The 55,380-nt window shown below is 55.8% G+C and carries 63 protein-coding genes, 2 tRNA genes and 1 pseudogene (1 of these 66 only partly in view); 21 read left to right on the top strand and 45 right to left on the bottom strand.

The features are described 5' to 3' along the window. Positions 1-217: 217 nt before the first annotated feature. Entirely contained in the window at positions 218-505 is a 288-nt protein-coding gene (locus tag ENN68_07440; protein ID HDS45905.1) for a hypothetical protein, read from the bottom strand. Positions 506-618: 113 nt separating this feature from the next. On the opposite strand from ENN68_07440, the gene ENN68_07445 reads away from it, so the two are divergent. Continuing rightward, positions 619-1,224 (top strand): Kae1-associated kinase Bud32, encoded by a 606-nt coding sequence (locus ENN68_07445; GenBank protein ID HDS45906.1) that lies wholly within the window; start codon positions 619-621, stop codon positions 1,222-1,224. Positions 1,225-1,288: 64 nt separating this feature from the next. Here ENN68_07445 and ENN68_07450 read toward each other — a convergent pair whose 3' ends face one another. Both ENN68_07450 and ENN68_07455 read right to left on the bottom strand, forming a co-directional pair. Further along, entirely contained in the window at positions 1,289-2,263 is a 975-nt protein-coding gene (locus tag ENN68_07450) for a tyrosine--tRNA ligase (protein ID HDS45907.1), read from the bottom strand. A gap of 118 nt (positions 2,264-2,381) precedes the next feature. Then, positions 2,382-3,452, bottom strand: coding sequence for a glycosyltransferase family 1 protein (locus ENN68_07455; GenBank protein HDS45908.1), 1,071 nt, complete (start codon positions 3,450-3,452; stop codon positions 2,382-2,384). A 106-nt stretch (positions 3,453-3,558) separates the two neighbouring features. Between ENN68_07455 and ENN68_07460 the strand changes: the two genes are divergently transcribed. From ENN68_07460 to hdrB, 4 genes are all read left to right on the top strand, one after another. After that, positions 3,559-5,373 carry a phospholipid carrier-dependent glycosyltransferase gene (locus ENN68_07460; protein HDS45909.1) on the top strand — a complete coding sequence of 605 codons (1,815 nt, stop codon included), beginning with the start codon at positions 3,559-3,561 and terminating at the stop codon, positions 5,371-5,373. 195 nt (positions 5,374-5,568) lie between these two features. After that, a complete protein-coding gene (locus tag ENN68_07465) occupies positions 5,569-6,063 on the top strand; it encodes a metallophosphoesterase (protein ID HDS45910.1) in 495 nt (164 codons plus the stop codon). Positions 6,064-6,183: 120 nt separating this feature from the next. Further along, complete coding sequence (hdrC, locus tag ENN68_07470) at positions 6,184-6,732, top strand: CoB--CoM heterodisulfide reductase subunit C (GenBank protein HDS45911.1); 549 nt, start codon at positions 6,184-6,186, stop codon at positions 6,730-6,732. Then, complete coding sequence (hdrB, locus tag ENN68_07475; protein ID HDS45912.1) at positions 6,729-7,622, top strand: CoB--CoM heterodisulfide reductase subunit B; 894 nt, start codon at positions 6,729-6,731, stop codon at positions 7,620-7,622. The genes hdrC and hdrB overlap by 4 nt, the downstream gene beginning before the upstream one ends. Positions 7,623-7,783: 161 nt before the next feature. On the opposite strand, the gene ENN68_07480 is transcribed toward hdrB, so the two are convergent. The 3 genes from ENN68_07480 to tuf form a co-directional block, all read right to left on the bottom strand. Then, positions 7,784-8,008, bottom strand: coding sequence for a hypothetical protein (locus ENN68_07480; GenBank protein HDS45913.1), 225 nt, complete (start codon positions 8,006-8,008; stop codon positions 7,784-7,786). 92 nt (positions 8,009-8,100) lie between these two features. Further along, complete coding sequence (locus ENN68_07485; GenBank protein HDS45914.1) at positions 8,101-8,412, bottom strand: 30S ribosomal protein S10; 312 nt, start codon at positions 8,410-8,412, stop codon at positions 8,101-8,103. Between the two features lie 64 nt (positions 8,413-8,476). Next, positions 8,477-9,742: a translation elongation factor EF-1 subunit alpha gene (gene tuf, locus ENN68_07490; GenBank protein ID HDS45915.1), complete on the bottom strand. Its 1,266-nt coding sequence runs from the start codon at positions 9,740-9,742 to the stop codon at positions 8,477-8,479. 141 nt (positions 9,743-9,883) lie between these two features. Here tuf and ENN68_07495 point away from each other — a divergent pair, with 141 nt between their 5' ends. Next, complete coding sequence (locus ENN68_07495; protein HDS45916.1) at positions 9,884-10,786, top strand: DUF89 family protein; 903 nt, start codon at positions 9,884-9,886, stop codon at positions 10,784-10,786. 76 nt (positions 10,787-10,862) lie between these two features. Further along, positions 10,863-12,179, top strand: a complete 1,317-nt coding sequence (locus tag ENN68_07500; protein HDS45917.1) for a DUF1015 family protein — start codon at positions 10,863-10,865, stop codon at positions 12,177-12,179. Positions 12,180-12,200: 21 nt separating this feature from the next. Here the strand turns inward: ENN68_07500 and yjjX are convergent, their stop codons facing one another. Beyond that, positions 12,201-12,743 (bottom strand): inosine/xanthosine triphosphatase, encoded by a 543-nt coding sequence (yjjX, locus tag ENN68_07505; GenBank protein HDS45918.1) that lies wholly within the window; start codon positions 12,741-12,743, stop codon positions 12,201-12,203. A 15-nt stretch (positions 12,744-12,758) separates the two neighbouring features. Between yjjX and ENN68_07510 the strand changes: the two genes are divergently transcribed. Continuing rightward, positions 12,759-14,051 (top strand): MFS transporter, encoded by a 1,293-nt coding sequence (locus ENN68_07510; protein ID HDS45919.1) that lies wholly within the window; start codon positions 12,759-12,761, stop codon positions 14,049-14,051. A gap of 17 nt (positions 14,052-14,068) precedes the next feature. Here the strand turns inward: ENN68_07510 and ENN68_07515 are convergent, their stop codons facing one another. Then, a complete protein-coding gene (locus tag ENN68_07515; protein HDS45920.1) occupies positions 14,069-14,830 on the bottom strand; it encodes a diphthine synthase in 762 nt (253 codons plus the stop codon). Positions 14,831-14,947: 117 nt separating this feature from the next. Between ENN68_07515 and ENN68_07520 the strand changes: the two genes are divergently transcribed. Further along, positions 14,948-16,636 (top strand): arginine--tRNA ligase, encoded by a 1,689-nt coding sequence (locus tag ENN68_07520; protein ID HDS45921.1) that lies wholly within the window; start codon positions 14,948-14,950, stop codon positions 16,634-16,636. Between the two features lie 29 nt (positions 16,637-16,665). On the opposite strand, the gene ENN68_07525 is transcribed toward ENN68_07520, so the two are convergent. The 6 genes and pseudogenes from ENN68_07525 to ENN68_07550 form a co-directional block, all read right to left on the bottom strand. Further along, positions 16,666-17,493 carry a hypothetical protein gene (locus tag ENN68_07525; GenBank protein HDS45922.1) on the bottom strand — a complete coding sequence of 276 codons (828 nt, stop codon included), beginning with the start codon at positions 17,491-17,493 and terminating at the stop codon, positions 16,666-16,668. Positions 17,494-17,553: 60 nt separating this feature from the next. Continuing rightward, a complete protein-coding gene (locus ENN68_07530) occupies positions 17,554-17,790 on the bottom strand; it encodes a hypothetical protein (GenBank protein HDS45923.1) in 237 nt (78 codons plus the stop codon). A 1-nt stretch (position 17,791) separates the two neighbouring features. Beyond that, positions 17,792-18,120: pseudogene (locus tag ENN68_07535) on the bottom strand (cupin domain-containing protein). 320 nt (positions 18,121-18,440) lie between these two features. Next, the gene (locus ENN68_07540; protein HDS45924.1) at positions 18,441-18,779 is read right to left on the bottom strand and encodes a hypothetical protein; all 339 of its coding nucleotides are present in this window, start codon (positions 18,777-18,779) and stop codon (positions 18,441-18,443) included. 33 nt (positions 18,780-18,812) lie between these two features. Next, positions 18,813-19,145, bottom strand: a complete 333-nt coding sequence (locus ENN68_07545) for a hypothetical protein (protein ID HDS45925.1) — start codon at positions 19,143-19,145, stop codon at positions 18,813-18,815. 368 nt (positions 19,146-19,513) lie between these two features. Next, positions 19,514-19,666 carry a DUF2080 family transposase-associated protein gene (locus tag ENN68_07550; GenBank protein HDS45926.1) on the bottom strand — a complete coding sequence of 51 codons (153 nt, stop codon included), beginning with the start codon at positions 19,664-19,666 and terminating at the stop codon, positions 19,514-19,516. A 200-nt stretch (positions 19,667-19,866) separates the two neighbouring features. Here ENN68_07550 and ENN68_07555 point away from each other — a divergent pair, with 200 nt between their 5' ends. Then, a complete protein-coding gene (locus ENN68_07555) occupies positions 19,867-20,067 on the top strand; it encodes a histone family protein (protein ID HDS45927.1) in 201 nt (66 codons plus the stop codon). A 91-nt stretch (positions 20,068-20,158) separates the two neighbouring features. Here the strand turns inward: ENN68_07555 and larB are convergent, their stop codons facing one another. Beyond that, the gene (larB, locus tag ENN68_07560) at positions 20,159-20,932 is read right to left on the bottom strand and encodes a nickel pincer cofactor biosynthesis protein LarB (GenBank protein HDS45928.1); all 774 of its coding nucleotides are present in this window, start codon (positions 20,930-20,932) and stop codon (positions 20,159-20,161) included. A 90-nt stretch (positions 20,933-21,022) separates the two neighbouring features. Between larB and thiL the strand changes: the two genes are divergently transcribed. Next, on the top strand, positions 21,023-22,036 hold the full coding sequence (gene thiL, locus ENN68_07565) for a thiamine-phosphate kinase (protein HDS45929.1): 1,014 nt from the start codon (positions 21,023-21,025) through the stop codon (positions 22,034-22,036). 67 nt (positions 22,037-22,103) lie between these two features. Here thiL and coaBC read toward each other — a convergent pair whose 3' ends face one another. The 4 genes from coaBC to ENN68_07585 all read right to left on the bottom strand — a co-directional run bounded on the left by coaBC (position 22,104) and on the right by ENN68_07585 (position 24,328). After that, positions 22,104-23,333 (bottom strand): bifunctional phosphopantothenoylcysteine decarboxylase/phosphopantothenate--cysteine ligase CoaBC, encoded by a 1,230-nt coding sequence (coaBC, locus tag ENN68_07570; protein ID HDS45930.1) that lies wholly within the window; start codon positions 23,331-23,333, stop codon positions 22,104-22,106. A 38-nt stretch (positions 23,334-23,371) separates the two neighbouring features. Continuing rightward, positions 23,372-23,444 (bottom strand) — tRNA-Ala (locus tag ENN68_07575). A 90-nt stretch (positions 23,445-23,534) separates the two neighbouring features. Continuing rightward, complete coding sequence (locus ENN68_07580; GenBank protein HDS45931.1) at positions 23,535-23,993, bottom strand: aspartate carbamoyltransferase regulatory subunit; 459 nt, start codon at positions 23,991-23,993, stop codon at positions 23,535-23,537. A gap of 261 nt (positions 23,994-24,254) precedes the next feature. Continuing rightward, positions 24,255-24,328, bottom strand: a tRNA-Phe gene (locus ENN68_07585). A gap of 79 nt (positions 24,329-24,407) precedes the next feature. Here ENN68_07585 and ENN68_07590 point away from each other — a divergent pair. Beyond that, positions 24,408-25,820, top strand: coding sequence for a TldD/PmbA family protein (locus tag ENN68_07590; GenBank protein ID HDS45932.1), 1,413 nt, complete (start codon positions 24,408-24,410; stop codon positions 25,818-25,820). A 52-nt stretch (positions 25,821-25,872) separates the two neighbouring features. Here ENN68_07590 and ENN68_07595 read toward each other — a convergent pair whose 3' ends face one another. After that, complete coding sequence (locus tag ENN68_07595; protein HDS45933.1) at positions 25,873-27,198, bottom strand: DUF1743 domain-containing protein; 1,326 nt, start codon at positions 27,196-27,198, stop codon at positions 25,873-25,875. Positions 27,199-27,351: 153 nt separating this feature from the next. Here ENN68_07595 and ENN68_07600 point away from each other — a divergent pair, with 153 nt between their 5' ends. After that, positions 27,352-29,034 carry a peptidase gene (locus ENN68_07600; GenBank protein ID HDS45934.1) on the top strand — a complete coding sequence of 561 codons (1,683 nt, stop codon included), beginning with the start codon at positions 27,352-27,354 and terminating at the stop codon, positions 29,032-29,034. 66 nt (positions 29,035-29,100) lie between these two features. On the opposite strand, the gene ENN68_07605 is transcribed toward ENN68_07600, so the two are convergent. From ENN68_07605 to ENN68_07625, 5 genes are all read right to left on the bottom strand, one after another. Next, positions 29,101-29,439 carry a hypothetical protein gene (locus ENN68_07605; GenBank protein ID HDS45935.1) on the bottom strand — a complete coding sequence of 113 codons (339 nt, stop codon included), beginning with the start codon at positions 29,437-29,439 and terminating at the stop codon, positions 29,101-29,103. Between the two features lie 32 nt (positions 29,440-29,471). Beyond that, positions 29,472-30,911 carry a 2Fe-2S iron-sulfur cluster binding domain-containing protein gene (locus tag ENN68_07610; GenBank protein HDS45936.1) on the bottom strand — a complete coding sequence of 480 codons (1,440 nt, stop codon included), beginning with the start codon at positions 30,909-30,911 and terminating at the stop codon, positions 29,472-29,474. Next, complete coding sequence (locus ENN68_07615) at positions 30,908-32,854, bottom strand: 4Fe-4S dicluster domain-containing protein (protein HDS45937.1); 1,947 nt, start codon at positions 32,852-32,854, stop codon at positions 30,908-30,910. Before ENN68_07615 ends, ENN68_07610 begins: the two co-directional genes overlap by 4 nt. Positions 32,855-32,869: 15 nt before the next feature. Next, positions 32,870-33,325, bottom strand: coding sequence for an NAD(P)H-dependent oxidoreductase subunit E (locus ENN68_07620; protein ID HDS45938.1), 456 nt, complete (start codon positions 33,323-33,325; stop codon positions 32,870-32,872). A 320-nt stretch (positions 33,326-33,645) separates the two neighbouring features. Beyond that, positions 33,646-34,035 carry a hypothetical protein gene (locus ENN68_07625; GenBank protein ID HDS45939.1) on the bottom strand — a complete coding sequence of 130 codons (390 nt, stop codon included), beginning with the start codon at positions 34,033-34,035 and terminating at the stop codon, positions 33,646-33,648. A 158-nt stretch (positions 34,036-34,193) separates the two neighbouring features. On the opposite strand from ENN68_07625, the gene ENN68_07630 reads away from it, so the two are divergent. Next, positions 34,194-34,469 carry a hypothetical protein gene (locus tag ENN68_07630; protein HDS45940.1) on the top strand — a complete coding sequence of 92 codons (276 nt, stop codon included), beginning with the start codon at positions 34,194-34,196 and terminating at the stop codon, positions 34,467-34,469. Continuing rightward, positions 34,466-34,663: a hypothetical protein gene (locus ENN68_07635; protein ID HDS45941.1), complete on the top strand. Its 198-nt coding sequence runs from the start codon at positions 34,466-34,468 to the stop codon at positions 34,661-34,663. The genes ENN68_07630 and ENN68_07635 overlap by 4 nt, the downstream gene beginning before the upstream one ends. 234 nt (positions 34,664-34,897) lie before the next feature. Here ENN68_07635 and ENN68_07640 read toward each other — a convergent pair whose 3' ends face one another. Genes ENN68_07640 through ENN68_07650 form a run of 3 tightly spaced genes read right to left on the bottom strand, consistent with a single transcriptional unit; the run spans position 34,898 to position 35,795 of the window. Next, positions 34,898-35,068, bottom strand: a complete 171-nt coding sequence (locus ENN68_07640) for a hypothetical protein (GenBank protein ID HDS45942.1) — start codon at positions 35,066-35,068, stop codon at positions 34,898-34,900. A 40-nt stretch (positions 35,069-35,108) separates the two neighbouring features. Beyond that, a complete protein-coding gene (locus ENN68_07645) occupies positions 35,109-35,462 on the bottom strand; it encodes a Rieske (2Fe-2S) protein (protein ID HDS45943.1) in 354 nt (117 codons plus the stop codon). A 33-nt stretch (positions 35,463-35,495) separates the two neighbouring features. Continuing rightward, positions 35,496-35,795: a carboxymuconolactone decarboxylase family protein gene (locus ENN68_07650; GenBank protein ID HDS45944.1), complete on the bottom strand. Its 300-nt coding sequence runs from the start codon at positions 35,793-35,795 to the stop codon at positions 35,496-35,498. A 425-nt stretch (positions 35,796-36,220) separates the two neighbouring features. On the opposite strand from ENN68_07650, the gene ENN68_07655 reads away from it, so the two are divergent. From ENN68_07655 to ENN68_07665, 3 genes are all read left to right on the top strand, one after another. Continuing rightward, complete coding sequence (locus tag ENN68_07655) at positions 36,221-36,790, top strand: 4Fe-4S binding protein (protein HDS45945.1); 570 nt, start codon at positions 36,221-36,223, stop codon at positions 36,788-36,790. 120 nt (positions 36,791-36,910) lie between these two features. Then, positions 36,911-37,237, top strand: coding sequence for a cupin domain-containing protein (locus tag ENN68_07660; protein HDS45946.1), 327 nt, complete (start codon positions 36,911-36,913; stop codon positions 37,235-37,237). Between the two features lie 134 nt (positions 37,238-37,371). Continuing rightward, positions 37,372-38,166, top strand: coding sequence for a 4Fe-4S dicluster domain-containing protein (locus tag ENN68_07665; GenBank protein HDS45947.1), 795 nt, complete (start codon positions 37,372-37,374; stop codon positions 38,164-38,166). Between the two features lie 227 nt (positions 38,167-38,393). On the opposite strand, the gene ENN68_07670 is transcribed toward ENN68_07665, so the two are convergent. From ENN68_07670 to ENN68_07745, 16 genes are all read right to left on the bottom strand, one after another. Beyond that, complete coding sequence (locus ENN68_07670) at positions 38,394-38,669, bottom strand: hypothetical protein (GenBank protein HDS45948.1); 276 nt, start codon at positions 38,667-38,669, stop codon at positions 38,394-38,396. 5 nt (positions 38,670-38,674) lie between these two features. After that, entirely contained in the window at positions 38,675-39,007 is a 333-nt protein-coding gene (locus ENN68_07675; protein ID HDS45949.1) for a H+transporting two-sector ATPase C subunit, read from the bottom strand. A 194-nt stretch (positions 39,008-39,201) separates the two neighbouring features. After that, positions 39,202-39,855 carry a hypothetical protein gene (locus tag ENN68_07680; protein ID HDS45950.1) on the bottom strand — a complete coding sequence of 218 codons (654 nt, stop codon included), beginning with the start codon at positions 39,853-39,855 and terminating at the stop codon, positions 39,202-39,204. 81 nt (positions 39,856-39,936) lie between these two features. Beyond that, a complete protein-coding gene (locus ENN68_07685; protein HDS45951.1) occupies positions 39,937-40,860 on the bottom strand; it encodes a winged helix-turn-helix transcriptional regulator in 924 nt (307 codons plus the stop codon). Between the two features lie 104 nt (positions 40,861-40,964). Next, on the bottom strand, positions 40,965-42,227 hold the full coding sequence (locus ENN68_07690; GenBank protein HDS45952.1) for an ABC transporter permease: 1,263 nt from the start codon (positions 42,225-42,227) through the stop codon (positions 40,965-40,967). Then, positions 42,224-43,630 (bottom strand): hypothetical protein, encoded by a 1,407-nt coding sequence (locus tag ENN68_07695; protein ID HDS45953.1) that lies wholly within the window; start codon positions 43,628-43,630, stop codon positions 42,224-42,226. Before ENN68_07695 ends, ENN68_07690 begins: the two co-directional genes overlap by 4 nt. A 357-nt stretch (positions 43,631-43,987) precedes the next feature. Further along, complete coding sequence (locus ENN68_07700) at positions 43,988-44,701, bottom strand: ABC transporter ATP-binding protein (GenBank protein HDS45954.1); 714 nt, start codon at positions 44,699-44,701, stop codon at positions 43,988-43,990. Next, entirely contained in the window at positions 44,698-44,952 is a 255-nt protein-coding gene (locus tag ENN68_07705; protein ID HDS45955.1) for a hypothetical protein, read from the bottom strand. Before ENN68_07705 ends, ENN68_07700 begins: the two co-directional genes overlap by 4 nt. A 362-nt stretch (positions 44,953-45,314) precedes the next feature. Then, positions 45,315-45,695 (bottom strand): hypothetical protein, encoded by a 381-nt coding sequence (locus ENN68_07710; protein ID HDS45956.1) that lies wholly within the window; start codon positions 45,693-45,695, stop codon positions 45,315-45,317. Between the two features lie 144 nt (positions 45,696-45,839). Further along, positions 45,840-46,550 carry a hypothetical protein gene (locus ENN68_07715; GenBank protein ID HDS45957.1) on the bottom strand — a complete coding sequence of 237 codons (711 nt, stop codon included), beginning with the start codon at positions 46,548-46,550 and terminating at the stop codon, positions 45,840-45,842. A gap of 160 nt (positions 46,551-46,710) precedes the next feature. After that, positions 46,711-47,025 carry a hypothetical protein gene (locus ENN68_07720; protein HDS45958.1) on the bottom strand — a complete coding sequence of 105 codons (315 nt, stop codon included), beginning with the start codon at positions 47,023-47,025 and terminating at the stop codon, positions 46,711-46,713. A gap of 17 nt (positions 47,026-47,042) precedes the next feature. After that, entirely contained in the window at positions 47,043-47,348 is a 306-nt protein-coding gene (locus tag ENN68_07725; protein ID HDS45959.1) for an ArsR family transcriptional regulator, read from the bottom strand. A gap of 107 nt (positions 47,349-47,455) precedes the next feature. Further along, positions 47,456-50,212: an HAD family hydrolase gene (locus ENN68_07730; GenBank protein ID HDS45960.1), complete on the bottom strand. Its 2,757-nt coding sequence runs from the start codon at positions 50,210-50,212 to the stop codon at positions 47,456-47,458. Positions 50,213-50,300: 88 nt separating this feature from the next. Continuing rightward, complete coding sequence (locus ENN68_07735) at positions 50,301-51,104, bottom strand: alpha/beta hydrolase (GenBank protein ID HDS45961.1); 804 nt, start codon at positions 51,102-51,104, stop codon at positions 50,301-50,303. Between the two features lie 25 nt (positions 51,105-51,129). Continuing rightward, the gene (locus tag ENN68_07740) at positions 51,130-51,837 is read right to left on the bottom strand and encodes an isoprenylcysteine carboxylmethyltransferase family protein (GenBank protein HDS45962.1); all 708 of its coding nucleotides are present in this window, start codon (positions 51,835-51,837) and stop codon (positions 51,130-51,132) included. 77 nt (positions 51,838-51,914) lie between these two features. After that, positions 51,915-52,922, bottom strand: a complete 1,008-nt coding sequence (locus ENN68_07745; GenBank protein ID HDS45963.1) for a hypothetical protein — start codon at positions 52,920-52,922, stop codon at positions 51,915-51,917. Positions 52,923-53,169: 247 nt separating this feature from the next. Here ENN68_07745 and ENN68_07750 point away from each other — a divergent pair, with 247 nt between their 5' ends. Beyond that, a complete protein-coding gene (locus ENN68_07750; protein HDS45964.1) occupies positions 53,170-53,406 on the top strand; it encodes a hypothetical protein in 237 nt (78 codons plus the stop codon). Positions 53,407-53,467: 61 nt separating this feature from the next. Here ENN68_07750 and ENN68_07755 read toward each other — a convergent pair whose 3' ends face one another. Beyond that, positions 53,468-54,094 carry a flavin reductase family protein gene (locus ENN68_07755; protein HDS45965.1) on the bottom strand — a complete coding sequence of 209 codons (627 nt, stop codon included), beginning with the start codon at positions 54,092-54,094 and terminating at the stop codon, positions 53,468-53,470. A gap of 171 nt (positions 54,095-54,265) precedes the next feature. Between ENN68_07755 and ENN68_07760 the strand changes: the two genes are divergently transcribed. Both ENN68_07760 and ENN68_07765 read left to right on the top strand, forming a co-directional pair. Next, a complete protein-coding gene (locus tag ENN68_07760) occupies positions 54,266-54,889 on the top strand; it encodes a PH domain-containing protein (protein HDS45966.1) in 624 nt (207 codons plus the stop codon). A 359-nt stretch (positions 54,890-55,248) separates the two neighbouring features. After that, on the top strand, positions 55,249-55,380 hold the 5' portion of the coding sequence (locus tag ENN68_07765) for a hypothetical protein (protein ID HDS45967.1). 303 nt of this gene lie beyond the right edge of the window; only the first 132 of its 435 coding nucleotides appear in the window; the start codon lies at positions 55,249-55,251; the stop codon falls past the right edge of the window.

Raw genomic sequence — 55,380 nt, forward strand, 5'->3', positions numbered from 1 at the left:
GAGGATGTGCTCCTGAAGAGCCGGATGAGGGAAAACTTCACGTCCGGTTCTGTGAGGGGGCTCATAGTCACCTCGGAGCCAGTACTCCAACAAGAGGTAGGCTATGAGCTCTACTCGACAGAAAAAAAAAAAGAGATGGGTGAATGGGCGTTCAATCGAGTTCTTTCTGCGTTCCACCAACCAGCCAGCCAGCCAGCCACCAGAGCAGCTGGCTACGCTACATCTCGGGCGTTATCAGCTCGGTCTTCACGAAACCCTCGTACGCCTCAGGACTCATGCCCTCGCCGCATTTCGGGCACCAGTAGGCTCCCGATTTACCTATATAATCACCCCGGCTGTCCTTCGTTTGGAACGAGAATCCTAAACCCTTCTTGCCACACTTCTCACAAAAACCCATCTTCTCCGTCGCGATCATCTCAAATTGGCCGAGTTTCTTCCGGTACTCTAGCGTCTCACCAGGTGTCTGCTTCCAATCAGGCGGAAATTTACCCTGTTCTGTTGCCATTTTACCTGCACCTCACCTCCTAGGTTGGCTCACGGAGCATATAAAAGGATCGCATTAGTTTAGTGCCTAACCTTTTTCTGCACGCAAGAGCTCACTCAAGCATGGTCTCCCTGATGCACGCAGACGAGCCTGAAGAGCGGTATCAGTGCGCAGAAGCGATCGTTGAGATCGCGGGCGATCTCGTGTATAAACGCCGCATTGAGAAACGGTACCGGGTGCCGAACCTGGATGAACGGCTGCGGCGGGAGCGGACGAAGAGCGAAGCAAAGCTCATCTCAGAGGCGCGACGGAACGGTGTGCCCACACCCATTGTCTTTGACGTCAACGACTATACCCTGGTCATGGAGCGCATACCCGGTACGCTGGCCAGGGACCTGATCACGGAGCAGATCAGTGAGCGCATCGGCGAGCACGTCGGAACACTGCACAGAAGCAGCATCATTCACGGCGATCTCACCACATCCAATATCATTGTGGAGCAGTCCTCCGGCCGCATTTACCTCATCGATTTCGGTCTGGCCTTCTTCGATGCGAGCACCGAAGCACGCGGTGTTGACGTTCACGTCTTCTTCCAGAGTCTTAAAGGCACGCACGAAGCCTACGAGCGTTTGCGAGCGGCGTTCATTAACGGCTACACACGCACCGCGCCACAAGCTGCGCAGGTGCTCAACCGCGTAGCGGAGATCGAGCGTCGAGGTCGCTACGTGGAGCGATCATGAGGCTCATACACCGTCGTTAACAAGCGCCATGGGCCGTGAGTGAGCACGGTAAGAGTTCCGACTCCTACTGCATTCGCTGCCTGATCGGTTCCAGCACCTCGTTGAGCGATCGCACCGCATTTAGCTTCAAATCAGACGGATGGAGCATTCCAGCGACATAATCGCGTTCCAGCGCCTCGTAACGCTCGTAGCCGACGTTGCCACCGTATTTCTCCGGTCGCTGGATCGTCACCTCGTCTTTCCGGTCCGGATTCGGGAAGATCGTATGCTTATATATCTGCAGCACCGGATTGCCATCCGCAACATTCGGCGGGCAGAACGCGCTCTTCAGCTTCTGCGCCACGCTCTCATCCGGCTCGTCGATCGCGATGAAATTCTGCTTGGATGAGGACATCTTCTCGCCGTCGAGCCCGATCAAGAGGGGCGTATGGATACAGACCGGTGCTTTGAAGCCCAGTTTCGGGAGATTGTCTCGCGCGAGCATGTGGATCTTCCGCTGGTCGATCCCGCCGATCGCAATGTCAATATTGAGATAGGAGATATCCATCGCTTGCATCAGCGGGTAGATCGTTTGCGAGACCTTACGGTCCTCCTTGCTCCGCGAGACCTCGTCCATGCTCCGTCGCGCGCGCTTCTCCGTCGTGATCGTGGCCAGCCGCAAGACATTGAGCATGTACTCCTCTTCCAGCTGATAATCGCGGCCATACACGAATTCCGTCTCCGCAGTCAAGCCCGAGGCGGCGAAACAGCGTCTATTGTACTCCGCCGTCGCGCGGATCTGCTCGAATTCGCCCTTCTCGTTCAGATACGCGTGGAGATCGGCGAGCAGAACGACGATGTGAACCCCGTTCCGCTGCAGTATGCGCAGGGTGTTCAAGAACGGCAGATGCCCGAGGTGCACGTTGCCACTCGGCTCAATACCTACGTATGCACGCGGCTGCCGCTCTGATTTACCCGCCAGAAGCGCTTCAAACTCCTCGCGAGTGATGATCTCCTCCACGTTCAGCTCCAGGCTCCGCAGGGTGTCGCGCTCTTCCATGCTGCTGCTTTCCTACCCGTCTTCCCTCTTACGCTTATAATCCGCGAGATAAAAAATGCACCCGTATTCTCTTACCCTTTGGACCGGGCTTGACAGCCGCAGCGTACGTAGTGCAAAACTAATGCGAGTGCTGTGCGGCCCTATAGACCGCAAGCGTTTGCGTGGCTATCTGGTCCCAGGTGTAATCACGTTCCACCAGGTGCCGCGATTCCTCGCCCATACGCTCCCTATCGGCACTTAATATCTCGCCGATCGCCGCTCGTATCTCCGGCACCGAGGTACCGCAGAGGAGCCCGTTCTTCCTCACAAAATACTTGTTATCGCCTACGTCGCTTGCGATCACCGGGAGACCGGAAGCCATGGCTTCGAGGAGCGCGATTGGCTGCGCTTCCAGCTTCGAGGGCAATAAGAACACATCTATCCCGCGATAGAAGGCGGGCGCATCCTCAACATAGCCCAGAACCTCGATGCGGTCGTCTTCCAGCCGTTTCACTTTGCTGTACAGCGGGCCACTGCCGGCGATTTTAAGCCGGACATGCTCGTGCTCCAGCGTCTTCACCGCCTTTATCAGATTGATCACGTTCTTCTCAGGCGAGAGACGGCCGAGATAACCTAAACAGAGCCCCCGACCACCGCGAGCAGCGGCTCGGTCATCCGGGTCTGCGGGATAAAAGCGATGGATATCTACGCCGTTGGGGATGACTACCAGTTCGGTACCGGTGCCCGTGCCGCTGAAGTTGTAGACGAAGCAGTTCTGGCGGATGTAGTCCGCGATCTCAGCACTCACCGAGATGAATTTCTTTGAGTGCCCGAAATAGAGCGTGACGAGCATCGAGATGATCGCCCGGGCTACCTCACCACTGAGGCTGTTGCCGGCCTGAATATGAAAGGTATTCACCACGTTGACGTCAGAACAGATGGTGGAGAAGGGCAGGAAATATTCCGAGAAGGTCGCGGCATGATGAATATGCAGAATATCGCAGTCCGCAACCTCGCGCTTGATCTTCCGGAGCGCGAAGTCGAACCCATAGGAAATCCCGCCGGTCGAATTGCCCAGCATCCGGGAGCCGAGTGAGAACTGGTCGATTCGCTTCACTTCGTGCCCTTGCTTCTCGAATTCGCGCGTGAGCGCTTCCACGTGCGTCTTGATGCCCCCACTGACCGTGCGATGATAGAATGCTATTCTCATGCTCGAACGTGTGCGGATAGAGCTTATTTATACGCTGTAAGGCTATAGTTCTTTCCGTCTATAAATAAGCCTATAAAGGAAGGCCACCACTAATGTTCTTTGTGATATGCCCCTGCAGAAGCTAGCGGGATTCGAGCCGCGGGAAGGTGCAGTTATCCTCGCACTCATGATCATCTTCCTCAGCGGCGCGCTCGTCAACATGGGCGCGCTGGCGATTCCCGCCGCATCTGTATGGCCGGCAAATGCCGAGGCGGTCTTTGATCTGGGCGAAGTCCAGGAGGTCAAAGAGCTCTATGTCTTTCTGAACGATGCACAGCGGACACAGTTTACGGTGTATCACGGCGCACCGCCCGATGAGTGGCGAACGCTCGCCGTCTTCGACCGGGATCCTGCGAACCACGTCCATTTCAGCTCCTGGGAGCGGCTGTCACTGCCCGCTACGAGCACCCGGTACCTGAAAATCGTCTTCACGGCGGCCTCGACTGGTGAGGTCGGCGAGATTCTGGTGATTTCAGCGGCGAATGAGATCGTGCCGGTCGCGGTTACCGGAGACAGCGGCACAGAACGATTGGCCGACGAGCACGAGCTCATTACGCTTCCGATCACGCAGAAATACGGGGCGTACTTCGACGAGATGTACTTCGTCCGTACCGCGGAAGAGCACCTCAACCTTGAGGAGCCCTATGAATGGACGCACCCGCCACTGGGGAAGCTCATCATCGCCGCAGGTATAGCGAGCTTCGGCATGAGCCCTTTCGGCTGGCGGATCCTGGGCGTCATTGCTGCCACAGCGATGATCCCGCTCATCTTCGTCTTCGGTAAACGGCTCTTCAAAAGCGCTCTAGCCGGCTTCTTCGCCGCCTTCCTCCTCACCTTCGATTTCCTCCACTTCACACTGGCGCGCCTGGCCATTGGAGAGATTTACCTCCTGCTCTTCTCCATCTTGATGTTCTATTTCGCCTTCGATTATTTCGAGAAGCGTGCGAATGCGCTCGTGACGACCGCGGAAGCGCAAAACAGCCGCGCAGCGCACTCACTCTTCCTAGCCTTACTCTGCTTCGGGCTCTGCTTCGCTGTGAAGTGGATCGCGATCTTCGGTTTGGTGGCCGTGCTCATCCTGCTGCTCATCAACAATCGGAGATTGAACCAGCCGCTACTGCGTGACGCGCGGGTCGTTCTGGCAGGGCTCTGCGCAGCCGTGGCAATTTATATCGCGGCCTATATCCCCTATATGCTCTCCGGCGAGGGCCACGGGCTCATCGATCTCCATCATTTACCGGTCTACCTCGGTTACCTCTCAGAATACCTTACTCAAGGCACGATCACCGTTCTCCCGACGGATTCCTTGACCTTCTTCGATCTCCAGCTGCGCATGTTCGGCTATCACGCGGGCATAGAGGCGACACACCCGTATTCCTCACCCTGGTGGTCCTGGCCTCTGCTGCTCAAGCCGCTCTGGCTCTATGCAAACTGGTTTGACGGCATGGTCTCGACCATAGTTCTGATGGGCAATCCTGTACTCTGGTGGGGCAGTATTCCCGCGCTCACGGCGCTGGGCATCATCCTCATACGAACCGTACTCAAACGGAGAGCAGATGAGCGGACCTTTCCGCTCCTCTTCATCCTCATCCCCTTCCTCATCCAGTGGCTCGGCTTCATCTTCATCTCGCGCATCCTGTTCATCTACCATTTCACGGCGAATCTGCCCTTTCTGGTCTTTGCCGTTACCTACTGGCTCCAGCTGCCATTCGCGCGTGAATGGCAGACGAAGAGAGCGAAGCGCATCGCACTCTGCCTCGTCGTCCTCTTTCTCGTGCTCACTGTTGTTCTCTTCTTCCTCTTCTATCCCGTCATCTCGGGATACCCGGTCTCCTACGAGTACAAGGAGAGCTTACGCTGGCTCGATGGCTGGGTATTTTAAGCAGCAGCAGCAACGCGCGGTGACCGGGGGCAGGATCGCTTAGTGAGTACCACGTACCCGTCATCACCCCCTGCTCGCTTTTAAAGCCCGGCGTGGATATATTCATTCATTCTATCACCAAACGAAAGGAAAGGAGCGAGCGAGCGCTGCTGGGCTGAGCACGCCTCTGGCATGGCAGTGTAAGCGCAGAGAGCAATGAAGGTGGGTGTTATCTCAGATACACATGACAATCTCGCGGCGATCTCCACGGCGGTGGAGGTGTTCAACCGCGAGGGTATCGATCTCCTGGTTCACGCGGGCGATTTTGTCTCCCCCTTTACGGCAAAGCCGTTTCAGCAGCTGAAGGCTCAGTTCGTGGGGATATTCGGCAATAATGACGGTGATAAGCTGCTGTTAGAGCGATATTACCGGGAGAACGGCGTGGGTGCGCTGCATGAGGATCCCTACGAGTTCGAACTCGGATCCTGGAGGATTATGGTGACGCATAAACCAGAAATCGTGAAGCCGCTGGCCGCCTCCGGCCTCTATTCCCTCGTTATTTACGGGCATACGCATCAGGCGGTCATCGACGCGCCGGTTGGTCGGACCTGGATAATCAATCCCGGGGAGTGCTGTGGCTATCTCTCGGGTCGGAAGACGGTGGCACTGCTGGATCTCGAGCGCGGTACGGCACGGCTGCTGATGCTTTAAATGCAACAACAACGTTGTTGTATAATCGCGCAAAACCGCAACATTTTTAAGGGGCCAGTTAAGAGAATCGAGTACACCAAGAAAAGGTAGACTAAACAGAGCTAGGAGGAACACTCAGAAATGGCAACTTTGAAGGAAGAAATAATGGAATGGGGCGGCGGCGTTTTCGGCGAGGAGCACATGGAGTCGCTGCTGAGCTGTGTGCAATGCGGCAAGTGTACCGGCGGCTGCCCCTCAGGGCGGATCACCGCGCTCCGGACTCGAAAGCTTTTCCGGATGGCGCAGGAGGACATGCGTGATGAGCTCTTTAATGCGCCTGAGCTGTGGTTCTGCACCACCTGCTACACCTGCTATGAGCGATGTCCCAAGGGCGTGAAGTGTACCGATATCATTCGGACGATCCGCAACCTGGCAGCGAAGGCCGGGCATATGTCCGTGCCGCACCGGATGATCGGCGTTTATGCGTTGAAGACCGGCCATGGTGTGCCCATCGGGCCTGACCAGATGAAGATACGGGAGTCGCTCGGTCTTGACTCGCAGCCACCAACGACGCAGAAACACAAGGAGCAACTGGAGCAGATCCAGATCATCTGCAAAGAGACGAAGTTCGATGAGCTGATCGACTTTGACTGGGATAAGATGGCCTTGAAGGAGGAAGAGAAAAAATGAGCGAAGAAGGACCGAAAGAGTATGCCTATTTCCTCGGCTGTATCACCCCTAACCGGTATCCGGGGATAGAGGCGGCGACGAAGAAGATCTTCAAAGAATTCGGGATCGAGACGAAGGAGATGCTCGGCGCGTCCTGCTGTCCCGCACCGGGTGTCTTCGGGTCATTCGACATGTACACCTGGCTCCCCATCGCGGCACGCAACCTCGCGATCGCGGAGGAGATGGGGCTTGAGATCTACGTGACCTGCAACGGCTGCTACGGCTCGCTCCAGGAGGCAGACCATTTACTCAAAGGGAATCCGAAGTTGAGGGCAAAGGTCAATGAGATCCTGGGCAAAGCCGGCAGGGAGTTCAAGGGCACCACGGAGGTGCATCATTCCATCTCGGTGCTGCACGATCGGATCGGCCTGGACGCGCTCAAGGAGAAGGTGACGAAGCCGATGACGGATGTGAATGTGGCCATCCACTACGGCTGCCATTTCCTCAAGCCGAGCGAGGTGCGCGGTCATGGCTCGTCCGAGACGCCGTACATCCTTGAAGATATCGTGAAGGCGATCGGAGCGAAAGAGGCGGTATACAAGGACAAGTTGATGTGCTGTGGCGCGGGCGGTGGTGTGCGAACCGCGGATACCCCAACGGCCCTGGAGTGGACACGCCAGAAGTTGGTGAACATGATCGAGGTGGGTGCGGACTGCGTGATCCATCCCTGTGCGTTCTGTCACCTGCAGCTCGACCGCGGGCAATATGAGATCAACAAGGCGTTCGGTACCAATTTCAATATGCCGGTCCTGTTTGCCTTGCAGCTCGTCGGGCTCGCCATGGGCATGAGTGTAAAAGAACTCGGCCTGGATCAGCAGACGACCACCATGTCAGAGAAACTGCTCAAGTGAGCACCTAACTGACAAAATAAGCAAATAAGTAAGTATCTAAACGCAAATAAAGGAAGAAAGAAGGATTAAACCCCTCCTTCTCTCCTCTTTTTAATTTTCGGTTGTTGGTTAAAGCCGGTAGCTGGCGGGCTAGCTACTCGTGAGCCGCCGGTTACTGAGGATCACCAGAGCTTGGTCTTTGCGGCCAGTACCGCCTTGAACTGACCCTTCGTCTGCCGCGCGGCGCGAAGGTCTTTCTCCTTCTCGGTGATCTTATTGATCAACTCAACCTTCTGCGCATCGTCCGTGGCAGCCTGGAACTCGTTCGCTAAATCGCCAATCTCCTTGATCAGTGCTGCAATTTCAGCATCCTTTTTCGCTATTTCCTCATCAGGTACCAAACCCATTCAAATCACCTCGTTCTTTCAGTATCTCGGTAATGGTATAGGATACCGGTCCGGGGGTATTTATAGTTTTCTATATTTCGCGGCCGGTACCCTCATCCCTTCAGCACAATCTCTATGTGCACGTCTTTGGGAATAGGTATGCGCATCAGTTGCCGTAGCGCCCGTTCGTCCGCTTCAAGGTCGATCAAGCGCTTATGGATGCGCATCTCCCAGTGGTCCCAGGTTGGTGAGCCTTCACCGTCCGGGCTCTTCCTGCAGGGCACGACGAGTTTCTTGGTGGGGAGCGGAATGGGCCCGGACATCCGGACGCCCGTCGTCTCGACTATCCGCTTCACCTGCAGACAGATTTCGTCCAGTTTCTTGTGATCTATGCTCGAGAGCTTTATCCGTGCTTTTTGGTTCATCTTCTTCCCGCTCTATTCCTTCTGATGACGCGCTTTGAGTGACGAGTGCCGTCGGGGGGCTATTTCATTTCTCCTTGATATCTATGACCATGCCTGCGGCTACGGTCTGCCCCATGTCCCGGATCGCGAACCGGCCGAGCTGCGGGATCTCCTTCACCTTCTCGATCACCAGTGGTCGTGTTGGCTTTACCTTGACGACTGCCGCATCGCCCGTCTTGATAAAGTCGGGATGCTCTTCCTTTGTGGCACCGGTTCGCGGATCTAACTTCTTGCTGATCTCCGTGATGGTGCAGGCAATTTGCGCGGTGTGGCAATGGAAGACGGGTGTATACCCAATGGTAATCGCCGTGGGATGCTGCAGCACAATGAGCTGTGCGGTGAACTCGTCGGCAATGGTCGGCGGTGAGTCAGTGTGGCCACAGACATCGCCCCTCCGGATATCTGTTCGGCCGACGCCACGGACGTTCCAGCCGATATTATCACCAGGAAGCGCTTCGGCTATCTCCTCATGATGCATCTCAATGGACTTCACCTCGCCGGTCTTCGCTGCCGGGTTGAAGATCACCTTATCACCTTTCTTGATCTTACCGGTTTCAACACGACCCACCGGCACCGTGCCCGCACCCGTAATGGTGTACACGTCCTGCACGGGTATGCGCAGCGGAAGATTGATCGGCTTCTCCGGTACCTTCATGAGATCCAGTGTCTGCACGAGCGTCGGCCCGTCGAACCAGGGCATCTTATCGCTCTTCTTCATGATATTCTGGCCCTCAAACGCCGATACCGGGATGAAGATTACGCTCTCTTCCTTGTAGCCCACCATCTTCAGCAGAGTCATCACCTCTTTCTTCAGCTCCTCGTAGTGCCCCTGCTCGTAGTTCACCCGGTCCATCTTATTGATCGCGATAATGAGCTGCGAGACGCCCAGCGTGCGTGCCAGGAAGACATGCTCCTTCGTCTGCGCCATGATCCCGTCCTTCGCATCCACCACCAGGACAGCCGCATCCGCCTGAGACGTGCCGGTGATCATGTTCTTGACGAAGTCCCGGTGACCCGGGCAATCGACGATGGTATAATAAAACTTTTCAGTATCAAATCTCTGATGAGCGACGTCAATGGTAATCCCTCGCTCTCGTTCATCCTTCAAACTATCCATCACCCAAGCAAACTCGAATGAGCCTTTCCCGATCGCATCTGCTTTCTTCCTGTACTCGTCGATCACGTGTGGGTCGATCACCCCCGCGTCCATAAGCAGCCGTCCCAGCAGCGTTGACTTGCCGTGGTCAATGTGGCCGATTATCGCCAAATTCATATGCTCTTTCTCTGCCATCTTTTCTTCCCTCCTTTTCTTCTATCCTATGCTTCCACGAGCCTATAAACTTTAGCTCTACATCCTATATAATTCTATCACTTTTTAACCTACCCCGGGACGCATCATCCCCTCTCCGGGTGCTCTGACCGCTGCGGTGCCATGAAGATCAAACCTGAATGTCTCGCCTGTCTGGTGGATCGCGCGCACTTTGAATGTGATCGGCTCTTCAGGGACGAGCGCGAGAAATTCGGCGCGCTCGGAGAGGTCATCAGGTTCCTCAGCACCCATCTGGAGACGGACGAGCTGCACTCACCCCCGTTTTATGGCACCGAGCGCGAACGGATATTACAGCGGCGGAGTGGCATTCGTGATCCCCATGCGGAGGCGAAACGACTGAATAACGCCCTTGCACGCAGTCTACTGCCCGCGGCAGAGCGCTTCTTCGAGGCTGCGACTGACAGGCTCGAGGCCCTGATCAGGATCGCGGCTGCGGCGAACTCGATGGAGTACGGGGTGAAAGGGTATGAGTACAGCGAAGCGCGTTTTGCGCAGATCTTCGATCGCACGCTCCACGAGCCGCTCGTGTGGAATCGTCCGGCAATTTTCACAGCGATCCGGGCGCATGAGCGGATACTATACCTGACGGATAATGCGGGCGAGATCGTTTTTGACGCCTTTGTGGTGCGGAAGCTGGCGAACCTGGGCAAGGTGATCGTGCTCTCGCCGAAGAGCGCGCCCGTCCTGAACGATGCGACGGTCGAGGATCTCAAGGAAGCAGGGATCGCGGGCTCAGAGAACGGGATCAGGATCGTGCCGAGTGGTGCGTACATCGGGCTCTCACTGGAGGAAGCGACGGAGGCGTTCCTGGACGTGTTCCGAGACGAGCGGTATCTGGTGATGGCGAAGGGCATGGGTAACTATGAGGCGATCTCGGAGTTTGAGACGCGAGCGGATCTCAGACTGAAGGGGCGACTGCTCTACATCCTGCGGGCCAAATGTGAGCCGGTAGCGCGGAGCCTGGGCGTCAACCGGGGCGATTTGGTCGCGCGTCTGATCGCGTAACCTGCCGTACTGCAGGTGACAGGTACGGATCGAACGAACAGTGAAGAGCTACTTATGGATCGGTGCGAAAATAGAAGTGGAACGAACGATGGTGGAAATCATACCTTTCACGGCGACGATCTTGAATCCCGAGCTGGAGAACAGGACAGAACTGGTATGCCCGGTATACGATACTATTGATGCGCAGCAGTACGAGCGCTACGCGGCGAGGGAGAACAACGTTATTCACTTTACCACCCGACGAGACGGTCTTGCAGAAGACGAGTTCATCGCGTCCGCGACGCGGAGCCTGGCGCGTTTTTTCCGTGAAGGGCTCTTAACGGTGCGTGCACGACCGTCTTTTTACCTCTACGGGGTGCGCTATACCGTTCCCGAGGGCATTGCAGCCCAGCTCCCGGCCGGGAAGCGAACTGAGGTATATGTATGCTTTGGCCTCGTCGCACTCGTGAAGGTGGGGCAGCGCAACGAGCCTGCGATCGTGGGACACGAGCGCACGTTTGAGGCGAAGACGCAGGAACGCGTCCATCTGATGCGGGCCTGCGGTATGAACTTCTCACCGATCGTCGCGGAATACTCGATGCCCGGGCATGAACTCAATCGACTCTTTGAGACCTATCTCGGCGTTCTCAGGCCGGATCTGAAGTTACGCGAGCAGCGGAAGCCACTGGTGGACGTCGAGGTGAACGGTGCTCACCATCTGCTCTGGGAGATTGCTGATGACTCGCTCATCGAGCGGATTCAGGAGCTCATGCGCGACAAGGAACTCATGATCCTCGACGGGCATCATCGCTACACGGCTGCGTGTCAGCTGAGCCAGGATCTGGCGGAAGGGACGGCGTATACGCTCATGACGCTCGTTGAGGGCGGTGATCGTGCGCTGCTGCTCTTGCCGTGGCATCGCTGCGTGCGAGCATGTCATATGGCTGAGCTCAGGCAGCGAATAGAAGCGTATTTCGCGGTAGAACCACTGGACCGGGATGCAGGGGAGGCCGCGCTCTATAAGCAACTCCATGAGTCTGGCGGAGGACTCGATGTCCGGTTCCTCATGTATGACGGCGACCGTTTTTATCTGTTACGCGCCGATGAGCAGCGCGTGCGGCAGCTGGCGAACGAGCGCGGCGAACGCGTGGGTCTGGACGTTATCAGCCTGCATGAGTGGCTGATCGGCCCAACGCTGATCGGCAAACCGGAGGATCTCGTGTTTACCGCGAGCCCGCGCGAGGCGGTGGATAACGTGAATAAGGGCGGCTTCCAGGTTGCTTTTATACTCAAGCCGCTTCAGATCGCTGAGGTGGAATACAAGGCGCACAGTGAGCGTAAACCGTTCCCGCAAAAGTCCACGCTCTTCCTGCCAAAGGTCGCGGAGGGCGTGGTGATGTGGCGATGGAAATGAGTACGTGTCCGGTGCAAATCGTTACCGGAAGTACAAGTCCGGATTCAAAAAAGGGATCAACGCAACGGTTAGCCCAGCCACGTAATACGCTTTCCGGCTCAGTACGCCCCGGGTGAAGAAGCCCACCGCGCCCTGTTTCTGTTTCGTGTTCTCCGCACCGGTCATCCGATCCATCACGTCCCCCAGTTCGAGACCTGTTCGTTTTACGAGTTCAGCACTGACGGCGTTCGGCAGCTCAAAGAACGGTGTGGTACCGTATCCTCTCCGTCCACAAGCGTCAATCAGGCACACGGCGCCAAAGGCGAACCAGCGCTGCCTGAGCTTCTTGATGCCACCTTCAATGCCCACAAAGAACTGCGCATGCAGGTTCAGCGCGTCGTTCAGTTCTCTCAAACGGTCCGCACGATGCTCAGCACCTTCGAACGTCTCGTCCTCGACCGGTTGAGCGGAGACGCCACTACTTACCTCGAGTGCAATGACTTCGACCGCGTCGAAGAACAATCCAAACGCCTCCTTTGTCGCATCCACCTTTACGGGATTCCGAGAGCCGACCAAAACGTTCATGGTCTGTGGTTGGTTATGCTTATCGCCTCGATGCGATCGATGGTGCGCACCAGCGAACAGTTAAATAGCGCGGGAAAAAGTTATAACTACATACACATGCGTGCTGATCTCCCTCACCGATCTACCACTATTGTCCTCATTGCGGCGCTCTGTGTCTTCAGCACGCAGTTCGGTGTTACGGTGATCGCACCGCTGCTCGGCGTATGGGTAGCGGCCTCGGCGGCGCCGTTTCTCGTTGCTGCAGTGATCTTCTCAGCGTTCACCATGGTGAGCACACCGCTCAATATCCCTGGCGGTATGCTCTCGGATCGCTGGGGGAGGAAGCCGTTGATTGTTGCGGGGCTCTCGCTCTACGCGCTCGCGTCGGCACTCTTCCCGTTCTCCACAGACCCCTACGATTGGATCTTTGTTCGCGCGATTCAGGGCGCAGGTGCAGGCTTGTTCTTCCCGGCAATCACCGCGTTACTGTCCGAGGTGACGAGTTCTGAGGAACGCGGGCGGGCGGTGGGCGTCTACAACATTGGTCTGGGGCTCGGGCTGGCGGTCGGTCCAGCATCGGGCGGCATCCTCTTTGATAACTATGGCCTCTACACGCCGTTCTTCGTCTGCGTTGTTTTCGCGCTCATCAGCGTTGTTCTCGTGGTTCTTTTTGTTGAGGAGCCCGGAGAGCGGGTGATTAGACGCGGCAGAGAGCTCGCATTACGCGAGTATGAACGTCGATTGCTGCTGCTTGCCGGTCTGGTTATTTTCTTCGGGATCGGTGTGGCCGCGATAATGGGCGCGCTCTTCTCGCCCTATGCCCTCGCGCTCGAGCATCTCAAGCTCTCAGCGGGCTTTATTGGCATTATTCTTTCGATCATGTTCCTGGTGTTCGCGGTTTTGCAGCTCGGCCTGACGAGGTTGATGCAGCGGCTGGGTGCGCTCGTGCTCGCGCTGGCGGGCTTGATCCTCTGTTCCGGTGGTCTGCTGATCCTCTATCAGGCAACCAGCGTGCTCGAACTCGTGCTTATGAGCGTCCTTCTCGGGACGGGCCTGGGCGCGGTCTCGCTGGGTACCTTGACGCTGGCCACGACCGTAGCAGGAACGGTTGAGGGCGACCAGGAACGTCGGGGGAAGGTGATGGGCATCTATTACACGGTATTTTATGCGGGCCTGGGCGGCATACCGCTCCTTTGCGGCGCGCTTTCCGAGCTCGTCGGTGCGCGTGTGCTCTTCCTGGGGTACGCGGCGCTGCTGCTCGTGGTTACGGGCGTGGCGTGGCGGCTGGGGATGGGCACGGGGACTTCACACGTGCGTGAACCCGCGTGATTCGCGCATGCCCGAGCTCAGGTATCCTCAGGCGCCTGTGCGATCTTTATCAGCGCCTCCCGCTCCATGAAATGGAGTTCACCGGGTACCACGAGCACATGCGGAAGCGCACCGAACTCGTAGCGCTTCAAGGCCGCGGGGTAATCCGCCTTCACAACCGGGTCTGCAGAGCCTGCACGCGCGATACCGACGCATACTGAGGTCTTCAGCAGTGTTCCACCTCGCGTGTCCTCAACGGTCTCCAGCAGCGCCAGCGCATCGGCTATGCGCATCGTCAGGTCGAGATAGAGCAGGGTATGCAACCCGCGCTCCTTATTGGCCTGAATCGTGTTGTACGGCACTTCCGATACGATGCCTTTATAGGGCGGCGTGACCGTTGCGGATTTCCCGAATTTATAGTTCTGGAGCCCGCAGAGCCCCGCAACCGCGGAGGCGATGGACGGCGCGTGGATCACCTGCGTCGCGATGCCCGCGTCGATCGCACGCAGTCGCAGATCCACGTGCGTGGTCGCAATCATGGCATCACCGCCGCTGAGCAAGACCACGTCACGATCTCGCGCGAGCGTCAAGATCCGCTCATCCGCGTGCTCTTCAAGGTCGCTCCGCTCCAGCAGGACGATGGGTTTATTGTACAGCGCTTCCAGCTTCGCAATCGTTTTGCCGCCCAGCGGCGAGGTATAAAACTCGGCGAAGACGCTATCTGCCGCTCGTATCGCATCCAGGCCCTTCAGGGTGATGTCCCGCTCATCGTAGAGGCCGAGGCCGACGAAGGTGAGCATACTGACCTGTAGCGCGTCTGAGCAGAAAAGGGTTCGAAGCACGGCGCAGCGCCCTAACCGCCGTTCTAACCGGCTCAAAGCTTTAAAACCGACCGGCCTCTACTACTACCACAGGTCATGTTCCTCCAGTTCAAAGAAGAAGCGAGTAACCTGCTCAAGGCGGCATTAGAAGCAGCGTCGTATGACCGTGGCGAGCTTACGGTGGATCTTGAGGAGAGCGAGCATGCCGATCTCGCATCACGAATTGCGTTTTCACTGGCGCGGTCGTACAGGAAGCCGCCCGCAGTCATCGCCGCGGAGATCGTTGCGCACGCCACTATCCCGCCGTCTTCGCTCATTAGGGAGGTCGTGGCCGTCGGACCGTATATCAACTGCTTCGTGAACGAGTCGTTCCTGGCTGCGACGTTACAGTACGTGGAGACGGGCACAGTTCCTCCGGACAAGAACGAGCGGATCATCCTCGAGCATACCTCGGCGAACCCCGACGGGCCCCTGCATATCGGCCATCTCAGAAATGCGGTCATCGGCGACACGCTGGTGCGTGTGCTGCGTCGCGCGGGCTATGAGGTGGAGCCGCAGTACTATCTGAACGATATGGGGCGGCAGATCGCGGTCGTCGTCTGGGGCGCTGAACGGATGCGATATGACGAGACGAAGAAGGTCGACCATGCCGTTGCTGACGTTTATATCGCGGCGAACCGGATGCTGGCGGAGCAGAGCGAGTACCAGGAAGAGGTGGGCGCGCTCATGCGGCGTTACGAGGCGGGCGACGAGACGGTCATGCGCAACTATGATGCCGCGGTGCAGAAATGCCTTGCGGGCATTCAAGACTCGTTCTCGCGATTGAACATCCAGCCCGTGACGTACAAATACGAGAGCGAATTTGCGCGAAGTGGCGCGGTACGAGCGGTGATCGAGGAGTTGAAGCAGAAAGGGGAGATCAAACGCGAAGGTGAGGCGGTCTTGCTCCAGCTGGCGGGCATTGAAAAAGCGCTGGTGATACAGCGATCGGACGGGACCTCGTTGTACACCACCCGGGATCTGGCCTACCACCGCTGGAAGGGCGAGCACGGTGACCGGGTGATCGATGTCTTTGGCAAGGACCATGAGCTGGTCTCGCAGCAGTTGCGTAAGGCGCTGGAGCTTCTGGGCGTGAAGGCGCCGGAGTTCGTCATCTTCGCGTTCGTCTCGCTTCCATCAGGCTCGCTCTCCACACGTGCGGGGCGCTACATAGCAGCCGACGATCTCATGGAGCAGATCGAGGAACGGTCCTTCGAAGCGGTCGCGAAACGGCGGACCGATCTGAGTGATCAGCGTAAACGCGAGATCGCACGCATGGTGGGTATCGGTGCTTTGCGGTACGATATCGTGAAGGTATCGCCTGATAAACACATCGTCTTCGATCTCGACGAGGCGCTGGACATCGAGAAGAAGGGCGCACCGTTCATTCAGTACGCGCACACCCGCGCATGCAGCATCTTGCGTGCTGCGGAGGAACAAAACTATGCGGTACCCGAGCACTACAACGGTGCGGTCCTGCAGGAGCCGAGTGAGATCGCGTTGATCAAGAAGCTGGCGAAGTTCGATTATGTGGTCGAAGCGGCCGCCACTGATTTGAAGGTGCATCAGGTTGCCAAATACGCACGTGAGCTCGCGGAGCTGTTCAACCTGTTCTATAAGGATTGTCCGGTACTTACCGCAGTAGACGAACTACGGAACGCGCGATTGGTCCTCGTGGACTGCGCACGGATCGTGCTACGGGACGTGCTGGACGTGTTGGGTATAGAAGCACCGGCTGAGATGTGACCGCGCACACACCGGTGAAAACCCTGGTTTTACTCCCGATACTTCCCGATCCGGTACTCAGCCTTGTATGGGTCACTGACCGTGTTATTCCTGTAATCGACCGAGAGTGTGATGGCCCAGTAACCATCCCGTCCCTCATCGAGCAGGATATGTATCGAGTTCGTCTTGTGCAGGCCCGTTGCGACCAAAAAGTTACTATCATACCGGCCCCAGTAGGGGTCGATGATAGCCCAATTCGAGAGTGAGCGCCAATCACCGCCCGTGTAGATCATGCCATACGTGTGCACGTCAGACGAGCCCCATGCGATCGTCTTCGGGCCCAGATATTTGTAGGCCAGGCGGCACAGATCACGGGTGTAATGGACACAGACCGCGTCATCGTTCTTCGGTGGTTCGAGGCTCGTGTACTGTTTTATCCAGGTCGTCGTACGATTGAGATCCTGCGGGTACACAACTTCGTCGAGGATCATGGTCGCGTTTTTACGCTTATCGCTCGTGTAATTGGTCATGTTCCAGACCGAGATGTTCACGGTGACCTCGTATTGGTAATTCAGCGGGATGCGGGCGGCGAAATAGTCGAAGTCCCGTTTATCACAGCGCAGGTCCGCGTTCAAATCCCAGGGGACATATCGGGTATAGCGATCGTTGAAGTGGGATTTCAAGATGAGCAGGTCGATCTGGTTGATATACCCGTCATTGTTGAAGTCAAGATCAGTGATGGCGATAACCGGCTTCTGCTGCGGCTCATCCTGCGACTGCGGCTGCGCTTCAACGATCCCGCACCCGCAGATAGCCGCACAGAGGAGGAGCAGGATCGTAATACCTGTCACCTGGTACCGTAAAAGATCACTGCACATGCCAGCTTGACCTCCTCATCAAACGTCGTCTCAATCCCATGCCACAGGTTTACAATGCGCCTATTTTTCCTTTTTCAACTTCTCATAAAGTTCATCTCCGACACACTCGCGCGCATATTTGCACCACTGAACGCAGGACTCTATATCGTTGTAAACGGTAAACCCACAATTATCACAAATTATTTGCATCTCGTCAGAAAATAGCTCTACCTCTTCGCCGCAGTTTGGGCACTTCTTTAGTATGATTGTGGGGCTTCTTATATGTGCTGCACCCGGGCATTTATCAAATAGTGCCATATCAGGACCGTATCATTGTCAGGATCATCTTGAATCTCTTTATTGCATGTAATGCATGTGGCTCATTGGCGGGCATTATAACCATCTCTCACCCCCATTCACGCGAAGAGCTCTGCCTGAGATAGTAATCTCAGCTTCGCCTTCGATAAGATATACCATGGCGTCAAACGGCGTTGTATGCTCACTCAATCCTTGCCCGTGATCAAACGCGAAAAAAGTCACGGTACCTGTCTTCTTATCAAGTATCGTCCGGCTCACTATTGATCCTTCTTGATAATCCGCTAGATCGGATAACCGTATAGTTTTCGACACGAATCTTTCCACGGGCATATCTTCTTTTTCCGCTCCACCGCTAATTCCTCTTCCTCAGGTTGCAGCTAGTGTAGAGATTAAATCCCGGGTTTAAATCATTTTACCGGTTATTGGTGGAGCATGTCTTACTTCCCCCCGAGCCACACGCTTTTAGCCGCGAAACTGCCGCCTTCCGCGCGCTCATCCTGTTCACTCACTGCAGTATCTCCGAATCTAAAACCATAGTAGGAAAACCCAAGCTGAACATCTGCTTTTCTGAGAAGAAAACGGTGAGGTGGATCTACTGCCACGGAACCCCGGATGTTTCAACGGCCTAGCACCTGATAGCTCACGGTTACCTATACGGTGGCCCTCGCTGATTTTCTCTTAGCTCTTGCAACTCGTTCGTTGCTCATCTCATAGAGCTCTATGATAAATGCCTTGAAGCTCAGTTCTTCCTTAAATAGCGTTGTCCACAACAATTGGAGCATCTGCTCATAAACAAAGTAAAAGAACCTTATTTTCATCTCTTTTGACTCCGATTTGATACGAGCTTCGTCTTGAACTCTAAATCCCGTCTCAATTCTCCATCGCCCTTTGTACGGAGGAATGATATAGTCCAGATCGATCTCTTCCTGGTTTGTGGCAAATGCCCAATCGTAAGTCTTGCCGTTTGTGGGATCTATGATCTTCTTCAATAGCGCCAATATGGTCGTGCCACGAATCACCGTTTAATCTTTTATCAGCTCGAACTCATAATGTATCTTCTTTCGCTCGGTATCCGCCATCTCGGCAAGTTCTGTCTTTACTTTTTCGTTCTTTGGAACGAGGATCATGTAGGGATACTCAGTATTTGTGAGAGTAAGCATAAGATCTTTGCTATAAAATCCCCTATCGAAGAGGATGAGTTTGATTGAACTAACCAGGGTTTGAACGAGAGAGAGACAAAAACAGACCGCCTTGGCCATATCGTGCCCTAAATGAATGGGTATCGAGATCAAAGGTATCTTTTGAGGGATATCAGAACTCACCACTGCTACGGTGAGGAACTTGAACTTTCCCATCACGGCATCTTTTCCAGTCCGCCCTTGAATCCAAAATCCCTGTACTTCTCCATAAAAATCCTCATCGGTATAGTCAACTGCAAGAACAACATCCTGCTCATCAAGTTTGAACCTTTGTCCTATGATTTTAACTGTTTTTAGGTATTCTCAGTAGAAATTCGAAGATGGAACAGCCTTTATGGCCAGATGAATGGAATCTGCTGTTGATCCCACTGTTTCGAGCTAGGTATTTGCCATTGCGGCTTTCAATAAATCCCGGTTGTACTCGAAACCAGAAAGATACGGCCCCTTTGGCTTTAGATCGAGACAGTGATTAACGAAGGTATCGAGGGTCGTTATCGTCCGAAATATCCTATCTCGATTTGGCGTCATACGATCACTAGGTAGACGGTACGACCAAGGTATTCCTTGGGACAATCGACCTTGGCGCTGTTCCCGAATTTCGTCACCTTCCGTATGAAGAACCCCTGAATCCCCTCGAGCTCAAGATGGCTCTGCGCTTGGATCGGAACCCTTTTCATAGGATATCCGTATGATATCCTAATATAAAAACCTTACTCGCGGTGAACGCTCACTACTCGTCACTGCACTTTGCAGGGAGGGAACACACCAGAAGATAATAGCAGCCGACGGTACCAACCACTAGCTCATCCTTTCGGAGATACTGTACTGACCGAAAAGCTTTTATATACACGCTTATTACCCGATCATGGTGATAAAAATGGCTGTATTATCAAAAGCACCTGTTACTAAGATCATTCGTAACGCAGGAGCCGAACGAGTGAGCGAAGATGCCACGGAAAAGCTGGCGCAGCTGCTTGAGTCCTACGGCGCCAAGGTCGCGAAGAAAGCGGTAAGCCTCGCGAAACACGCTGGCCGGAAGACGGTGAAGGCAGAGGACATCCTGAGCGCACTAGAGTAAGCTAAACGCGAAACGTAGAAAGAGGGAAAGGTAGAAAGAATCAATCGGCTCGCCCTCTTTTTTTTATTTTTGGCTTCTCGTACAGATGCACTCACCCGGTTTTTAGCCGTACGATTTTTGCCGCGAAGGTCGCGGCACCGACGCCGTTATCGATATTGACGACCGCCAATCCGGGTGCACAGCTCTGGAGCATCGCGAGCAGCGCGGCAATGCCCCCACCGCCCATACCGTAGCCCACTGACGTCGGCACGCCGATCACCGGCAAGTCCACGAGACCCGCAACGACCGAGGGCAGCGCACCCTCCATGCCCGCAATGACGATGAGTACCGAGACATTTTCGTTCACGAGCTGCACAAGTGGCTCTGCCAGCCGGTGAATGCCCGCGATGCCCACATCGTAGGCCGTGAGCACCTCGCAGCCGCAGACTTCAGCAACGACGCGCGCTTCTTCCGCCACCGGCCGGTCTGCAGTACCGGCAGCAATGAGCCCGATCGTCCCCCGGTGCTCGAATGCATGTCCCTGCCGTTTGACGAGGACCGTCCGCGCGATGGGGTTATAATCGAGCTCGAATGCATCGTTCTGCGCGGCTTCTAAATGCTTCTTGAGCTCGTCGACGTCTTCAGCGCGTGCTCGCGTGATTACCGCAAAGCCCTGGGCTGACGCGTGCGCCAGCGCGATCTCTGCAACCTCAGTGCTGCGCTTACCCTGGGCGAAGATGATCTCCGGGATGCCGGTTCGATCTCTTCTGCCCAGGTCGAGGCGTGCGAACTCTTTTAACACCTGTATACACTCGGATTTTAATGCCTTGCTCGCGGCTTCGGTGCTGAGCTCCCCACGCGCCACTTTTTGTAAGATCTCATCCATAGCACTTCTCTTTCTCGTATCACCAATAAGAAAGAAAAGCTGCAGGCAAGAAACTAACTGGATAGACAGACAGACACCTACTCGTGCGTGATGAAACTGGAAGAGCTGGGCGAACGGAGTTTAATAGAGCGAATCGTGCGGGCGTTTCCGATCGATCCCGCGCTCGTATCGGCAGGCGCGGGCGAGGACGATTGCGCCGTACTCGATCTGTCCAGCATGCAAAACGGCTACCGGTATCTTCTGGTGACCACGGACACGTTACAGGAATCGACGCACTTCCCGCGTGGTATGACGCCGTTCCAGAAGGGTTGGAGTGCCGTTGCCGTCAATCTGAGCGATATCGCCGCGATGGGTGGTTCCCCATTCGCCTTTGTCCTCGCGCTGGGCATTCCTGCGGGTACCGAGGCGTTCTTTATCGACGACCTCGTCGCGGGAATTGCGGCCTGCGCTTCGGCCTTCGAGACGGCGGTCGTTGGCGGGGACATCACGCGGAGCACCGAACTTATCTTGACGGGCACGTGCCTTGGCCTGACCAGCAAACCGCTCAAGCGATCGGGCGCCCGGGTAGGGGATGTGGTATGCGTCACCGGCTCGCTGGGCAACGCGGCACTCGCTTTGAAGCTGCTCAACGGTGAATTGCACGTATCAGAACAGCTTGAACCAGCAGCGAAATGGGCGCTCTTCCAACCGCAGCCACGCATCCGCGAGGGATTTACAATCGCGCACTCCGGCGTGGCCACTGCGATGATCGACATCAGCGACGGGCTCGCGCTCTCTATCGCGGAGATCGCGAAGATGAGTGGCGTCGGTGCCGAGCTCTTTGCGGAGCGGATACCCGTTCTGAGCGAAGAGCTACGATATGACGAGCAGCTCAAGCTATCACCACAGGAACGCACAGAGCTTGCGCTGTACTACGGCGGGGATTACGAATTGCTTTTCACGCTTGACCCGCGCGTGCTGGAAGATGCTGCACTGCTGAGCAAGCTGAAACAGGAGGTTGGTCTGAGCGTTATCGGTACGATCGTGCCGCCGGAAGAAGGGCTCTCTATCAGAACGGGCGACGATCAAGAACGGCTAGAGCTTAAGGGCTATCAGCACTTTTAGCCGTATCGCGGCGGAGTTTCCACCCCTACGATGTAGTGTGCACCGGTCCACGTCCGCTCAACGCGCGCTAAAAGAGTTCCGCAAGCTCGCGCACTATCTCTTCGGCGATGATCCGTTTCTTTCCGTTGATGTGCTTGACGTTACCTGTACCGTTTCGGAGGATGAAGACCTCGTTCTCTTCCGTGCCGATCCCGCCCTTGCCAATGTCGTTCGCCACGACCATCTGGAGGTTGAGCGCTTCCAACTTCGTCCGCGCACGCCGTATCAGTTCGTCCTCTGAGACGTTCGTCTCGGCCTTGAAGCCCACGATCACGAGCTGGGGGAATTCCTTCCGCGCCTCGCCGATCAACTTCCGCGTCGGCGCGAAGTGCAGGTGCAGATCACCGCCCGAGGCGATCTTCACGGTTGCGGGGTCAACGGTGAAATCGGCGATCGCGGCCGAGGAGATGAGCACGTCATAGCCCGTTCGCAGCTCGTTCAGGCAGGTATCGATCATCTCGTTCGCGGTCTCCACGTGCCGCTCGGTGATCCCCATCATGTTCAGCGCTTTACTGTGCACGAGCGTGACCTCGGCACCCTGCTTGTAGGCCGCCTTTGCCAGCTCCATGCCCGTTCGGCCCGAACTCCGGTTCGTCAATATTCGTATGGGGTCGATGGGCTCCGCGGTCGGGCCGCCGGTGACCAGCACGCGTTTGCCCGCGAGCTTCTTGGGTGAGAGCAGATGCTCCGTGGCAAGCACGATCTCAGCGATAGAGACGATCTTAGCGAGCCCTTCCTGGATCTTCGGGCCCAGTACCGTAACCCCGAGCTGGCGTAACTTATCCAGGTTCTCGATGATCACCGGGCTGTTGAACATTGACTCGTGCATCGCGGGCACGATGATCATGGGAATGCCGGAGCCGAAGGCGGTGGTGGCGAAGACGGTCACGGGCGTGTCGGAGACGCCGGTCGCGATCTTATTGAGGGTATTGGCGGTGCAGGGCGCGATGAGGAAGAGATCGGCCGAGCCCTCCATGCCGAGGAACTCCACGTGCTCAATATCGCCCATCAGCTTCGTGATCGCCTCGTGCCCGGTGGCATAATGGAGCGTGTAGGGATGGATGATCTCAGTTGCGGCCCTGCTCATCACGCTGTACACATCGGCACCGTGCCGTATCAGTTCGCGGGAGAGCTCGAACGCCCGGACCGCAGCGACCGATCCGGTAACGCCGAGAACGATCTTCTTGCCGAGTAGCGAATGGCTCTTCGTCCCCTTGATCCTGAGTGTGGGGTGGGGTCTGCGTTCTCTCTCAGCCATGTTGATCGTTATGAGTAATGGATGGATGGATGGATGGATGGACCGGTCGGGATTTGAACCCGAGGCCTCTCACACGCCAAGCGAGTGATCTTCCACCTGATCTACCGGCCCCTTTGTCCGTTCTTTCGGTTGTTGCTTATCTCGTCACTCAGTCCGTTCGCTCGCGTTCGATGCGTAGAGCTCTTCTCATACCCCTGCGGCTCAGAGATATCGTGAGACGTCCTCGATCATCCGTTCGCAGTAGACACACCGGAATCTGAGTGGGTGCTCGCTGATGGTGATGAACCGTGAGACCACCGGCTCGCGTTCCACATTGGAGATACAGTTCGGATTCGCACAGCGAATGATCCCCTCGATCGACGGTGGCAGGAAGACCTTGTGCTTCTCCACCACTTCCGAATCACGGATGATGTTGATCGTGGCGTTGGGCGCGATCAGGGCGATCTTATCAACCTCCTCGGGCTTCAGCTCACGATCCTCGACCTTCACGATGTCCTTCCTACCCATCTGCTTGCTCCGCACGTTCGTGGCTACACTGAGTGCGGCATCGGTGTCTGCATGGATCCCGAGGATCTTGAGCACGTTCAGTGCCTGCCCGGCCGTGATATGATCGATCACGGTACCGTTCCTGATAGGTACAACCTTGAGCTCTTTCTTCATACGCGTCGCGTCCTCAGACCCTCAGACCCGCAGTTTGATATGATAAATAGCGTGGGTGCTATTTAACTTTCCGTTCAAGTATCACGGCGCAAACAACTGTCAAACGCAGAGCTTTCACGCCCGGCTCGTCACTTCTCGGTGCCGTAGTGGTGAGACAAGAGGAGTCTGATCATATGCTGTTCTCAGCAGAAGTGATGCGCACAGGGCGTCGCACGTATCAGCTCATTTTTCCGCTTCGCTGGGCCCCTCTCCAGAGGCGAATGGGACCGCCGTGATTTGAACACGGGACAACTCGGTCTTCAGCCGAGCGCTCTCCCAGTCTGAGCTACGGTCCCTTTCTTTACGTCACTTCAGCTCTATGCTATTTCTTTCCACTTCGAAGTTATAAATATTGGCGTGTTCAAAACCAGAGTTATGGAAACGGCGATCCGACGAGCACTTGACTTTGTAACTGCACAGCACGCAACATACGCAGACATTCGGCTGGAACGCGGGCACGCAACGACACTCGATCTCCGGGACGGGGTCTTCCGGGAGCTGAGTTACGGGATCGATGAGGGCATAGGTGTCCGTGTGCTTTTCAAAGATTCCTGGGGCTTCGCCTCTGCCAATGATCTGCCGACACCTGCGATACAGGCGACCTTCGAGAACGCGCTGAACGCTGCACGTGCGCTCTCAATCTCCAAGTCGGGTAAGCAGACGGCGGCCATTAAGCTCGCCGATGCGCCCGTGACGACCGAGGAGTTCACGCTTAAGCCGCGCATCAATCCCGAGGACGTCAGTATCGAGGTGAAGAAACGCATGGTCAAGGACGCGTACGACGCGGCGAAGGCGCATTCCGAGCTCGTAACGAGCGTATCAGTTGTCTATCTGGACGGTTACGAGGAGCAGATCATTGCTAATACCGAGGGGAGTTATATCATGCTACAGCAGCCTGCCGTATTCCTGCGTGCCAGTGTGGTGGCGAAACGGGGTACTCAGCTCCAGGAGGGTCGCGAGAGTGTCGGTGCGGTTGCCGGCTTCGACTTCATCGAGGCTGAGGATCCCGCGATGATCGCCGTGCGGGCTGCGGACAAGGCGGTCCAACTCCTTGATGCGGAGCTCCCGCCGGCCGGCGAGCTGTCGGTGATCATGGACCACCGGCTAACGGGCGTCTTCATGCACGAGGCGCTCGGGCATGCTGCGGAGGCGGACCATGTGCTGTACGGAGAATCGATCCTGAAAGGTAAGGTGGGCACGGCGATCGCTTTTGATCGGTTGACGGTTGCGGACGATCCGACCATCGAGGCGTCCCATGGCTACTACCGGTACGATGACGAGGGGCTGCGCTCACGCCGGACCGAACTCATCAAGGACGGTGTGCTCGTCTCGTATCTCCACAGTCGTGAGACTGCCGGTCGGTTAGACGCGGCACCGACGGCTAACGCGCGAGCTGCGGACTATTCCGAGCTGCCGATCGTGCGGATGAGCAACACGGTAATTGAGCCTGGTGGGTGGCAGTTCGATGAGATGCGTGCGGATATCGCGTTCGGCATTTACGCGAAGGGCATGCGCGGCGGGCAGGTGGACACGGTCAAAGGCGAATTCCAGTTCAGTGCTGAGGAGGCCTTTCTGATCGAGAACGGGACGCTCACGAAGCGGTTAAAGAACGTCGCGCTCTCCGGGCGTACTCTGGACGTGCTGAAGAACATTGATGCGATCGGCACGGACAAGAAGCGCGGGACTATTGGTTTCTGCGGTAAAGACGGCCAGGATGTGCCGGTATCGGAATACGCGCCCCATGTTCGCGTCACGAAGATCCTGGTCGGGGGCTCGTCCTCCGGGTGAACCGGGACGGGACGTACGTACGTGTGGCGTTGCGCTGCGCGTATCTCTGTAGCTATCTGCTCGGGTGAATCTTCTGCGCGCCAGCGTTGCGCAGCCGGATCAGCGGTTTCGCGATATGCCGCCGTGCCGCGGGCGGAACTTCGTATAGCCCCTCATTCAGCGCTCGCGCGACGATCTCGCGTTCCTGCGAACTGCGATGTGTTCCACAGCGCTTGCAGCGGTAGCCCTGCGCTCGTCCCGCGGATTTCATGCGCTTGCCGCAGCGCTCGCACCGTGGATTGCGCGTCGCTTCAGTGTTCACGGCGCGTACCTCGATCTTCTCCAGATTCTGTGTACCGGACCCGAAAGAACCATAAGTCGTTAGCTCATCACCTGCTCGCAAGCTACGGACAATTTCGCGGAACTGCTTCGTCGGCTCGTAGGCGATACAGTCGATGCGCTCTTCCGCGGGGCGGGCGATCGCGAGCTGGAAGACGACGTGACCGCCTTTGATCGGTCGCGGTTCAGAGGCCACCGTGCCCTCGATGCGGTACGAGTGGTACTCAGAGAGCGAGCCCTCCAGTTCTTCTCCCGTGATCAGGTGCGAATCGGTGCCCTGATTCGTGATGAAGAGCGTCTCCCGCTCCACCTGCTCTGCAGTGATGAGCTCGTATGCCCGCATGATCGCATCAACACGGTCACCGCGTACACCAAAGAGGACCGGACAGGGTGAGTGCGGGGCCAACACGAGGTTCTTATTCGAATGATCCACGGTATCCCAGGTCAGCGGATACGTAGCGGCATCTGCTTGCCACACGCTTGCCGGCTCGATCACCCGGGGCGTGCCCCAGCGCGCCCGTTTCCGGTAGGCGATCAGCTCGTACGTGACATCGTACTGCGCCGGCCAGTGTTGCTGGAGCATGAAGAATGCCGTGGCAGCCAACGCCCCGATAACGCCCCGTTTCTGCTTCAGACCATAGTGCTCGATCTGCAATTCAGCCAGGAGCGCAAACGCGTGTTCAAGCGTGACCACCTCTTTCACGGCCAGCTCGTAAAACTGCTGCAAGTCCCGCAGGTGCTCGGCGGGCATGCGCAGGGCACGCTCCTCGCGAATAAACACCACACCGGGATTTGTCTCCTCCGCGTGAACCTCCGCCAGCTCATTAACCCGGGCTTTGATCAGTTCCTTGACCACTTCATCAGCGCCTGGTTGATGAAGCTTTATCTCGAAGGCGACCGCGCCATTGCCGCGTGTCTTATACGGTATGCAGGGATTCAAGCGCACCAATCGCGGAATCGAAACCTTACCGTAACACCCGAGCTCGTCCACTAAGACGGCACATAGATAGGTGGTGCACATGCCCGTTTTCGAGTCGGTATCATCAATTCCAACGATCATCGGCCCTTCTTTTTTATCAGAGCCCGTGATCACAGAAATAGGTATCACAACCTGAGGCAGCACGCTGCAAAGGGGCATGCTATCGGGCGATCTCACCGCCCGGTCCAACTTATTTATGGCTCACGGTCCTAGTGAGATACGTAGGAAGCGAACATGAACTCGTATTTCTGGATGCTGCTGGTGAATCTCTTCCTCCTTTACTGGCTCATCGTGATGTTGCTCGATAGGAAGGGCATTTTAGCGCGTTATAACATCTCAGCAGCCGGTCCCGTGCTCATGATCAGAACGAAGCGTGGTGAGCGCTTATTGGAGCTGCTCTCACGGGGGACGCTGAGGGCGCGGTTCTGGCGCGTTTATGCCACTATCGGCACCGGTTTGGTGCTCATTGCCATGGTCTTCATGTTCGTGCTCGTCATTTATGGCGCTTATAGTACCTTCATCCTGCATCCTGAGCCCACGACGATCAACGAGCCAAGAAACTGGCTGCTCATACCCGGGTTGAACCAATTCATACCGATGTGCGCATGGGTGGGCTTTGTCATTGCACTGGTGGTCCACGAGCTCTCGCACGCTGTCTTGAGCACGGTCGAGAGGATTAAGGTGAAGTCGATGGGGCTCCTCATGCTCATTGTCCCGATCGGTGCATTTGCGGAGCCGGACAGTGAGCAACTGTTCGGCGAGCGTGAGCGTAAAGAGCGGAAGAAGGGAACGGCTGGTGCTGAGGCTGAGTCCGAGTCCAGAGAACCTGAACCCAAGAAAGTGGCTACCTCACGAGAGCGCACACGCATCCTCTCAGCGGGCGTGACGAGCAATTTCTGCGTGGCCGCGATTGCCTTTACGCTCTTCTTTGCTCTGCTCTTCTCTATCCAGCCGGTGGACGAGAGCGTGCTGTACGTCTATCAGGTAGCAAAGGGCAGTCCCGCGGAGCAGGCAGGTATTACGCCCGAAGTGTTCATCACCCGCGTTGACGGCACGGCGATGACGACTGTGGAGGAGCTTACCGCGGCATTGAGCACCGAGGTGGAGCATACCGTAGTGATCCTGCAGAAAAACGGTGAGGAACGCGCGTTCGCCGTCCCTGGCGGGACCACCAACAGCACCGGGTTGTTCATCTTTGATGTCGTGGCTGGCTTACCGGCCGACCAGGCGGGTCTCACCCGGAGCATGCGCATAACGAGCATTGATGCGGTGAGCATAACGGGCTACACGGACTTCAGCGCCTTCATGAATACCACCCTACCGGGGCAGGTGATCGAGGTGCAAACCGATGCGATAACGGTCGCGGTAACGCTGACCGAGTCACCCGCGGGAGAAGAAACGGGCTACATGGGGGTGATCGTCGCCGGTACGACTGCCTCGAGCCCGCGGGGGATGCTGGTCTTCGAATTCCCGACACAGGAGTACCTTAACGGCCTGCGGGGCATTCCCGCGTCGTTCCTGACGCTCTCGCCACGTCAGTGGCTGGCAAGCTGGTTGTGGTTGACCATTATGCCGATCGCCCCGCTGCCGACGGGCTTTGGGGGCTTTACCCCGCTCCTCGCACAGCTCTTCGAGCCCGTGGGCACCGTTGCTGAACTGGGTAGCGCAGTCTTCTGGCTTGCCGATATCCTCTTCTGGATCGGCTGGATCAATTTCTATGTGGGGCTGTTCAACTGCCTGCCTGCCATACCACTCGACGGCGGCTATGTCTTTCGTGAGATGCTCTATCCCGTCGTGCGTCTGGGGATAAAGGAAGAGCAGCGCAAGGAGAAGGTTGCCCGCGGCATTGCTGCTTTATTCGCGCTCTTTATCTTCTCCGCCATTGTTATCCTGCTCGCCGGCCCCTATCTCCTGTAACCTCTTCGGTCTCGTTCGGCTTCGTTAGAGCTCGAGTGCCACTAACTAAAACTAACTGATCGCGGATCAGCAGGTCAGATGTAACGCCGCGATCGTCCGTTTCTTCTGCGCGATCTGGTTGTAGAGCTTACAGGCCTGCTCGGTTGGCTCGATGAGCAGTTCAATGTCCTTCGATTCAATATAGCGCCGCGTTTGTGCAGGCACTTTCATGACGCCGTATTTGCCCGTGCCGACGATCAGCACCTCCGGCTGCTCTTTCACGATCGCATCCACGTCAGTTAGCAAGAGCACGTGCCCGTCTTTGCGCCACCACTGGTCTTCGATTCGGTCGGGATAGATGATTACATCGCTCGTGAACGTCGTGCCGTCGATGACGATCCTCCCGAAGTTATAGGCGTCAATCATTTTCCTGCCTCCACCACCACCTGACGATCGCCTCACTCGCGGTTCTGCTCGGCTCTCCTGCGCTTGATCTTCGTGAGCCGCTCGATCTCTTTGAGCTTTATGTCTTCGGTCACGTCCACGTACCCCTTTGCACGAGCACCCTGGAGCAGTTGCTCGCCACGCTCAGTTCGCGTCAGCACGGTGGACCATCCGGGCTCCGAGCCGACGGATCCGACGGAGATATCCGCGAGTTCCGCGGTATAATCCGGGCAGGCGAAGCAGCCAGCGTTGGCGAAGCCTTCGACCGCGTCAAAGGCCACGACGTGCAAGATCCCTGCGCGGTCATAGACGTGGAATTCTTTGCCTTTAATGTCCAGCTTTTTCACCTGCTCGACCGGGAGCACGTTGTTCTGGATATACGCCAGCAGCTCTTGCGTGAACGTCTCCATACAGAACAACCCAACCAGCAGGTTGATTCGCGCCTTATCGATACGGTAGGGTTGATCGGCGGTGATAACGCGCCGTATGCCCGCGATCTGGCAGGGGGTGCCGACGAACCCGATGCGGCTGCAGCCGGCGACCGCGGCGTCAACGACCCCGATGCCTGAGGGGTAATAGGTGTATTTCGTGCCTGCACCTTGCTTGAGCTCTTGGGAACTCCGCACAACCTTCGCGCTCGGCTCCCAGGCGCGATCCGCGACGGTAATGGCTGCGCAATCAATGAGCCCTTCATCGAGCGCATAACCGAGCAATGCGGTCACCGCCCCGCCGTCCTGCGCCTGCTGCACGGTCATCTCATCCGTTGCCCGTACCGCATAGCTCGCTCTGTAGATCCCCAGGAGCTCCTCATCCGCTCGATGCCGCCCGAAGACCCGTTCTTCAACTGCGGTGTACGGGAACGTGCTCCGTATGTGCTTGTAGAGGTCGTCGAGCTTGATGGTGCCCGTGGGGCAGACGTACGCGCACGCGCCGCACCCGATGCAGACATCAGTGAGCCCGATCTCCAGCGAATCGTCGAGCGGGCCCTCGATCTGGCGGTTCACGCCGCGATTGATGAAATTGATCGCGCTCACGCCCACACGCTCCTCACAGACACGGGTGCAGAGGCCGCAGAGTATGCAGGTATCATCGCCCTGAGGGAAGCGCGGTGTACCGACCTTGTATTCCCGCGCCAGCTCCCGGAGCACCGGCACCCCAGGGCATCGAGCGAGCAACAACTCAATGAGGAGTTTACGAATCGCGATGATCTCCGGTGTGCCGGTCTCCACGACCAGGCCATCCTCAACCGGATAATTACAGGCGGTAACGATCTTGCTGCGCCCGCGTCTGGTTATTTTCACGGAGCAGAGCCGGCACGCGCCAAACGGCTCTACCAGCGGATGATAGCAGAGCGTGGGGATCGCAATCCCGAGATCGCGCGCAGCTTCCAGTATCGTCCTGCCCGCTGGCACGGTGATCTCCTGGGTATCGATCTCCAAGCGCACCTCGCTCATTCGCCCTCGCCCCCCTCTTTCAGCTCGGTCTTCTTTGGCAGCTTTCGCTCGGCCTCGAGCAGCGGTGGCGGGACCGGTTCGCCCGAGATCTTGATTACGGCGCCGAATTTCGGCGGGCACTGATAGAAACAGGAGCCACATTTCGTGCAGGTCGCCTGGTCGATCACATGGATCACTCTCTTATCGCCATCGATCGCGTTCACGGGACAGACCTTGAGGCAGAGCAAGCACGCCCTGCACCTGCTCGGCTCGATATAATAACTGATCAGCCCTTTGCAGACGAGCGCAAGGCAGCGCTTATCCCTGATGTGCGCTTCATATTCGTCCCTGAAGTACCGGAGCGTGGTCAGTACGGGATTCGCAGCGGTCGTTCCGAGCGCGCACAACGATGCGTCCTTCATCACGCCGCTGATCTCTTCCAGCAGCTCGATGTCGCCCTCCGTCCCTTCACCGGCCACGACACGGTTCAGGATCTCGCGGAGGTGCTTCAGCCCCTCGCGACAGGGCACGCACTTGCCGCAGGATTCGTCGCAGAGGAAGTCTACGAAGTATCGCGCGACGTCGACCATGCAGGTGTCCTCGTCCATGACGATCATGCCGCCGGAGCCCATCATGGAGCCGAGCTTGGTGAGCTCGTCGAAGTCCACGGGCGTATCGAGATAGTCCTCGGGGATACAGCCGCCGGACGGCCCGCCGGTCTGCACGGCCTTGAACGCTTTGTTGCCCGGTATGCCGCCGCCGATCTTGAAGATGATGTCCCGGAGCGAGGTGCCCATAGGGACCTCAACCAGGCCGGTATTGTTCACCTTCCCGACGAGCGAGAAGATCTTCGTGCCTTTGCTCTCCGCCGTCCCGATCGATGCGAACCAGTCAGCGCCCTTGTTAATGATGAGCGGCACGTTCGCCCAGGTCTCAACGTTGTTGAGATCGCTGGGTTTGTCCCAGAGCCCGCTCTCGGAGGTGTGCACGTATTTCGGTCGCGGCTCCCCCACTCTCCCCTCGATCGCGTTCATCAACGCGCTCGACTCGCCGGAGACGAAGGCGCCCGCGCCTTTGTGAATGGTGACGGTGAAGTCGAAGCCGGAACCGAGGATGTTCTTCCCGAGGAGCCCCAGCTCCTCCGCCTGCGTGATCGCGATCTTCGCATTGGTCACGGCGAGTGGATATTCCTGGCGGATATACAGGAAGCCCTCGTGCGCGCCGATCGCATAAGCGCCGAGGATCAGGCCTTCGAGGATACTGTGCGGATTCCCCTCCATGAGCGCGCGATCCATGAACGCACCGGGGTCACCCTCATCGCAGTTCACAATCACGTATTTCGGCTCGCCTGCCGCCTTTCGCGTTGATTCCCACTTCACGCCGGTGGGGAATCCGCCGCCGCCGCGCCCGCGCAGTTTCGAGCGCTTGATCTCCTCGATCACCTGCTCGGGCGTGTACTCGAAGAGCACCGTACTGAGCGCCCGATATCCACCGATGGCGAGGTAATCCTCGATGCGTTTGGGGTCGATCGTGATATTATCGCCGATGAGTAGCCGTTTCTGGTACTTGTAGAACGGGATCTCAGATTCGTGGACCGCTTTCTCGCCGGTCTCGGGATCGGTATAGAGCAATCGCTCGACGACCTTCTTCCCTTTGATCGTTTCGGTAATGATCTCGGGGACGTCTTCAGGCTGCACCTGGAGATAGCAGATCTCTTCGGGATAGATGACCACGATCGGGCCCCGCTCGCAGAAACCGGGACAACCGGTCTCTCGCAGGTCCACCGTGTCGCCGAGACCCTGCTCACGCAAGCCCTCTTTGAATGCGGTGATCACCTTCTTCACACCGAGTGCGAGGCAGCCTGTGCCCGCGCAGATAGCGATACGGGGCTTCTCAGGGTCTCGTTGCGCCTGTATCTCGTTCCTCAGGCCCTCCAATTCCGCAGGGGATTTCAATCGTGCCATAACAAATGCTCCACTCTATTCGTAGCGTGACAGGATACCTTGCACATCACCGGGATTCAACTTACCATGGTAATCCTCATCAACCACCATCACCGGCCCGAGCGCGCAACAGCCGATGCAATTCACCCGCTTGACCGTGAACTTCATGTCCGCGGTCGTCCCGTCCGCTTTCACGCCGAGCATATCCTCGACCTTCTCCAGGATCCGCGGGCCGCCGCGCACATGACAGGCCGTGCCCAGACAGACCTGGATCACGTGCCGGCCGATCGGCTCCAGGCTCAGCACCTTATAGAAACTAACAACGCGATAAATGCGAGTCAACGGGATCTTAAGCCGGGTGCTTATACGCTCCATTGCTTCTCGGGGTATCCAGTTGAGCTCATTCTGGAGCTCCAGAAGCAGTTGAATTAAAACACCCTCTTTTCCTTCATAACGATCAATAATCGCATCGATCCGCTCTTCAGCTACCATCTCGCGCACCTCTCGACCTCTGTCCCACACGGACCGTTGTGGCCGAAGCAGCCTTTACATTCCCTAATCGAGCGCGAGCAAATAAATAGCACTTGCTTCTTCCGACGCTACGCGCCCCGGTCGTTGGCGATTCGCTCTCGTTGCTGCACGAATCCAGCGCAGAACCTCTACCTCTCGCGATCATATTTGTTACCGTTCATTACCCTGAGACGCCTTTGAGAACGGGGAAATGCACGGAACGAGCTGATTGAACCAGGCAATTCGTGCGCATCTCGAGCCCAAAGAGCATCTGCGGCGCCCACGAGGTGCGGCCTTCAATCCTAAACCAGATGCGGGCAGAACCGATCAGACCGCATCCTCCCACCGATACCTTCTTCCATCTGCTGCTTCAGCAGCTGCCGGAATTCAGGCTTCTCCAGCAGGGTCATGAAGATTATCGCAGCGGATCCCTCCTCATCGGTCCTGTTAATCCCATCGAGCATCAAAAGCTGTCGTTTCGCATATTCGAGCCTGTACTTCCTAAGCTCGAGCCCACGATGGAGATAATGGTTGATCGCCTGCGAGCGTCTATCCCAGAGCCCCTCTTCCACCTCTTTATCGATCTCCTGCATCAGCTGCGAACGTATCGAGATTGAAAACGTCTCCTTACCGCCGCCCCTTTTCCTTCTTCGCGCGTCGCTTCCGCGCTGCTCCGCCTCGCCTTCTTCCATTTCCTTTCACCTCGCCACCAACATTCACACTATGTGCTTAAATATAGTGCTTAAAAACAGGAGTATACCATTCAGGTACCACCATTCCGTTTGCCGATAGTTTTATATACTCAACCCACCTGGGCGCTATTGCGGTTTAAGACGAAAGGTGTATTGTTATGGCACGCGGCGATGAAGAAATCGAGTCAACGCCGGCATGCGCTGGCGTGGAAGTGACTGAGCGAGATGAGGGGCGTGCAGCTCGTTCTGCTTCAGAGCTCTCCGAGTCCTCATCTGAGGAGCCTTTGAGCCCAGCTTCACGGCTGGCATTGGAACGATTTGTTGAGAAATGGCGACCCTATATTGAAGAGCCCTACCTCCTGGATCAGCCGGTGCGGATGATCGCGCAGTGCATCAGGGAAATTGCGGTAGAGGAGGGTTTGATCCGCGAATGACCGAGATCGTTGCGCGAACGCCGCTGCGCTGCTCGCGGATCAGGGACATCGTGACGACCAAGGACGGCGAGGTCACCGAAGAACGCACCGTATGGCTCGAGAACGACGCGCTCTCCGTCACGCTAAAAGGGCAGCCCGGCAAACTGCGCTTCGTCGAGGGCGAAGAGTACAGCGCCGAATTCCGCTCCTCCTAGCGCCTGCCCTTTTTGGCTGAGGCCGTCGAGAGCAAGCAGGCGGAAGCGACCGATATGGAAGGTGATATAGAAGGACTGAGAATATGCTCATTTATTCTTCCGCAGAACCGATAAGAACTCCAGAGCCCTCATCCCATTTCAGATAATCAATGCTATCTATGTTCTATTAAAATTAAGTAAGAACTCGCCCGGGCCTCTACCAGTCAGAATCTTCCACCGTGTTACGTGTTCGTCTCATGCATCGCGGACCACGTATTGATCATCTTTGCTCCATGATCGGTCGTACACGTCCTCGGTCGTGCCCGGCACCACGGTACTCTTAACGACCACCAGATGGAACACATCCTTCTGCTTGATGGCGTCCCCGGTACTCTCAGCGGTTAACCGCACGTAAGCAAGATCGATCCACCAGCCTCTCTAGAACCGATCAGACAGCAGTATCACTTTATTCCAGTCCAACCCAAATGCTGCCCTCATCCACGCGCGTCGGGTAAACCGTCAGGGCCTTTTTCCGCGAGAGGATACTCAGGACCTTGCCCGCAACGGGTGGCCACGGGCTCCATTCCTTAACATCTCCGGTGCGTATGTCAAAGGCGCTGTGGTGCCAGGGACAGATAATTGCTCCATCGGGGCTGATTCTGCCTTTGACCAGCCGGCCGCCCATGTGCGGGCATTTGCTGTTCATGGCGTACACTTCGCCCTCGTGGTGGAGGAGCAGGATCGACTTGCCCTCCACTTCGACCACCTTACGGTCGCCCTCAGGTAATTCCTGCTCTGAAAGAACACGTATCCAGTTCATATCTTCCCTCCATTATTTATGCCACCCAGCGGGTTAATCTAATGCCGCAAGAGCATGAGCTGCGGTATAAACGCTCCCAACGCCACAGACGTACTGGGTAACTCTCAACACTTCTGTGATCTCTTCATTGGTAGCGCCGGCTTGCATAGCGGCCTGAGCTAATGCTTTTACCCCTTCGGTAGCTCCGTTTGATGCGTCCAAAGCCAGAGCGATAAGGAGCTTAAACTTTGTAGGGAGAGCACCGTCAGCAAGCGCGAACTCACGTGTTTCGGCAACGAGCGCGAGCAGCTCGGGATCACGTTTCTCAAATATCTTCAAGGGATTTTCAGCCATCTCTTACCACCTCCTGTAATAGTGGTTAGAAATTGTTATAGAAAAACGATTAGCTTACACCCTCTCTCCGCCCCTTCGCCAGTCCAGCATCCTCGCTATGCAGCCCCTTTCCGTGCCGAGTGCAACAGCCATTGCGTTCGCGTAGACAAAGAACAGCGCCCCTCTTCACCTCCCGAAAGGCTCACTAGCCGCCACCTGCAGAGTCACCGGTACCCCTTGGGGACTGAAGCTGAAGCTTTACGTGTTCAATCAGCATTAGCTATTGCGGAATCAGAGGCGGTGCTGAGGAACGATGGCGTTGCAAGTATTCCAAAACTCACCGGGATGATCTATGCACTGATCGCGTTTCCCATCTTACTTTACCTGCTCTATAGTAACAACTACACCAAAAAATCGGCTATCTGTTCTTAATCCTCTCGATACTCATGGGCTTTTTAGTGTTTGTACCCTTGTTTCTCTATCAATTTCAGATGCTTATTACCGGAAATACCAACCAACATGGTGGACCACTGCCAATAGTTATCCTGAGTCTGATACTCTTCTTCATCCTCACGCTGGTATTCGGCAGAATATTTCTTGGCTTTATCTGCCCTATTGGAACGCTTCAGGAGCCGGCTTATCAACTTCCAACCAAAAAACCGAAGATAGTCAACAAAACTCTGGCGGTTGTTCTTCATCTACTCTTCATCCTTTTTTCTCGTCTCGTGCCCCTCGGCGTGCTCTTCTCTATAGGAATCCTTACGTTTCTTGGCGTGCGTGATTTCTTTTATCTCGCTGCAGGGTCGGTATTCTTCTTTGTATTTCTTGCTTTCGTGCTGCTCTCCATCGTTCTGTACCGACCTTTCTGCCGCTTCTTCTGCCCGTACGGGCTGCTGCTTCCGCTGGTAGCCTTCACGAGCGTCTGTAAAGTAAACTACGGCGAACCTCCCGTTGCACGATGTGTGGCAAATGCGAGGACGTTCGCTCTACCAAGAAGGCGGGCAAAACGGAGTTAACGCGAAAATGTTATCTTTGTAATTGCTGCAGATATGTTTGTTCTGCCGATGCACTTGCCATGGACGAACGTGGAAAAATAGGGGGAATAGAAAAACGAAATGGATCATGATAACGAGCAGATGGACACGGAAAAGCTTCTCGCGCGCGCGATCCGAGTAGCTGACCTGGTGGATTACCAGGAGGGCGCGGTGGTGAGCCGAACGCTCATTGACAAGAAGACCGGGACGGTCACCTTGTTCGCCTTCGCGGAGGGACAAGGATTGAGCGAGCATACCGCACCATTTGATGCCCTGGTTCAGATCATCGATGGCGAAGCGAAGATCGTCATCTCGGGCACATCGCTCCGGGTACAGAAAGGCGAGCTGGTGATCATGCCGGCGAATGAGCCCCATGCGCTAAAAGCCGTAAAGCCATTCAAGATGCTGCTGACCATGATACGGTCGTGATATGCGCGCGCGGATGCGGCAGCAGCTCAGTCTGCACCGTTTTTGCGGTTTGTCCTGCGCACAGAGGGGGACACAAGCAGTTATTCAATTTAAGGACGCGTGCCCTAAGAAATCATCAGCCATGAGGCGGCAACATGAAGAAAGTAAAACGAAAAATAATCAGGATTGATGAGGATTTATGTGACGGCTGCGGAATTTGTATTCCCTCGTGCGCCGAACAGGCAATCCAGCTTGTTGATACTCCTGCAGGTAAGAAAGCGAGGTTGGTGAAAGAGTTTTACTGTGATGGGCTGGGTGCGTGTCTTGGTTCCTGTCCCACAGGGGCACTAACCGTTGAAGAACGAGAGGCGGAACCTTACGATGAAGCGGCAACACTCGCTCGAATTAGAAGAACAGCTCCTGAGCTGCTCGAAGAGCAGGTGAAACATCCTGAGGAACATGCACAGGAATTCTCCGAACAGCACGCACAGAAACTGCCGGGAGGTGTATCTTCATGTCCTTCCGTCCAGATGCTTCGGTGGGCAGGTAAGGGGGAGGACGTAGCTCAAGAATCCGTGAAATCCCACTCGGCGTTACGGCATTGGCCTATACAACTGCACTTAGTCCACCCATCCGCGCCTTATTATCGGGATGCGGACCTGGTTATAGCTGCGGATTGCGTTCCTTTTGCCTACGCCAAGTTCCATGAGGATTTTCTGAAGGGTAAGGTGCTCGCTATTGGCTGTCCGAAACTTGACGATATTGACGCTTATAGAGTAAAACTTAAGCAACTGATCGAAACAGCACATCCCAGGAGTATAACAATCGTACACATGGAAGTCCCCTGCTGTTCTGGTTTTGTAAACCTTGTTCGGCAAGCACTGCGAGAATCCCGGATGAATGTTCCGCTTGAAGAAATAGTAATACGTATAACGGGCGAAAAGATGTAAGGAAAAACTCTCTCCCGCAGATGCACTTGCTTCTTGCTTTGATCGTGGGCGAACTCCCGGCTAACAAGAGCGAACGAAACAGTCAAGCTGGTTTTCGTCTTCACCGGGAGGACCTGTATCAGCTCCTGAAGAAGACGAATCGAACTCGAGCTACTTCCGAAGAGACGCCCGATGCGTTTACGAACGTCGAATTGGTCGTGTTCCCGCACGACCACATATAGGCCGCATCACTGCTGGTCGTATTTCTGCTTTAGAACCAGGTATGAGAGTCCGAAACCAATAAAGAATCCGAGGAGTGAGAGCACGGCGGCGAATGCGAAGCCTGCACTATTGCCGGCCCAGCTTTTGCCGAGCGTAAAACCGCCGAATAAGCCGGTGATAGTAAGTGCCGCGATAAGCAGTGCAAAGGGAAGGGCACGGAAAAAAATATTGCCCTTGATCTTCTCTTTTAGGTTTACCCACCCGTGCATTTTACAGTTGCTTGCCTGGCGTTCAGCGAACAAAGCGGCTATATCTTTGTCCAGAGCATGAACGCGATCAAAAGCCCATAGATAGCGATAGCTTCTGCAAGAGCGACGAAGATCAACACTCTTCCAGAGACTTCAGGCTTCTCTGCTGTCGCGCCCGCGGCTGCGACGCCCGTGGTTGCAATGGCCCAACCTGCAGCGAAAGCCGAGCCGATCATGGTGGCAGCGGTTGCCAGTGCGATCCAGGCGCCCTCGGTCATGCCACCGCCTTGGGGGGCTTCTTCCTGTGCCCCTGCCAGGCCCACGCTCAATCCGGTGAGGAGCAAGAGCAAGCAAAGCGTAAATGCAAACCGGTGTCTCGTTTTTAGGTCCATCTCTCTTTCACCTCTTCATATCTCGAGTTTAGGTATCTGAAGGAGACATACTTGCCACGGCTATATAAAGGAATTGGTTTTTGGATGAAACGGTCGTTAAACCAGCGCTTTGGAAGACCCGAACAGGAGCGGGCCATCTGCTCGTACGTATTACGAGTCCGGGCAGTCGGGACGGTGCCGCTCACTACACCCGCCTACCGTACGTTCCTGGGCTGCGATTGTGGCTGCAGCACGATAAGCAGCACCTGGTACGTCTTGTCGTACACCTGATCGTGCATCATCAACCTGCCCTTACTGATTCGGCCGCCATCGTAGTCTTTTGTGGTCATAGTCAGCTCGCCGACCCTCGTCGTCTCACTGGACTCGGGAATTAGCGGAGGAGCCCTGACTGAGGCCACGATGATCGTTTGGTTCTCGTCCGTTCCCGTCGTTGCATTCACGCTGATGTTCTCGAGTCGGTAATTGTGGTTATCGATGCGCAGATAGCCCTTATAGAGCTGCTCGCTCTCCTGCGCCATGAGCTCTGCTTTTATCTCCGTGACGGTCTTCTCAGACTCGAGCAGCTCGCGCACCTCAGCCGGCTGCACGCTTCTCACCTGCACGATCTGGACCCGGAGCAAATGGAACTCACCACTCGACTCGTTCAGGGCGAACCCGGTTCCCTGGTGAAAAAGGGCAATCGGCGCCTCGAGTGCGGCATCCGGTGGAACATTTGCTACCGTACTGGTCGCTCCGTTCAGATGCTGCGCCTGCAGCGGTATCGCGCCGATCGTGCCCAGGAGCCCGAGCGAGAGCACGAGCAGTACTGCGACGGCCGCATAGAGTAGCTTCCGCTTTCCGCTTCTCACTTTCTCCTTTCCTCTATTAGTATCTTCTGAGTGAACTATTTTAAATAACACACCCTTCGAGTCGTCCCCAAAAGCCGGTTATTACGTTTTTTCACCTCCATTTCCTGATAAGAACCATTCAGTGAGTTCGATAACGTTCTTCCGTCTGCCTGCATTCTTCTTGATGATCTGTCCGCGTTCAAGCGCGCGGAGGATACTGTTAAGCGAAGATTTCGGGATCTCCGTCTCGTGTCTGAGATCAGACTGCGTCATCTCGCCGTTATGCTTCAGCAACGCGTTTACAATGGCGCGCTCGCGATCCGTGAGCGTCTCCATGGTGCGTGCCATCGCCGGCGTTTGCTTTATTTTCATGCTCCTCACGCGTGGCTTTTCCACCGGACCGGGCTCGCTTCCCAACCGCACCATAAGGAAGCCGACGCTCAGCATGAGGGAAACGATGGCGAGCAGCACGATGAGAATAACATAGCCCGGATCGAAGGCGTTGACGCCCGTCGCTTCGGAGGGCGTGGTCAGCGGCTGCTGGTACGCGATCCACACACCTGGTCCCTGTACTTCGTAGCCGTGGAATTCCACCACGAGTGACTCGTTCGCGGTTGACACGAGATATTCGAGCTGATCCGAGCAGGTAATTCTACCCAAACTGATCGCGGGGGGCAGATAGAAGACGGCCTGATAGGTGGAATAGTTAGCCGTGGTGGTGAAGGTGAGCATCCATCGCTCTCCTGACTTCTCGGTGAGCGCATGCGTGATGGCGTAGAGCTGCTGTGTCTCAATCTCATAGATATAGTCCGCGGTCTGGAGGAACGGGAGACTCTCAGGATCATTGACATAACCGATCACGAGCGCTTTACCGGTCTCGTCAACATAGATATCAAGAATGAGCTGGCTGGAGTAGCTTCCCGTATCGTTAAAGGCAAAGGAAAACCCGTCACTGGCAAGACCCGGGGTCGGGGTCGCTATGGCTGTGAACAAAAGAACCAGGTACAGTATTCCTGCCGTTTTCATCTTGTCCTCTTACCGGCTAGCGGTCCTCAACCACTCTCGTAGCTCTGAAGTTAGATTGGTGTGAGAGATACGTAAACTTTACTCCTGGTCGGTACTTCACACAGTCATTCGTATCGCAGCGCATCCACCGGCTTGAGCTTTGAGGCGCGATGGGCTGGAATCACCCCTGCGGCTACGCCAATGCCGACGGCCAGGAGGATCGCGTATACCAGCAGCATCGGGGTGATCTTCGTGGTCAGTTCGCCACCCATTCCCATCATCCGCATACCGAGCATCGGCAGTAATGACGAAATAGCAGCACCGAGGCAAATCCCTATGACGCCCCCGATGAGGCCGACTATTGCCGCATTTAAGAGGAAGATCATCATAATGTCACCGTTCTTCGCACCGATGGATTTCATGATCCCAATCTCCTTCGTCTTCTCCAGCACGGACGTGAACATCGTGTTTGCGATACCCACGGACCCGACGAGCAACGAAACCGCGGCAATGGCCTCTAAGAACAAGCTCATTGTCTGTGTGACATCACTCATGGTCGCCTGCATAGCTTTTGCGGACGTCATCCTGAAATCTTCTTTACCTTCCGCAAGGTGCCGGAAGATCCGTAACTTCTCCTTTGCTTCTTCCATGATCTGCTCGACATCATCAGTGTTCGCGACCTTGATGGTAATCGTATCAAATTCAGCATCGCTAACGTCGTCCAGGACGTCTCGTGCAGCGTCAATGGGCATGATTATGGTACGGTCATTCCCATCAAAACCGCCACTTTCTTCTAAGATGCCCACGATCTTGAATGATTTGCCCTCGATAGTGAGTACCCGGTTTACGGTAAGTGGTTGTTTGAACGTGTCTACGGCTATGCTGCTGCCAAGGATGACGGCGTTATAGTCCGAGGCCCCGAGTAATCGGCCCGATGCCAGTTTAGCGGTGGTGATCTCTTTCCAGACCAGCGGGTCAACGCCTTCGATCGAAATGGTGGTCTTTTCACCGAGGTAATAGACCTCACCGGAGCCGGAAACGGTGCCGTGAATAGCGGCAATGCCGTCAATAGTCCGGAGTACCTGCACGTCTTTTTTCGTCAGGTCTTTGGCATCAGTAGCAGCAGCGGTTTCACCGCCTCCCGGCCCACCACCCGGCGGGCCACGGAACCCCGCAGCAGCACGCCCGCCGCCGGGAGAGATGGTGATGAGGTCCGCGCCGAGCCCGCCAAGGTGACTCTCGACATTCGCCTGCATGCCCTCACCGATGGACACGATGGCAACGACGGCCGCGATCCCGATGACGATCCCGAGAATCGTCAGCCAGCTACGCAGCTTACTGTGGGCGATGATATTGAGCGCTAATTTGAGTGACTTGCTCGGTTTCATCGTTTCACTCGTTCGTTATTCTCGCGTGCAGATCTGATCAAGACCGCGTTCTTCGCTTTTCGTTTTTTTTTTATATACCGGAAAAAGAGCACGCCGGCACTGATGATCGCAACGAGCGCGAGTGCACCGATAACCGTGGTACTGTTCACGGCGCTCTGGTGCTGCCCTTGCGGGTACCTGCCGCCGGTGCCTGTAGCCGAAGTAGTCGTATCGGTACTCGCCGCCCGGAGCTGAACTGGCACGGCCTTCTCGAGTGTTTGCCGTACGCCGGTCGTGTCGGTGTACTCGATAGCGACCATCAGGTTAGGGCTCGTCGAGCTGTTTCGTGGCGAAAACTCCGCTCTCAGTCTCTCCCGGTCTTCCCCCGGGAATTCTGCCAGTTGGCTGTCTTCTGTGGTGCCCGGGATCCCGAACGCGGACGGGCCTGCGGCCGTTACCGCGAACGAGACGATCGTATAGTCTCCCTTGTCGAGGTTGCCAACGATCGAGGCGGCGCTACCCTGGGCGGTGAACTGATCTTGCGCAAGGATTTTCACGGTCACGGAATACGCAGGATTATTACCGGTATTCGCAACGTAGAGCGAGACCTGACTACTTGAACTCTCGGAGACGATGATCTCAAAATCGGTACTGCCGCCGATGACGATGCCCGCGGTCGTGCTCATCGATCTCGAGCCACCGCGCTCGTCCTCGAACTCCAGGGCCAGGTCTAACCGGTACAGGCCGGCATCGGCACCCACATCGACGGCAACCAGATACTCGACGACGATGGATTCGCCGACGTCGATGTAGCGGATGTGCTTCGTATTGTCGGAATGAACCGGCAGTATGACGCCGTTTGCTTCGGTCCATGAGAAGACCATATTCTCCAGGTGATACGAACCGATATTAGCGACGGTAAACCGGAGCGCAGTCAACTCCCCGGGCTTCAGCTCGGTCGGGGCGATGTCAGCGATATGGATGATCGCGCCCTGCGTTACCGTGAGCATGAGCGAGTAGGCGACTTCGGGCATGGCCTCAGTAACCGTTTCCCCACCCGTGCTATAGGATTGACTATACGAGCAGGAGACCGGAATGGCATGGGACCCACTTGGCGCGCCCTTCGCGACACGAACGGTGACGGGCACGTCTCTGGAGCACCACCCGGAGATCGAGCCGGCATAGATGCTTGACGAGCCAACGACCGAGATATACTGACTTTCCTCGAAATTAAGCGTTACGTGCTTTGCATCGCAGGAACCTCCGTTCTTGAGGGTAACGGTCAGCGTTTTCGTCTCGCCGGGCAGGAGTTCTGTAGGCTTGACGTTTGTTATAACAACGTTTGCATCAGTGCCCGCGCTTAGTGGAGCAACGAGAGACGCGAGTATTGCCACGATACCACACAAAGCCAGTACCCTTTTCATGTTTTTTCTAGATACTAATTTCGTTATCATTTACCTTTTACCTCCTTTTATATTACTAATTCAGCTAATTCTTCGGGTGTTCTGCCAGATACCTTCTTTATTGTATAGTCCGCTAATTTCAACCCATCGTTCTTATCTAGGTCTGGATAATACAGCACCCGAATCGCTTCTCTTATAGTATCAGCGGCGTTATGCAGGTTATCACTCCCATTTGGTTTGTTTTTCTGTATCTGCATATCGTAGCAGTGCGCTTTGTTTCCACAAAGTTCACACAACCCGTACCGTATCGGATAGCTACTCACCGGACACCCCAGGAAGTAATTAACGCAATCTTCACAAATCAGCATGGTTCTCACCTCAGTTGTTCGTATGGTTATGCTCGATGCGCTCGATTTGTCCGTCTTTGAGGTACACCACCCGTTCCGCACGCGTAACCAGGTAGAAATCGTGCGTGACCAGAATGATCGTTTTACTATCGTTCCCGTGTACCTCGCTCAACAAATGCATGATGAATTCGCCGGTCTTGCTGTCCAGATTACCGGTAGGCTCGTCGGCGAGTATGATGTCAGGATCAACGGCCAGAGCACGCGAGATGGCCACACGCTGCTGCTGCCCGCCTGAGAGTTGAGCGGGCAGGTGGTGCACGCGATCGCCCAATCCAACCAGCTCGAGCAGCTCGAACGCGGTCTCCCGTGCCTCTGCGGAGTCGACATCCTGGAATTCCAGGGGCAGCATCACATTCTCGAGCGCGGTTAACGTCGGTATCAGGTTGAACTGCTGGAATACGAATCCGATCTTCTTGCCACGTATCTGCGCCAATTGCGACTCGTGGAACCGCGCGATATCAGCACCGTCCAGCCGTATTGTACCCTTACTCGGCAGATCCAGACAGCCAATGAGGTTCATCATCGTGCTCTTGCCGCTGCCACTGACACCGGCGATGGCGAGGAATTCGCCGCGCTCTATCGTCAGATCAATGCCCCGGAGCGCCTGCACCTGAACGTCACCCATCTGATAGATTTTCCAGACTGCTTCCAGCTGGATGACCGCATCAGTACCCGGGGTGCTCATAGCCCACCTCCGAGCGGAGCTGCACGCACGCCGCGATGACCATGAGCGCCTCGACACGAGGTGGTGAACTGCGGTGCTCCCATCGGTGCTCTTTCAGCAGTTGCTGCTGCGTTCGCTTTCATCTTCGCTTCACGTTTTTTTCCCGGCTCTTTTTTTTCAGCTATCTTCGGTGCTGTTTCCCAGAGGGGGATTAGAAATAAACTATACATAAGTCTTCCTTTTTTACCAATTTCCACCCAAATCTGTACCAAATTCGCGGAACCTCCGTTTCACTCGATCATGTAGGCCACGGCTTCACCGATCGTCGTAACGTTACATGCTCAGACCGTCACTAACGCCATACGCATCCGTCGCGTATTGCTGCCGGTAAGCGTTGTACGAGGCAGATGTCGAGACGAGCAAGAGTATAGCGAGTACAGCAATGATTACGTTTTTACGGTCCATTTAGTTCCATTACCTCCATTCGTTTCTTTTTATTTCGTGTGTCTCCACGAGTACCAGTATAGAATAAGCTAATCATAAGCGCTTCTTTTTTACCAATTTCCACCCAAATCGTTCACAAATTCGTTTGCAACTGTTTAGTAAGCGTTAGTAAGCACGTTTCAGAGCGCAGCTAGTCGGGTTTCAGGCTGATATAGAGCAGAATAGCTAGTGCCGCAAATTCGAACCATTGGGACACGATCTTGAGCAAGCCCAGGGCATTGAGGCGGTGAAAACCCCACACCAGATGGATAAACGGGTGCGAGGTGACCGCTTGCACCAGCAGGAGAATAACGAAGCCGATCAAGCCGAGCGCGAACTTCGATTTGATCTGCTCGTAGTTCTTGATATAAAGGGCGAGCAGACACAGTAACAGTATGACGTTCCCGAGCGTAATCAGCGCATGAAAATCGATAATCACTGTCTCTGGCGGCGGCATAGGCATTGGTGACATTGTTCCCCCCTCGGTCTGCACGTATCTATTACCCGCAGCATACTTAAAACACTCCTCCATCCCCTGGTTCTCATCATCGTCGTCGTGCTAATACCACGTCACGTAAAAGCGGAAAAAAGGGTGCGTGGGAGCGAGCAGAGGAGAACCCACGCACCATACTCCTTTTCTCCCTTATGGCGACTATACTATACTGTCTCTGTTCACCTATTCCTCCAGATCTGGAGAGTTGAACGGGCCCTCCAGCTCTGGAGAGTTGAACGGGCATTCACCGAATCCCGGTCCGCGTTGGAATCCCAGCATCTGTCGGCCCACAGGTCCGCGCGGACCGTGGCCACCGTCACCCGCGAATTGGGGCCCTGCTGGACATGAGATACCGTACTGCTCGAACAGTTCCTGGTGGAATTCCTGTATCTGCTGCTGTATTGCTTCGCGCTCTTCATCCGTCAGGTTGGCACCGCAGTGTCTCGGGAACCCCGGTCTCCCCTCGTCCGGCAAGTCGATACCGTACTGCTCAGCCAGTTCGAGCCGGAACTGTTGCATTTTCTGCTGCAGTTCCTGTCGCTCCTCGTCTGTCAGGGCGATGCCGTACTGCTGGGCGAGTTCCTGCTGGAACTGCTGCAGTTCCTGTCGTTGCTCCTGTTGCTTCTCCCGGAGTCGGTTCTGCATCTCCTGTCTTTCTTCGTCCGTCAGGGTGACGCCGTACTGCTCAGCCAGCTGCAGCCGGAACTGCTCCATCTGCTGGTGCATCCCTTGCCGCTCCTCGTCTGTCAACTGCCCCAGTCCACAGTGACCGCCGAACCATCCGCCTTTTTCCCGTAATGCGGTATCCTCGTTTGTAATCTGTGCGGAGACCATGGCGAAGGCTGTTGCGATGAGTGCCAGCGCCAGAATACCTGCGATCAGTTTTCGTTTCATCTTCGTGCGTTGCACCTCCTATTTTTTCGTTTCACGATGTGTTGCCACGGTTATTAGATCCAAATAACTAGACATAAGCATTTGTTCTTTCCCAAATTCCACCCGATTGTGGCCCAAATTCAGCCAGAAAGTCGTGTTGCCCGGCCTGTAAGTTAGTCAGTCAGTCGGGCTTGAGGCTGATGTACAGCAGTACCGCCAGTGCCACGAATTCGAAGAGATCAGGCACGATGGTGAGCAGGCCCATAGCGTGAATATGGCGGAAGCCCCGCACGGCGGGCAGGAAGGGATTGGTGGTGAAGGCCTGCACGATGAGCAGGACGACAAAGGCGATCAAGCCGAGCGCGAACTTCGATTTGATCTGCTCGTAGTTCCTCGCGTAGATGAACAGCAACGCGAGCAGGAGGAGCACGTTGCCCAGCGCGATGAGCGCCTGGAGATACATGAGCCACAGGTGTGGCACCGGTTGTGGTGGCATCCTCTTCCCTTCACCTCTTACTCCTTCTCGCCCCTGCTCTTAAATTTGTTCCATACCTTGTCCAGATACTCTTTAAAGACCTCATACTCGCTCTCCATGCCTTCGGACAGGAAATATGCCGTGCCATAGCCGCCTCCTGCTTCGGTGATCACTTTGTTCTCCAGCAGGACCTTGAGATGGTGGCGCACCGTTTTGTAATCCAGATCCAGTATTTCTGAGAGCTGATTGGCGTTGTACGGTCGTTCATTCAAGGCGCGTAGTATCCGTGCACGATTCACCCCGCCTTTCGTACCCACGATCAGCCACCAGATTACCCGTCGCATCGTTCAAACGTAGTAAAAGCTTTAGGCGCCGCAGATATTAAGAGTCCTGAAGGTTATTCGTCCTGCACAACGGCCACTTTTCAGGCTCTTACGCGTCGCACAGTGCGCTATACACGCGTTTTTCCAAACCGCTTTGTCAGGTACTTCTCGAGCTCGATGATAAAGAAGATGGGGAGCGCGATCGCGAACATAGTGAGCCAGTATTCAGCGGGCAGCGGTGCGGTGCCCAGAGGGTTGATGCCGATGACAGGTGGTGCATAAATGACCGTGAACTGTAGAAAGAGCGTGAGTGCGACGCCGATGAGCACCCACTTGTTGGAGACGGGGCTGAAGGAGAACGCGGATTCCGAGATCGAGCGAGCGGTAAAGAGATAGCAGATATGGACGATCATGACGGTGGTGAAGACTGCGGTCTGAGCCTTCATCAGCACCTCAGGGTCGCCGACCCAGCTATTGATCGCAAAGAAGTACATGAAGAAACCGGTAAGGGTCGTGAAGAGCGAGACGACCCCGACTTTCCGAAGGAACGGTGGATCGGTGATCCGCTCTTTGGGGTCGCGTGGTGGCCGGAGGAGCAATCCTTTCTCCTTTGGCTCCTTGATTATCGGGAGCGCGAGCGCGATGGCAGCGAGGAGATTGATCCAGAGGATCTGAACGGGCGCGATCGGGAGACCCCCGCCGAGGTGCGGATTGAAGATGGCAATGAATGGCGCAAGCAGAATGGCGCCCAGGATCAGGAGTGCCTGGCCGCCATTGGTGGGCAGCAAGTACAGAATAACCTTCCGGATGTTGTCGTAAACGTATCGGCCCTCTTCGACGGCGGCCACGATGCTGGCGAAGTTATCGTCGGTGAGAATGATGTCGGCCGCGCCCTTGCTCACTTCAGTACCGCTGATACCCATGGCGATCCCGATGTCCGCAGCTTTGAGCGCGGGCGCATCGTTGACGCCATCGCCGGTGACGGCGGTGATATGGCCAAGCAGCTGCAACTGCCGGGTGATCCGGAACTTGTGCTCGGGCGCGGCCCTGGCATAGATGGAGACGGAACCCACGAGCTCGAAGAGCTCATCATCGCTTATTCGCTCGAGCTCTGCACCGGTCAAGACGCGATCTGATTCGGTGGCGATGCCGATCTGCTGCGCAATCGCTTTCGCGGTCTGCGCATGGTCACCGGTGATCATAACGACGCGAATGCCCGCGCGTTTGCATGCGGCCACGGCATCGATGACCTCATCCCGAGGTGGATCACTCATCCCCTGAAGTCCGAGGAAGGTCAGTCCCGTCACGTCCTGAGGCTCGAGCACCTTCTTCTCTCGCGGCACGCGTTTATACGCCATGCCCAGAACGCGCAAGGCGTTGCCGGCGAACTCCTCAGCCGCACGCGCTATTTCATCACGACGCAGCGGCCGCTCCCTATCCTCGATCAGTTGATTCTCGCACATGGCGAGGATCCGTTCTGGCGCGCCTTTGACGTAGATGTGGTTACCGTCAGTGCCTTCCTGCAAGGTGGCCATGTACTGCTGCTCGGATGAGAAGGGTATCTCGTCCAGTTTCGCACGCTCCGTGGCGAGTCCAGCTTTCCGCGCTGAGACGACCAGGGCGCCTTCGGTGGGATCGCCGATGATACTGTACCGCTTGGTTTCGCGGTCATACTCGAGCCCGGCATTATTGCAGAGGTAGCCTGCTTTCAGGGTTTCGCGTAACTCATCATGCCCTTTTTTGGGCTCAATGGTACAATCTTCGCACAAGAACTCGCCTTTAGGCTCGTAGCCACTACCCGTTACGCTGAACCGCCCTCCCCCGGCGTAGATGCGGGAGACCGTCATCTGGTTCCGGGTGAGTGTGCCGGTCTTATCAGAGCATATGACGGTGGTAACGCCGAGTGTCTCGGCTGCGGGCAGGTTCTTGACGAGCGCGTGCCGGCGTGCCATGGTCATAGCGCCGAAGGCCAGCGTGATCGTGAGAATAGCGGGTAAACCCTCGGGAATGGCGGCGACCGCGAGCGATACGGAGGCGAGGAAGGAATAGACGGGCGGGAACCCGAAGATGACGGCCAGTATGAAGTTGAGCGCGGCAATGGTGAGGATGGTGATGACCAGCAAGCGGGTGAAGTGCGCCATCTTGCGGGTGAGTGGCGTGGCCAACTCTTCGGTCTCCTGTGTCAATTCCGCGATACGACCGATCTCAGCATCCTTACCGGTACCCACGACAATCCCCCGTCCCGAGCCGCGGGTGATGAACGTGCTGCTGAAGGCCATGCAGCGCTGATCCGCGGGTGGTAGACCTGGCCGGGCGATGGGTTCGGTGGTTTTCGAGACGGGAACGGACTCGCCGGTGAGCGTCGCTTCGTCTGCATAGAGGTTTTTGGAGCGGAAGAGCCGGAGATCCGCGGGGACTTTATCTCCCTCCTCGAGCAGCACGATATCGCCCGGCACCAACTCGCGTGCAGGAATGCGCATTTCCCTGCGGCCGCGGATCACCCTGCATTCGAGCGACATCAACTTCCTGAGCGCCTCAGCGGCTGCATCTGCTTTCTTCTCCTGAATGAAGCCGATGATCGTATTGGCGAAGACGACTGCAAGGATGACCACGGTGTCCATCAGCATATCGAGGAAGGTGGTGGTGAGCGCAGCAGCGAGCAGTACGTAGATAAGCGAGTTGTGGAACTGCAAAATGAACTTGGTGAACGAGCTGCGTTTCTTGATGGGCAATTCGTTATACCCGTACTGCTGGAGCCGTGCCTGCGCCTCAGCGGCTGTAAGCCCCTCGGGATTCGCTGCTAGTTGCTCAAAAACCTGCTCGACCGTCTGCTGATACCAGCTCTTATCGTGTGACACCGCGAACTCCCCTCTCTCACCACCCATCCATATATAATCGCAGGACGTGGTTAAATAGTGCTTTTCCGGCCGCGCGACCGCCTTTTTCGTATCCCGGAATCCAGGGCTTACTTACTTACACCGTGTCGAGGCCGGCATTAAGAAATGATACAATGGCATGGTAAAAGGCCGTGGGGTTATCGTGAAACGGGAAGTGATTGCTTGCGGGGATCTCCCCGAGCGCGCAGCCGCGTTCAGTCAACCGGGGCAGGTAGGATAGCGACCGATTCTCAGCGCCGTAGATAAAGAGCTTCGGGACATCCAGTGCGCAGTACCGATCCAGGAGCTCACCGGTATCTGAATACTCGACGAGCGAGGGGCTGTAGTCATAGTACGCCTTTTTATCGGCTTTTTCCAGGTCCGCCGCGTACTCCCGAAAGCCGCTGTTCTCCGCGTGCTTCATGCGGTCCTTGAGTTCCGTGAATACGGTGCGGGTGAACCCGGAGAAGTCGGATTGCGCGACGCGCCGCGAGAAGAAGCAATCTTCGGCAGATAGGTTACCCTCGACGTTGATGAAGCCCCGTACGTTGTTACGAAAGCGTTCTGTGTAAAGGAGCGCGACGAGCCCACCCATACTGTGGCCGACGAGTATGATTTCTTTTACCTGCAGCGCGGAGAGCACCAGGTGCGTGATCTCGACCAGGTCGTCAATGTCCAGTGCTAGGGTTTCCGGGTAGGGTGAATCGCCACAGCCGGGTAAATCGAAGGTGAGGAGCGTGTATTCAGTCAACGCCGGGTATTCGAAGGCCGCCTGAAAGTCGCGCTTCGAGCAGCCGAGACCGTGGAGGAATACCACTGCCACTCCTTGAGTGCGGCGAAGCGAATAGGCGATCTGCACTTTAGACCCTTTATACGTCAGCTGTACTTTTTCAGGTTGCATTGCATGAATGGTTTCCTCGTTACAGCTACCAGAGTCCTGGTATTAGCCGGTATCGTACGGTATGAGCATACTCAGCATAGCCCGGCAGCTCGTTTTGAAGCGTACGGTCTTCCAGGGCGGTGCGGATAATGAGCAACAGGACGACGAGTGCAGCGGGAACCAGTGCCCAGAGTGAGCCCAGCGCCACGGCGGTACTCAGTGCCATAAGAATACCGGCGACGTAGCCCGGATGCCGAACGTACCGATAGGGGCCATCCTGTACCACTTGCTGGTCTCGATCAGTCTGGATACGGACCGTGCTGGAGAACCACTGGTTCACCCACATCGCCCAGGAATAGAGATAAATCGAATAGCCGTACCCGAGATAGCTCGTTATATAAACAGCCAGAGGCAATTCAGGTGACCACCGAAATCGTCCGGCGTCCAGGCAGGCGATAATAACGATGGCGAAGAAGAGCGGGCCGTAGAGCGCCAGGAGGAGCTTGTCCCACCATTTCGTGCCGGGCCCGGGTTTGAACCGTTCCCGGGCGAGCTCGGTTTTTCCAGCGAACACGAGGAGTTGAGCCGTCACGAGCAGCACCGTCACGATGCTGAATACCCAGCCCTGCCAGTAGCTGAGCCGACCCGCCAGGATAAAGATAATGGCGATGATGATCAGGAGCGCGAAGAAGCCCTTAACGACGATTTTAAGATATTGGGAGAATTCCGTAGTGGTGCCGTTATTATTTACCATGTCCTCACCATCACGTTTACTGTACTCTAAGCTCCTGCCTGTTTAAAACCAGAGGGGTAGGAACTTTAGCCCCTCAGTTACAGGACCCTGTCGGCATAGGGGATTCTACGTACGACGAAATGGCTGAGCAAGAAGCAGAGGCTCACCCCCAGGAACGACACCAGCGCGAATTTCAGCAGCGGAAAGATCAGCAGGCCACGAATGGCGTATGATACAGCGACAATGACCGGGGCATGAATGATGAATACCGTGTATGCATTATCCGATAGGTTCTTTGTAAACGACGTATGTGTGTTATACTTTCGACGCAAACTGACAAAGATACCGGTGATAAGGCCAGTGCCCACAAAAGCTTCCCAGGTGGAATAGAACAGCGATTGCCAATGCACTCCACCAATAAACGGCGCTGTATCCTCAAGCGCGCCGCCCATAACACCAATTACAGGGAAGAGCAGAATAGCAGCTACTGCGAGTTTCAGCCATCGCATGCCAACTGAATCACTGAACGTATCAAACCTTTTGTTGTTATAGGCGATGATGCCAACGATGAACAGACTGATATAGCCGTGGAAGAAGCCAAATTGCAGGTTGGAGAAGCTCGCGCCAATCGGCCACCAGATTCGTACAAGAAACTTAGCCAGTGAGAGCATAAGAACGAAGAGGACGAGCTCCCTGCTCTTCGGCGGTTGCTTCACTTCACGCGGTCGTCCCGGGACGAACAACTTCCACAGGGTATACCCGCAGCAAAAGATCAGTAAGGTCTGCAGAAACCAGAGCGGACCAGATCCGAAATAATCCAGGAAGGATACCGAGTACCCCATCGACCTGACATAGAGCGCATACGCGATAAGCGGATTGATTACGAAGAAATAGATCACGAGCGGGATGCCTAACCGGATGAATCGGTCCTTCAGATATATTCTCGCCCCCTTTCGGGAAAAGGATCCGGGGGTGAAGTAGCCGGAGATCATAAAGAAGAAACCCAGCACAAAGGCCTGCACCACGCTATTGAAGAGCGTGAGCAGAACAGCAGAGAGCACGTCCTCGGTGTGCTCATAAGTAATACCAGCTGCCACTAGCGCCATAGGTAATGGCGATATGGAGCATGAGGATGAGCGTGATCAGCAGTGTTCTCAGGTTATTGACGTAGAGTAATTGTGGTCTGCTCTGGTGCGCCATCGTACAGCTTAACGCCTCTCTGGTTGTATCTTATATCAGCCAAATCGTGTACCATGCGCGTACTCGACCGTCCCCGGTGCTCGACACGACGCGAAGATCATGGTGGCGAACGATGAAAGAGCATTTAAATAGCCCGCCCCTCCTATTCTACTATTGGATACCGCAATCGAGCAACAAATACTTGACCGGCTTCTTCGGATAGAAAAGGAGCTGGTTGAGATCCGAGAACACGTGGTGGATATTGATACGCTTCTGAGTAACGAGGAAAAGAAGTTGCTGGACGAAAGTGTGGAGCGAGAAGCACGCGGTGAGCTGAGTTCGTTAGAAGATATAGAGCATTCTTTACCGGATAAATTACACAGAACAGCGTATTGTTGTTGTGAAAATTGATCACAGAGAAAGAGTGTATTAAAAGAGCCGAACCCTTCACCTATTCTCTCTTGTATCATCTCTATACAAACCGTGTCCCGTAGATCTTTCGGGGGAACTCGCCCTGCGCGTACTCGACTGTATGTTTTCTGTGCACCACCGTGTCATCTGCGTACGCTTCGAGCACTTCACCAACGAACAGGTTCTTATCACCGGTTTCTACCTCTTGCTGCACGGTGCATTCCATCCACGCGACGCACTCAGCGATGATGGGCGCTTTTACCTGTCGTGCGGGCAGCGGTGTCAAGCCAGTAGCTTTGAATTTATCGACGTGCGCGCCGGAATGATACCCGCAGTAGTAGACCTTCGGCTCGAGCACTCTGGTCGGCACGTTCACGATAAATTCCTGCGTGCGCTCGATGAGGTTCAGTGAATGGGCGCTTCGGCCGATAGCGCAGGCGATGAGCGGTGGCGTTTTGGAGACGGGCATGCAGAAGCTAACCGCGATGATGTTCGCTTCTTCTTTAACGTCGCCGCAGGTGATCAGATAGTGCCGCATCGGCCATAAATACTCCAGATATTCGACGTCGATATTCATGTTCAGGTCTTTTATACTGGCACTGCTTCCCGGGGAATCCGACCTGCTGAATTGTAACTGTGGAGGGATAGATATTGTGTACTCCGTATGTACTTCTCTATATACACTCATTGAGGATAAACGTTGCGGTAGTGCTTTTCAGTATTCGGTGCATGCACTTTGTGAAGGCGCGTCGGACCATGTAAGAAGCAGGAACGCCACTATCTCGTTTCCAGCCTAAGACATAATATCGCACAGGGTGTTTATTTAAAGCAGGAACCGCGTCTTACAAACGAGAGCATTATGAACTCCAGCTTTGCTGTCACGCTCGACGAGGAATTCAGGCCAGCATCGCAGTTGCGAACACTCTACTACATCTATCTGCTCCTCGGCGTCCTCATTGGTGTGCTGCCCTGGTTCGTCCCGCTCGTGCTCTACATGCCACAAGTATCGGATAATGTGCGCTTATTCATCATCTTCTTGCTTTTGCTCCCGCTGCTCGTCGTGCTCGGCTTTATCGGTTACTGGATTTACCGGTATTACGGGACGATCAGGTACAAACTGACGAATGATGAAGTGGAATGGCGGCGGGGCGTGTGGTTCCAGCAGTCGGGGATCGCGCCGTACAACCGGATCACCAATATCGACACGATCCAGGGCCCGATCTCGAGGATGCTCGGCATCGCGGCGCTTCGCATTCATACCGCGGGCTATTCAGCACAGCAGGCCCAGGCTGAGATCAGGATGAACGGGATCGAGCACTTTGAGCCGCTGCGGGCGCTCATCATGGCGTACATCAAAAAGAAGAAACCCACGGCCGTGGAGACCTACGCAGCCGAGGAGATAGAAGCACCAACGGGCACCGGGGCGATCGTCCAGGAACTGGTGCGAATACGGGAGCTGCTCGAGCGCTCCGAGCGTAAATGAGTAGCACGCGCGATACTGCACAGACTTTGATATGATATAAGTCAAACCTTGGAAGGTATCAGATCGAAATTAAGTTCTCTTGGTAAAGCTTTTCTTATAAAGAAAAGGTTTCCGTACGTGCTCTCTGAGCGTGCAGTCAAGAAGGTATGGGTTCCGCCGAAGGGCGTATCCTGCCTGCCTCGGAAGGCGCGCAGTAAAGTCCCGCGGGCATATCAATACTGGCATGCCGAGGAGCCTGCGAAGCGGCGCGCAATCCGGGATGAGTTGCTGCAGCAGCCCCGAAAAAGGCAATCACGAGCATACGTGCAAGCACAGAGGATATACAGCGTACGCTGTGCGAACTGCAGGAGCTGGATGACGTGTTAGGTCCGGTGCAGTTCAAGCTGCTGAAGCAGATCTGGAAAGGCCAGAAGGTGATACGTGAGGGGCCTTCCCGTGCAATATTCTGGGTCGTGCTCAAACGCGGTAACCAATGCATCGAATATGGTTTG

Source organism: Methanomicrobia archaeon, assembly GCA_011049045.1.
Classification (GTDB): domain Archaea; phylum Halobacteriota; class Syntropharchaeia; order Alkanophagales; family Methanospirareceae; genus JACGMN01.

Bases quoted from the DNA above. Each gene is read 5' to 3' on its own strand.
- ENN68_07440 (HDS45905.1), bottom strand. From the start codon at position 505: ATGGCAACAGAACAGGGTAAATTTCCGCCTGATTGGAAGCAGACACCT.
- ENN68_07445 (HDS45906.1), top strand. From the start codon at position 619: ATGCACGCAGACGAGCCTGAAGAGCGGTATCAGTGCGCAGAAGCGATC.
- ENN68_07450 (HDS45907.1), bottom strand. From the start codon at position 2,263: ATGGAAGAGCGCGACACCCTGCGGAGCCTGGAGCTGAACGTGGAGGAG.
- ENN68_07455 (HDS45908.1), bottom strand. From the start codon at position 3,452: ATGAGAATAGCATTCTATCATCGCACGGTCAGTGGGGGCATCAAGACG.
- ENN68_07460 (HDS45909.1), top strand. From the start codon at position 3,559: ATGCCCCTGCAGAAGCTAGCGGGATTCGAGCCGCGGGAAGGTGCAGTT.
- ENN68_07465 (HDS45910.1), top strand. From the start codon at position 5,569: ATGAAGGTGGGTGTTATCTCAGATACACATGACAATCTCGCGGCGATC.
- hdrC (HDS45911.1), top strand. From the start codon at position 6,184: ATGGCAACTTTGAAGGAAGAAATAATGGAATGGGGCGGCGGCGTTTTC.
- hdrB (HDS45912.1), top strand. From the start codon at position 6,729: ATGAGCGAAGAAGGACCGAAAGAGTATGCCTATTTCCTCGGCTGTATC.
- ENN68_07480 (HDS45913.1), bottom strand. From the start codon at position 8,008: ATGGGTTTGGTACCTGATGAGGAAATAGCGAAAAAGGATGCTGAAATT.
- ENN68_07485 (HDS45914.1), bottom strand. From the start codon at position 8,412: ATGAACCAAAAAGCACGGATAAAGCTCTCGAGCATAGATCACAAGAAA.
- tuf (HDS45915.1), bottom strand. From the start codon at position 9,742: ATGGCAGAGAAAGAGCATATGAATTTGGCGATAATCGGCCACATTGAC.
- ENN68_07495 (HDS45916.1), top strand. From the start codon at position 9,884: ATGAAGATCAAACCTGAATGTCTCGCCTGTCTGGTGGATCGCGCGCAC.
- yjjX (HDS45918.1), bottom strand. From the start codon at position 12,743: ATGAACGTTTTGGTCGGCTCTCGGAATCCCGTAAAGGTGGATGCGACA.
- ENN68_07510 (HDS45919.1), top strand. From the start codon at position 12,759: ATGCTTATCGCCTCGATGCGATCGATGGTGCGCACCAGCGAACAGTTA.
- ENN68_07515 (HDS45920.1), bottom strand. From the start codon at position 14,830: ATGCTCACCTTCGTCGGCCTCGGCCTCTACGATGAGCGGGACATCACC.
- ENN68_07520 (HDS45921.1), top strand. From the start codon at position 14,948: ATGTTCCTCCAGTTCAAAGAAGAAGCGAGTAACCTGCTCAAGGCGGCA.
- ENN68_07525 (HDS45922.1), bottom strand. From the start codon at position 17,493: ATGTGCAGTGATCTTTTACGGTACCAGGTGACAGGTATTACGATCCTG.
- ENN68_07530 (HDS45923.1), bottom strand. From the start codon at position 17,790: ATGGCACTATTTGATAAATGCCCGGGTGCAGCACATATAAGAAGCCCC.
- ENN68_07545 (HDS45925.1), bottom strand. From the start codon at position 19,145: ATGGGAAAGTTCAAGTTCCTCACCGTAGCAGTGGTGAGTTCTGATATC.
- ENN68_07550 (HDS45926.1), bottom strand. From the start codon at position 19,666: ATGAAAAGGGTTCCGATCCAAGCGCAGAGCCATCTTGAGCTCGAGGGG.
- ENN68_07555 (HDS45927.1), top strand. From the start codon at position 19,867: ATGGCTGTATTATCAAAAGCACCTGTTACTAAGATCATTCGTAACGCA.
- larB (HDS45928.1), bottom strand. From the start codon at position 20,932: ATGGATGAGATCTTACAAAAAGTGGCGCGTGGGGAGCTCAGCACCGAA.
- thiL (HDS45929.1), top strand. From the start codon at position 21,023: ATGAAACTGGAAGAGCTGGGCGAACGGAGTTTAATAGAGCGAATCGTG.
- coaBC (HDS45930.1), bottom strand. From the start codon at position 23,333: ATGGCTGAGAGAGAACGCAGACCCCACCCCACACTCAGGATCAAGGGG.
- ENN68_07580 (HDS45931.1), bottom strand. From the start codon at position 23,993: ATGAAGAAAGAGCTCAAGGTTGTACCTATCAGGAACGGTACCGTGATC.
- ENN68_07590 (HDS45932.1), top strand. From the start codon at position 24,408: ATGGAAACGGCGATCCGACGAGCACTTGACTTTGTAACTGCACAGCAC.
- ENN68_07595 (HDS45933.1), bottom strand. From the start codon at position 27,198: ATGATCGTTGGAATTGATGATACCGACTCGAAAACGGGCATGTGCACC.
- ENN68_07600 (HDS45934.1), top strand. From the start codon at position 27,352: ATGAACTCGTATTTCTGGATGCTGCTGGTGAATCTCTTCCTCCTTTAC.
- ENN68_07605 (HDS45935.1), bottom strand. From the start codon at position 29,439: ATGATTGACGCCTATAACTTCGGGAGGATCGTCATCGACGGCACGACG.
- ENN68_07610 (HDS45936.1), bottom strand. From the start codon at position 30,911: ATGAGCGAGGTGCGCTTGGAGATCGATACCCAGGAGATCACCGTGCCA.
- ENN68_07615 (HDS45937.1), bottom strand. From the start codon at position 32,854: ATGGCACGATTGAAATCCCCTGCGGAATTGGAGGGCCTGAGGAACGAG.
- ENN68_07620 (HDS45938.1), bottom strand. From the start codon at position 33,325: ATGGTAGCTGAAGAGCGGATCGATGCGATTATTGATCGTTATGAAGGA.
- ENN68_07625 (HDS45939.1), bottom strand. From the start codon at position 34,035: ATGGAAGAAGGCGAGGCGGAGCAGCGCGGAAGCGACGCGCGAAGAAGG.
- ENN68_07630 (HDS45940.1), top strand. From the start codon at position 34,194: ATGGCACGCGGCGATGAAGAAATCGAGTCAACGCCGGCATGCGCTGGC.
- ENN68_07635 (HDS45941.1), top strand. From the start codon at position 34,466: ATGACCGAGATCGTTGCGCGAACGCCGCTGCGCTGCTCGCGGATCAGG.
- ENN68_07645 (HDS45943.1), bottom strand. From the start codon at position 35,462: ATGAACTGGATACGTGTTCTTTCAGAGCAGGAATTACCTGAGGGCGAC.
- ENN68_07650 (HDS45944.1), bottom strand. From the start codon at position 35,795: ATGGCTGAAAATCCCTTGAAGATATTTGAGAAACGTGATCCCGAGCTG.
- ENN68_07655 (HDS45945.1), top strand. From the start codon at position 36,221: ATGGGCTTTTTAGTGTTTGTACCCTTGTTTCTCTATCAATTTCAGATG.
- ENN68_07660 (HDS45946.1), top strand. From the start codon at position 36,911: ATGGACACGGAAAAGCTTCTCGCGCGCGCGATCCGAGTAGCTGACCTG.
- ENN68_07665 (HDS45947.1), top strand. From the start codon at position 37,372: ATGAAGAAAGTAAAACGAAAAATAATCAGGATTGATGAGGATTTATGT.
- ENN68_07675 (HDS45949.1), bottom strand. From the start codon at position 39,007: ATGGACCTAAAAACGAGACACCGGTTTGCATTTACGCTTTGCTTGCTC.
- ENN68_07685 (HDS45951.1), bottom strand. From the start codon at position 40,860: ATGAAAACGGCAGGAATACTGTACCTGGTTCTTTTGTTCACAGCCATA.
- ENN68_07690 (HDS45952.1), bottom strand. From the start codon at position 42,227: ATGAAACCGAGCAAGTCACTCAAATTAGCGCTCAATATCATCGCCCAC.
- ENN68_07695 (HDS45953.1), bottom strand. From the start codon at position 43,630: ATGAAAAGGGTACTGGCTTTGTGTGGTATCGTGGCAATACTCGCGTCT.
- ENN68_07700 (HDS45954.1), bottom strand. From the start codon at position 44,701: ATGAGCACCCCGGGTACTGATGCGGTCATCCAGCTGGAAGCAGTCTGG.
- ENN68_07710 (HDS45956.1), bottom strand. From the start codon at position 45,695: ATGGAGGAGTGTTTTAAGTATGCTGCGGGTAATAGATACGTGCAGACC.
- ENN68_07715 (HDS45957.1), bottom strand. From the start codon at position 46,550: ATGAAACGAAAACTGATCGCAGGTATTCTGGCGCTGGCACTCATCGCA.
- ENN68_07720 (HDS45958.1), bottom strand. From the start codon at position 47,025: ATGCCACCACAACCGGTGCCACACCTGTGGCTCATGTATCTCCAGGCG.
- ENN68_07725 (HDS45959.1), bottom strand. From the start codon at position 47,348: ATGCGACGGGTAATCTGGTGGCTGATCGTGGGTACGAAAGGCGGGGTG.
- ENN68_07730 (HDS45960.1), bottom strand. From the start codon at position 50,212: ATGGGTGGTGAGAGAGGGGAGTTCGCGGTGTCACACGATAAGAGCTGG.
- ENN68_07735 (HDS45961.1), bottom strand. From the start codon at position 51,104: ATGCAACCTGAAAAAGTACAGCTGACGTATAAAGGGTCTAAAGTGCAG.
- ENN68_07740 (HDS45962.1), bottom strand. From the start codon at position 51,837: ATGGTAAATAATAACGGCACCACTACGGAATTCTCCCAATATCTTAAA.
- ENN68_07745 (HDS45963.1), bottom strand. From the start codon at position 52,922: ATGGCGCTAGTGGCAGCTGGTATTACTTATGAGCACACCGAGGACGTG.
- ENN68_07755 (HDS45965.1), bottom strand. From the start codon at position 54,094: ATGAGTGTATATAGAGAAGTACATACGGAGTACACAATATCTATCCCT.
- ENN68_07760 (HDS45966.1), top strand. From the start codon at position 54,266: ATGAACTCCAGCTTTGCTGTCACGCTCGACGAGGAATTCAGGCCAGCA.